The 56,849-nt window shown below is 65.5% G+C and carries 52 protein-coding genes and 3 pseudogenes (1 of these 55 running past the window's edge); 38 read left to right on the plus strand and 17 right to left on the minus strand.

What is annotated here, in order from left to right; genetic code table 11:
- Positions 1 to 62: 62 nt before the first annotated feature.
- The 4 genes and pseudogenes from tatA (at position 63) to N416_RS0106170 (ending at position 4,871) form a co-directional block, all read left to right on the plus strand.
- A complete protein-coding gene (tatA, locus tag N416_RS0106155; protein ID WP_024441244.1) occupies positions 63 to 293 on the plus strand; it encodes a Sec-independent protein translocase subunit TatA in 231 nt (76 codons plus the stop codon).
- Positions 294 to 332: 39 nt separating this feature from the next.
- Positions 333 to 1,242 (plus strand): annotated as a pseudogene (gene tatC / locus N416_RS21340) (twin-arginine translocase subunit TatC).
- Positions 1,235 to 4,081 (plus strand): RNA helicase, encoded by a 2,847-nt coding sequence (locus N416_RS0106165; RefSeq protein ID WP_024441245.1) that lies wholly within the window; start codon positions 1,235 to 1,237, stop codon positions 4,079 to 4,081. The pseudogene tatC and the gene N416_RS0106165 overlap by 8 nt, the downstream one beginning before the upstream one ends.
- A 73-nt stretch (positions 4,082 to 4,154) precedes the next feature.
- A complete protein-coding gene (locus N416_RS0106170; protein ID WP_024441246.1) occupies positions 4,155 to 4,871 on the plus strand; it encodes a DUF4333 domain-containing protein in 717 nt (238 codons plus the stop codon).
- 19 nt (positions 4,872 to 4,890) lie between these two features.
- On the opposite strand, the gene N416_RS0106175 is transcribed toward N416_RS0106170, so the two are convergent.
- Positions 4,891 to 5,844: a 5'-3' exonuclease gene (locus N416_RS0106175; protein ID WP_024441247.1), complete on the minus strand. Its 954-nt coding sequence runs from the start codon at positions 5,842 to 5,844 to the stop codon at positions 4,891 to 4,893.
- 86 nt (positions 5,845 to 5,930) lie between these two features.
- On the opposite strand from N416_RS0106175, the gene N416_RS0106180 reads away from it, so the two are divergent.
- Positions 5,931 to 7,076, plus strand: a complete 1,146-nt coding sequence (locus N416_RS0106180) for a Xaa-Pro peptidase family protein (protein ID WP_024441248.1) — start codon at positions 5,931 to 5,933, stop codon at positions 7,074 to 7,076.
- Here the strand turns inward: N416_RS0106180 and N416_RS0106185 are convergent.
- The gene (locus tag N416_RS0106185) at positions 7,073 to 7,486 is read right to left on the minus strand and encodes a F420-dependent biliverdin reductase (protein WP_024441249.1); all 414 of its coding nucleotides are present in this window, start codon (positions 7,484 to 7,486) and stop codon (positions 7,073 to 7,075) included. The genes N416_RS0106180 and N416_RS0106185 overlap by 4 nt on opposite strands.
- 35 nt (positions 7,487 to 7,521) lie before the next feature.
- On the opposite strand from N416_RS0106185, the gene N416_RS0106190 reads away from it, so the two are divergent.
- The 4 genes from N416_RS0106190 (at position 7,522) to ric (ending at position 9,991) form a co-directional block, all read left to right on the plus strand.
- The gene (locus N416_RS0106190; protein ID WP_024441250.1) at positions 7,522 to 8,271 is read left to right on the plus strand and encodes an SDR family NAD(P)-dependent oxidoreductase; all 750 of its coding nucleotides are present in this window, start codon (positions 7,522 to 7,524) and stop codon (positions 8,269 to 8,271) included.
- A gap of 143 nt (positions 8,272 to 8,414) precedes the next feature.
- Positions 8,415 to 8,732, plus strand: a complete 318-nt coding sequence (locus N416_RS0106195) for a hypothetical protein (RefSeq protein WP_024441251.1) — start codon at positions 8,415 to 8,417, stop codon at positions 8,730 to 8,732.
- Between the two features lie 91 nt (positions 8,733 to 8,823).
- The gene (locus N416_RS0106200) at positions 8,824 to 9,213 is read left to right on the plus strand and encodes a PPOX class F420-dependent oxidoreductase (RefSeq protein ID WP_024441252.1); all 390 of its coding nucleotides are present in this window, start codon (positions 8,824 to 8,826) and stop codon (positions 9,211 to 9,213) included.
- A 79-nt stretch (positions 9,214 to 9,292) separates the two neighbouring features.
- The gene (gene ric / locus N416_RS0106205) at positions 9,293 to 9,991 is read left to right on the plus strand and encodes an iron-sulfur cluster repair di-iron protein (protein WP_024441253.1); all 699 of its coding nucleotides are present in this window, start codon (positions 9,293 to 9,295) and stop codon (positions 9,989 to 9,991) included.
- A gap of 18 nt (positions 9,992 to 10,009) precedes the next feature.
- On the opposite strand, the gene N416_RS0106210 is transcribed toward ric, so the two are convergent.
- Positions 10,010 to 10,711, minus strand: coding sequence for a dienelactone hydrolase family protein (locus N416_RS0106210; protein ID WP_024441254.1), 702 nt, complete (start codon positions 10,709 to 10,711; stop codon positions 10,010 to 10,012).
- Between the two features lie 78 nt (positions 10,712 to 10,789).
- On the opposite strand from N416_RS0106210, the gene N416_RS0106215 reads away from it, so the two are divergent.
- The 4 genes from N416_RS0106215 to N416_RS0106230 all read left to right on the plus strand — a co-directional run bounded on the left by N416_RS0106215 (position 10,790) and on the right by N416_RS0106230 (position 15,457).
- Positions 10,790 to 11,278, plus strand: a complete 489-nt coding sequence (locus N416_RS0106215; RefSeq protein ID WP_231383998.1) for an FxsA family protein — start codon at positions 10,790 to 10,792, stop codon at positions 11,276 to 11,278.
- 115 nt (positions 11,279 to 11,393) lie between these two features.
- Positions 11,394 to 12,926 carry an amidohydrolase gene (locus N416_RS0106220; RefSeq protein ID WP_051190196.1) on the plus strand — a complete coding sequence of 511 codons (1,533 nt, stop codon included), beginning with the start codon at positions 11,394 to 11,396 and terminating at the stop codon, positions 12,924 to 12,926.
- Positions 12,919 to 14,709, plus strand: coding sequence for an apolipoprotein N-acyltransferase (gene lnt, locus N416_RS0106225; protein ID WP_024441257.1), 1,791 nt, complete (start codon positions 12,919 to 12,921; stop codon positions 14,707 to 14,709). Before N416_RS0106220 ends, lnt begins: the two co-directional genes overlap by 8 nt.
- Entirely contained in the window at positions 14,702 to 15,457 is a 756-nt protein-coding gene (locus N416_RS0106230; RefSeq protein WP_024441258.1) for a polyprenol monophosphomannose synthase, read from the plus strand. The genes lnt and N416_RS0106230 overlap by 8 nt, the downstream gene beginning before the upstream one ends.
- A gap of 51 nt (positions 15,458 to 15,508) precedes the next feature.
- Here N416_RS0106230 and N416_RS0106235 read toward each other — a convergent pair whose 3' ends face one another.
- Positions 15,509 to 15,844, minus strand: coding sequence for an RNA polymerase-binding protein RbpA (locus N416_RS0106235; protein WP_024441259.1), 336 nt, complete (start codon positions 15,842 to 15,844; stop codon positions 15,509 to 15,511).
- A 139-nt stretch (positions 15,845 to 15,983) separates the two neighbouring features.
- Between N416_RS0106235 and N416_RS0106240 the strand changes: the two genes are divergently transcribed.
- Positions 15,984 to 16,322, plus strand: coding sequence for a hypothetical protein (locus tag N416_RS0106240; RefSeq protein ID WP_046300871.1), 339 nt, complete (start codon positions 15,984 to 15,986; stop codon positions 16,320 to 16,322).
- Between the two features lie 3 nt (positions 16,323 to 16,325).
- Here N416_RS0106240 and N416_RS0106245 read toward each other — a convergent pair whose 3' ends face one another.
- Positions 16,326 to 17,033 (minus strand): hypothetical protein, encoded by a 708-nt coding sequence (locus N416_RS0106245; protein ID WP_024441261.1) that lies wholly within the window; start codon positions 17,031 to 17,033, stop codon positions 16,326 to 16,328.
- Positions 17,034 to 17,241: 208 nt separating this feature from the next.
- On the opposite strand from N416_RS0106245, the gene N416_RS0106250 reads away from it, so the two are divergent.
- Positions 17,242 to 18,750: a carboxylesterase/lipase family protein gene (locus N416_RS0106250; protein ID WP_024441262.1), complete on the plus strand. Its 1,509-nt coding sequence runs from the start codon at positions 17,242 to 17,244 to the stop codon at positions 18,748 to 18,750.
- Positions 18,751 to 18,766: 16 nt separating this feature from the next.
- Here N416_RS0106250 and N416_RS0106255 read toward each other — a convergent pair whose 3' ends face one another.
- Complete coding sequence (locus N416_RS0106255; RefSeq protein ID WP_024441263.1) at positions 18,767 to 19,327, minus strand: RDD family protein; 561 nt, start codon at positions 19,325 to 19,327, stop codon at positions 18,767 to 18,769.
- 92 nt (positions 19,328 to 19,419) lie between these two features.
- Between N416_RS0106255 and N416_RS23740 the strand changes: the two are divergent.
- From N416_RS23740 to N416_RS0106265, 3 genes and pseudogenes are all read left to right on the plus strand, one after another.
- Positions 19,420 to 19,737 (plus strand): annotated as a pseudogene (locus tag N416_RS23740) (DUF2784 domain-containing protein); the annotation flags it as partial.
- 51 nt (positions 19,738 to 19,788) lie between these two features.
- On the plus strand, positions 19,789 to 20,361 hold the full coding sequence (locus N416_RS23745) for an isochorismatase family protein (protein ID WP_024441264.1): 573 nt from the start codon (positions 19,789 to 19,791) through the stop codon (positions 20,359 to 20,361).
- A gap of 85 nt (positions 20,362 to 20,446) precedes the next feature.
- Positions 20,447 to 20,890 carry a molybdopterin-binding protein gene (locus N416_RS0106265; protein ID WP_024441265.1) on the plus strand — a complete coding sequence of 148 codons (444 nt, stop codon included), beginning with the start codon at positions 20,447 to 20,449 and terminating at the stop codon, positions 20,888 to 20,890.
- A gap of 1 nt (position 20,891) precedes the next feature.
- Here the strand turns inward: N416_RS0106265 and N416_RS0106270 are convergent, their stop codons facing one another.
- The gene (locus tag N416_RS0106270) at positions 20,892 to 21,245 is read right to left on the minus strand and encodes a DoxX family protein (protein WP_024441266.1); all 354 of its coding nucleotides are present in this window, start codon (positions 21,243 to 21,245) and stop codon (positions 20,892 to 20,894) included.
- A gap of 72 nt (positions 21,246 to 21,317) precedes the next feature.
- On the opposite strand from N416_RS0106270, the gene N416_RS0106275 reads away from it, so the two are divergent.
- The 7 genes from N416_RS0106275 to N416_RS0106305 are packed head-to-tail and all read left to right on the plus strand — an operon-like array spanning position 21,318 to position 29,083.
- On the plus strand, positions 21,318 to 22,211 hold the full coding sequence (locus N416_RS0106275) for a sigma-70 family RNA polymerase sigma factor (protein ID WP_024441267.1): 894 nt from the start codon (positions 21,318 to 21,320) through the stop codon (positions 22,209 to 22,211).
- A 34-nt stretch (positions 22,212 to 22,245) separates the two neighbouring features.
- Positions 22,246 to 23,001, plus strand: coding sequence for an ATP-binding cassette domain-containing protein (locus N416_RS0106280; protein WP_024441268.1), 756 nt, complete (start codon positions 22,246 to 22,248; stop codon positions 22,999 to 23,001).
- 2 nt (positions 23,002 to 23,003) lie between these two features.
- The gene (locus tag N416_RS0106285; RefSeq protein ID WP_024441269.1) at positions 23,004 to 24,917 is read left to right on the plus strand and encodes a YhgE/Pip domain-containing protein; all 1,914 of its coding nucleotides are present in this window, start codon (positions 23,004 to 23,006) and stop codon (positions 24,915 to 24,917) included.
- A 13-nt stretch (positions 24,918 to 24,930) separates the two neighbouring features.
- Positions 24,931 to 26,268: a sugar ABC transporter substrate-binding protein gene (locus N416_RS0106290; RefSeq protein ID WP_036457419.1), complete on the plus strand. Its 1,338-nt coding sequence runs from the start codon at positions 24,931 to 24,933 to the stop codon at positions 26,266 to 26,268.
- Positions 26,265 to 27,149, plus strand: coding sequence for a carbohydrate ABC transporter permease (locus tag N416_RS21345; protein ID WP_036457390.1), 885 nt, complete (start codon positions 26,265 to 26,267; stop codon positions 27,147 to 27,149). Before N416_RS0106290 ends, N416_RS21345 begins: the two co-directional genes overlap by 4 nt.
- A complete protein-coding gene (locus N416_RS0106300; RefSeq protein ID WP_024441271.1) occupies positions 27,146 to 27,985 on the plus strand; it encodes a carbohydrate ABC transporter permease in 840 nt (279 codons plus the stop codon). The genes N416_RS21345 and N416_RS0106300 overlap by 4 nt, the downstream gene beginning before the upstream one ends.
- A 33-nt stretch (positions 27,986 to 28,018) precedes the next feature.
- Entirely contained in the window at positions 28,019 to 29,083 is a 1,065-nt protein-coding gene (locus tag N416_RS0106305) for an ABC transporter ATP-binding protein (protein ID WP_024441272.1), read from the plus strand.
- Here the strand turns inward: N416_RS0106305 and N416_RS0106310 are convergent.
- The 3 genes from N416_RS0106310 to N416_RS0106320 form a co-directional block, all read right to left on the minus strand.
- Positions 29,021 to 30,154: a tellurite resistance/C4-dicarboxylate transporter family protein gene (locus N416_RS0106310; RefSeq protein ID WP_024441273.1), complete on the minus strand. Its 1,134-nt coding sequence runs from the start codon at positions 30,152 to 30,154 to the stop codon at positions 29,021 to 29,023. The two genes, N416_RS0106305 and N416_RS0106310, sit on opposite strands and share 63 nt — an antisense overlap.
- Positions 30,154 to 32,952, minus strand: coding sequence for an aconitate hydratase AcnA (acnA, locus tag N416_RS0106315; protein ID WP_024441274.1), 2,799 nt, complete (start codon positions 32,950 to 32,952; stop codon positions 30,154 to 30,156). The genes N416_RS0106310 and acnA overlap by 1 nt, the downstream gene beginning before the upstream one ends.
- Positions 32,953 to 33,036: 84 nt before the next feature.
- Positions 33,037 to 33,369 carry a DUF732 domain-containing protein gene (locus N416_RS0106320; RefSeq protein ID WP_024441275.1) on the minus strand — a complete coding sequence of 111 codons (333 nt, stop codon included), beginning with the start codon at positions 33,367 to 33,369 and terminating at the stop codon, positions 33,037 to 33,039.
- Positions 33,370 to 33,575: 206 nt separating this feature from the next.
- On the opposite strand from N416_RS0106320, the gene N416_RS23465 reads away from it, so the two are divergent.
- Complete coding sequence (locus N416_RS23465) at positions 33,576 to 34,211, plus strand: hypothetical protein (RefSeq protein WP_196805104.1); 636 nt, start codon at positions 33,576 to 33,578, stop codon at positions 34,209 to 34,211.
- Between the two features lie 45 nt (positions 34,212 to 34,256).
- Here N416_RS23465 and N416_RS0106330 read toward each other — a convergent pair whose 3' ends face one another.
- The gene (locus N416_RS0106330; protein ID WP_024441277.1) at positions 34,257 to 35,084 is read right to left on the minus strand and encodes an NAD(P)-dependent oxidoreductase; all 828 of its coding nucleotides are present in this window, start codon (positions 35,082 to 35,084) and stop codon (positions 34,257 to 34,259) included.
- Between the two features lie 111 nt (positions 35,085 to 35,195).
- On the minus strand, positions 35,196 to 35,825 hold the full coding sequence (locus N416_RS0106335; protein ID WP_125079233.1) for a TetR/AcrR family transcriptional regulator: 630 nt from the start codon (positions 35,823 to 35,825) through the stop codon (positions 35,196 to 35,198).
- A 57-nt stretch (positions 35,826 to 35,882) separates the two neighbouring features.
- On the opposite strand from N416_RS0106335, the gene N416_RS0106340 reads away from it, so the two are divergent.
- Complete coding sequence (locus N416_RS0106340) at positions 35,883 to 37,091, plus strand: oxygenase MpaB family protein (protein ID WP_024441279.1); 1,209 nt, start codon at positions 35,883 to 35,885, stop codon at positions 37,089 to 37,091.
- Between the two features lie 201 nt (positions 37,092 to 37,292).
- On the opposite strand, the gene N416_RS0106345 is transcribed toward N416_RS0106340, so the two are convergent.
- Together N416_RS0106345 and N416_RS23750 are read right to left on the minus strand one after the other, a co-directional pair.
- Positions 37,293 to 37,502 (minus strand): hypothetical protein, encoded by a 210-nt coding sequence (locus tag N416_RS0106345; protein WP_024441280.1) that lies wholly within the window; start codon positions 37,500 to 37,502, stop codon positions 37,293 to 37,295.
- Positions 37,503 to 37,548: 46 nt separating this feature from the next.
- A pseudogene (locus tag N416_RS23750) lies at positions 37,549 to 37,742 on the minus strand (acyl-ACP desaturase); the annotation flags it as partial.
- A gap of 284 nt (positions 37,743 to 38,026) precedes the next feature.
- Here N416_RS23750 and N416_RS0106350 point away from each other — a divergent pair.
- The 10 genes from N416_RS0106350 (at position 38,027) to N416_RS22425 (ending at position 54,904) form a co-directional block, all read left to right on the plus strand.
- Complete coding sequence (locus N416_RS0106350; RefSeq protein ID WP_024441281.1) at positions 38,027 to 38,584, plus strand: NAD(P)H-dependent oxidoreductase; 558 nt, start codon at positions 38,027 to 38,029, stop codon at positions 38,582 to 38,584.
- Positions 38,585 to 39,333: 749 nt separating this feature from the next.
- The gene (locus N416_RS0106355; protein WP_231383999.1) at positions 39,334 to 39,975 is read left to right on the plus strand and encodes a TnsA-like heteromeric transposase endonuclease subunit; all 642 of its coding nucleotides are present in this window, start codon (positions 39,334 to 39,336) and stop codon (positions 39,973 to 39,975) included.
- Positions 39,972 to 42,023 (plus strand): Mu transposase C-terminal domain-containing protein, encoded by a 2,052-nt coding sequence (locus tag N416_RS0106360; protein WP_024441283.1) that lies wholly within the window; start codon positions 39,972 to 39,974, stop codon positions 42,021 to 42,023. The genes N416_RS0106355 and N416_RS0106360 overlap by 4 nt, the downstream gene beginning before the upstream one ends.
- A gap of 2 nt (positions 42,024 to 42,025) precedes the next feature.
- Complete coding sequence (locus N416_RS0106365; protein WP_024441284.1) at positions 42,026 to 43,063, plus strand: ATP-binding protein; 1,038 nt, start codon at positions 42,026 to 42,028, stop codon at positions 43,061 to 43,063.
- The gene (locus N416_RS23755; RefSeq protein WP_024441285.1) at positions 43,060 to 43,905 is read left to right on the plus strand and encodes a hypothetical protein; all 846 of its coding nucleotides are present in this window, start codon (positions 43,060 to 43,062) and stop codon (positions 43,903 to 43,905) included. Before N416_RS0106365 ends, N416_RS23755 begins: the two co-directional genes overlap by 4 nt.
- 109 nt (positions 43,906 to 44,014) lie before the next feature.
- Complete coding sequence (locus N416_RS0106375; protein ID WP_024441286.1) at positions 44,015 to 46,921, plus strand: SNF2-related protein; 2,907 nt, start codon at positions 44,015 to 44,017, stop codon at positions 46,919 to 46,921.
- Between the two features lie 58 nt (positions 46,922 to 46,979).
- Positions 46,980 to 48,884, plus strand: coding sequence for a site-specific DNA-methyltransferase (locus N416_RS0106380; RefSeq protein WP_024441287.1), 1,905 nt, complete (start codon positions 46,980 to 46,982; stop codon positions 48,882 to 48,884).
- Positions 48,884 to 51,865, plus strand: coding sequence for a DEAD/DEAH box helicase family protein (locus N416_RS0106385; RefSeq protein WP_024441288.1), 2,982 nt, complete (start codon positions 48,884 to 48,886; stop codon positions 51,863 to 51,865). The genes N416_RS0106380 and N416_RS0106385 overlap by 1 nt, the downstream gene beginning before the upstream one ends.
- A complete protein-coding gene (locus N416_RS0106390; RefSeq protein ID WP_196805105.1) occupies positions 51,862 to 53,838 on the plus strand; it encodes an AAA family ATPase in 1,977 nt (658 codons plus the stop codon). Before N416_RS0106385 ends, N416_RS0106390 begins: the two co-directional genes overlap by 4 nt.
- Positions 53,839 to 53,953: 115 nt before the next feature.
- Positions 53,954 to 54,904 carry a toll/interleukin-1 receptor domain-containing protein gene (locus N416_RS22425; RefSeq protein WP_196805106.1) on the plus strand — a complete coding sequence of 317 codons (951 nt, stop codon included), beginning with the start codon at positions 53,954 to 53,956 and terminating at the stop codon, positions 54,902 to 54,904.
- Between the two features lie 267 nt (positions 54,905 to 55,171).
- On the opposite strand, the gene N416_RS0106400 is transcribed toward N416_RS22425, so the two are convergent.
- From N416_RS0106400 to N416_RS23140, 3 genes are read right to left on the minus strand one after another with little or no spacing between them, the layout of a single operon-like run.
- A complete protein-coding gene (locus tag N416_RS0106400; protein WP_024441291.1) occupies positions 55,172 to 55,600 on the minus strand; it encodes a type II toxin-antitoxin system VapC family toxin in 429 nt (142 codons plus the stop codon).
- Complete coding sequence (locus N416_RS22430) at positions 55,597 to 55,842, minus strand: Arc family DNA-binding protein (RefSeq protein ID WP_046300405.1); 246 nt, start codon at positions 55,840 to 55,842, stop codon at positions 55,597 to 55,599. Before N416_RS22430 ends, N416_RS0106400 begins: the two co-directional genes overlap by 4 nt.
- A 3-nt stretch (positions 55,843 to 55,845) precedes the next feature.
- Positions 55,846 to 56,214: a hypothetical protein gene (locus tag N416_RS23140; RefSeq protein WP_024441292.1), complete on the minus strand. Its 369-nt coding sequence runs from the start codon at positions 56,212 to 56,214 to the stop codon at positions 55,846 to 55,848.
- Positions 56,215 to 56,717: 503 nt separating this feature from the next.
- Between N416_RS23140 and N416_RS0106410 the strand changes: the two genes are divergently transcribed.
- Positions 56,718 to 56,849, plus strand: the 5' end (the start) of a protein-coding gene (locus N416_RS0106410) for a YaeQ family protein (protein WP_024441293.1). Its footprint extends 420 nt past the window's final position; only the first 132 of its 552 coding nucleotides appear in the window; the start codon lies at positions 56,718 to 56,720; its stop codon lies off the right edge, out of view.

Here is a 56,849-nt window from a genome sequence, read left to right on the forward strand (position 1 = left end):
TCGCTGAACCGCCGGGCCAATGAGCTGCGGTAGCATCGTGGCGACGTCTGGAGGTAACCAAAGTGAACGCTTTAGGACCGTCGCACCTGGCGATCCTCGCCGTCGCCGTGATCATTCTCTTCGGCGCCAAGCGATTGCCCGATGCGGCACGCTCGTTGGGTAAGTCGCTGCGCATCTTCAAGTCCGAGGTCCGCGAGCTGCAGAACGAGAGCAAGCCCGATTCGACTGCCACCTCGACCACCGTCGCGTCCGAGCGGGTCGATCCGCCGGCGGCCGGTGGCCAGTCGGCGTAACCCGGTTCCGCCGTCGCGGCGACCGCGCCCCAATCGACTGTGCGCACGTTCGGAGTTCTGCGGCGGCTCGACCCCCGTCAGCGGCGTAGCCGCACCAATCCCGACGGGACGATGTCGCTCGTCGACCACCTGCGGGAGCTACGTACCCGGCTGCTGATCTCGATGGCCGCGATCGTGCTCACCACGATCATCGGCTTCGTCTGGTACACCCAACCGATCTTCGGGCTGGAAAGCCTCGGCGAGTGGCTGCGTCATCCCTACTGCGAGCTGCCGGAGTCCGCGCGTGCGGCGATCGCGCCCGACGGGAAGTGTCGGCTGCTGGCCACGGCGCCGTTCGACCAGTTCATGCTGCGCCTCAAAGTGGGGTTGGCTGCCGGGGTGGTGCTGGCCTGCCCGGTGTGGTTCTACCAGTTGTGGGCGTTCATCACCCCGGGCCTTTACCGCAAAGAGCGGCGCTTCGCGGTGGTGTTCGTCGTCTCGGCGGCCGTGCTGTTCGTCACCGGCGCCATCCTGGCCTACCTGGTGCTGGCCAAGGCGCTCGGCTTTCTGCTGACCGTCGGCAGCGACGTGCAGGTGACCGCGCTGTCCGGCGACCGCTATTTCGGGTTCTTACTGAACCTGCTGGTGGTGTTCGGAATCAGCTTCGAGTTCCCGCTGCTGATCGTGATGCTCAACATGGTCGGCGTCCTCAGCTACGCCCGGCTCAAGGAGTGGCGGCGCGGGCTGATCTTCGCGATGTTCGTGTTCGCCGCGTTCTTCACCCCGGGTTCGGACCCGTTCTCGATGATCGTGCTCGGTTGCACGCTGACTCTGTTACAGGAGTTCGCCATCCAGATCGCCCGGCTCCATGACCGGCGCAAGGCCCAAGCGGGAAGCAACCACCGTGCTTGACGACGAGCAAGCCTCGCCCATCGAAACGCCCACACCGGTCACCACGCCACATGACTAGTCCACCGGAAACGCCCGGACAGACCGAGCTGCATCGGTTCACCGCGGAACTGCCCTTCGGGCTGGACGGTTTTCAGCGTCGGGCCTGCGAGGCCCTGCAGGACGGTCGGGGAGTGCTGGTGTGCGCACCCACGGGAGCCGGCAAGACCGTCGTCGGCGAGTTCGCGGTCCACCTGGCGCTGGCCGGCGGCGGAAAATGCTTCTACACCACGCCGATCAAGGCGCTGAGCAACCAGAAGCACACCGATCTGGTGGCCCGGTACGGCAAAGACCGCGTGGGACTGCTGACCGGCGATTTGTCGATCAACTCGAATGCGCCGGTGGTGGTGATGACCACCGAGGTGCTGCGAAATATGCTTTACGCGAATTCACCGGCGCTGCAAGGCCTTTCCCACGTTGTCATGGACGAGGTGCACTTCCTGGCGGACCGGATGCGCGGCGCGGTGTGGGAAGAGGTCATCCTGCACCTGCCCGAGGAGGTACGGCTGGTCAGCCTCTCGGCGACGGTCAGCAACGCCGAGGAATTCGGCGGCTGGATCCAGACGGTGCGCGGCGACACCTCCGTGGTGGTCGACGAACATCGCCCGGTGCCGTTGTGGCAGCACATGATGGTCGGCAAGCGGCTTTTCGATCTGTTCGAGTCCCATTCCGACGCCCGCGCCGCGGGTGGCCAACCGCGAGTGGACCCCGAGCTGCTGCGCCACATCGCCCATCGCCGCGAAGCCGACCGGCTCACCGACTGGGGAAGCTCGCGTCGAACACGGCACGGGGGCGCGGGCCGCCCAGACCGGCCGACCTACCGGCCGCCGATGCGCCCGGACGTGATCGCGGTCCTCAACGCCGCGGGCCTTTTACCGGTGATCACCTTCGTGTTCTCCCGGGCCGGCTGCGACGCCGCGGTCAAGCAGTGCCTGCGCTCGCCGTTGCGGCTGACCACCGAATCCGAGCGGGCCCGTATTGCCGAGGTGATCGACCACCGCTGCGGCGATCTGGCCGACGACGACCTGGACGTGCTGGGTTACTACGAATGGCGGGAGGGGCTGCTGCGTGGTCTGGCCGGTCACCACGCCGGACTGCTGCCGGTGTTTCGCCACACCGTCGAAGAGCTGTTCGCCGCGGGGTTGGTCAAAGCCGTGTTCGCCACCGAAACCTTGGCGCTGGGCATCAACATGCCGGCCCGCACGGTGGTGCTCGAGCGGCTGGTGAAGTTCAACGGTGAGCAGCACGCCGCGCTGACGCCGGGGGAGTACACCCAGCTGACCGGCCGGGCCGGCCGGCGCGGCATCGACGTCGAAGGCCACGCGGTGGTGCTGTGGCACCCGGCGGAGAGCACCGCCGACCCCGACCAGGTGGCCGGGCTGGCGTCCACCCGTACCTTTCCACTGCGCAGCTCCTTCGCGCCGTCGTACAACATGACGATCAATCTGGTCCAGCACATGGGCCCCGAGCAGGCCCATCAGCTGCTGGAGCAGTCCTTCGCCCAGTTCCAGGCCGACCGGTCTGTCGTCGGCCTGGTGCGCAGCGCCGATCGCGGCGAGCGCACCCTGGACGAGATCGCCGCCGAGTTCGGCGGGCGCGACTCAGCCGTACTCGACTACGCCAGGCTGCGGGCGAAGATCTCCGAACGCGAACGCGCTCACGCCCGCGCTTCCCGGTTGCAGCGCCGTCGGGCCGCCAGTGACGCCCTGGCGTCGTTGCGCCGCGGCGACATCATCAATCTCAGCAACGGCCGCCGCGGCGGGCTGGCGGTGGTGCTGCAGGCCGATCGGGAGTCAGACGAGCCGCGCCCGCTGGTGCTCACCGAGCATCGCTGGGCCGGCCGCATCTCCTCGGCCGACTATTCGGGTGCCGTCCCGCCGATCGGCACGATGAGCCTGCCCAAGCGGGTGGAGCACCGCCAGCCGCGTGTCCGCCGCGACCTGGCCTCGGCACTGCGATCGGCGGCCGCCGGCCTCGATGTGCCCAGCTCGCGCAAGCGCCGCGGCGACGCAGACGAGTCACCCGTGGATCCAGAACTTGCGGCCCTGCGCCAGCGCATGCGCGACCATCCCGTTCACGATGCGCCGGATCGTGAAGCCAAGGTGCGTATCGCCGAGCGCTACCTGCGGGTGGAGGCCGACAACGCGCAGTTGCGCAGGAAGGTCGAGGCGGCCACCAATTCGCTGGCGCGCACCTTCGACCGCATCGTCGGGCTGCTGTCCGAACGCGGCTTCATTCGCGCCGGCGCCGACACCGAGCGCAGCGACGACGACCAGACGCGCGCTGACGCGGTCGACGCGGGGGATGGCGGTCCCCGCGTCACCGACGATGGCCGGATGCTGGCCCGGATCTACAGCGAGAGCGACCTTTTGGTTGCCGAGTGCCTTCGCACCGGGACATGGCAGGGTCTCAAGCCCGCTGAACTGGCGGCGGTGGTCTCCGCGGTGCTCTACGAGACCCGCGGCGGCCAGGACTCCAGCAGCGCTGGCGGACTCTCAACCCTGCAGGCGCCAACCGAAGCGGTGCGCCGCGCCCTGCACCAGACCCGCAAACTCTCGGCGGCACTGCGGGCCGACGAGCGCCGGCACGGCATCAACCCGACCCGCGAACCCGACGACGGGTTCGTCGCCGCGGTCTACCGGTGGGCCCGCAGCGGCGATCTGGCCTCGGCACTGGCCGCGTCGGATGCGGCCGGCGCGGGAACGCCGCTGTCAGCGGGTGATTTCGTGCGCTGGTGCCGGCAAGTGCTCGACCTGCTGGATCAGCTGCGAAATGCGGCCCCCAGTCCGGAGTTGCGGGCCACCGCAAAACAGGCGATCGACACGGTTTTGCGCGGGGTCGTTGCCGTTGACGCCGGGTAGGCTGGTCCGGGCGCTACGGTGGAGAGCCGGCGGTGATCAGCACCCGCTACGTGAGAGGACTTGAGGAACAACGATGAGCGGACCGCAGGGATACGACCCGACGCAGCCGTGGCAGCCTCAGCAGCCCGGTCAGCCCGAGGACCAGGGCACCGGACAGGGTCCCGCGACCGGAGCTGAGCAGCAATGGCAGCCCCCGGCCTACACGCCGCAGCAGTACCCCCAATACCCGCAGCAGGGCGCGTACCCGTCGGCGCCGCAGCAATATCCCGGCTACCCGCAGCCCGAGCAGTACGGTCAGCCGTCGCCGTACGGCCAGCCGGGCCAATACGGTCAGCCGTCGCCCTACGGCCAGCCGGGCCAGTACGGTCAGCCGTCGCCGTACGGCCAGCCAGGCCAGTACGGTCAGTACCCGCAGCAGCCGGGGCAATACCCGGCGCCGGGCACCGCGACCAAGCGCCCGTCCGGGATGGTCAGCTCGGTGCTCGCCGGGTGCGTGGGCGTCGCCGTCCTGGTGCTGCTGGTGCTCGGCTTCTGGAAGCCGGGTTTCTTCGTGACCACCAAGCTCGACATCGACAAGGCCCAGGAAGGCGTGCAGCAGATCCTGGCCGACCAGACCAACGGCTACGGCGCCAAGAACGTCAAGGACGTCCGCTGCAACAACGGGCAGAGCCCGGTGGTCAAGCAGGGCGACACCTTCAACTGCGAGGTCAGCATCGACGGGACCAAGCGTCAGGTCACCGTCACCTTCCAGGACAACTCGGGCACCTATGAGGTCGGCCGGCCCAAATAGGCCGCATTAACCGGCTGGCTTAGTCCGGCAGCGTGTCCAGCGCTCGCTGGAGCCGGGCGATCGAGGAACCGACTCCCAGGCGCTCCGCCAATTCGGCGACCCGCGCCGGGTCGGCTGCCACCCGCGGCAGGGTGTCCGACGGTGTCGACAGCGTGACCGGAGCGTCGGTGGCCACGCGTACCACCGGACCGGCGGCCTCGATGTAGGGCTGTCCCGCCTGCAGTTTGGCCCGAACCCCCTTGGCCATAGGCGATCCCGGGTCAGCGGCGGCGGCCAGCACTGCTTCGAGCGAGCCGTACTGGGTCAGTAGGCCGGCCGCCGTCTTCTCACCGATGCCGGCCACCCCGGGCAACCCATCGGAGGGGTCACCACGCAGCAGGGCCATTTCGGCGTAGGCAGCCCCGGCCCGCTCCGGCGGCAGGCGGTAGCGTTCGGCCACCTCGTCCGGGCCGAACAACGTCGCCTTGGCCAGTCCTTGGCCCAGATAGAGCACCGACACCGCGACCGGCTGGTCGGCGACCACCTGCAGCAGGTCGCGGTCACCGCTGACGACGATCACCGGGTCGCGTTGTTCGGCGGCCGCCAAGGTGCCCAGCACGTCATCGGCCTCGAAGTCGGGTGCGCCACCCGTGGTGATGCCGAACGCGTCGAGCAGCTCGGCGATCATCTCCACCTGCGGGCTCAGCTCGTCGGGCACCTCTTCGATGTCTGAATCATCGGGCACCTCTTCGGCCACCCGGTGCGCCTTATAAGACGGGATGAGGTCCACCCGCCACTGCGGTCGCCAGTCCAGATCCAGACAGACCACCAGCCGGCTGGGGCGCTGGCGGGTGATCAGGGTGGCAACCGAGTCGAAGAAGCCGCGCACCGCGTTCACCGGCCGGCCGTCGGGTGCGGTGATCGAGGACGGCACCCCGAAGTAGGAACGGAACCACATGCTGGCACCGTCGAGCAGCAACACCGGAGCAGTCATGGGTGCCAGCCTATTGGCCGGCGGTTGGCAAGGCTCGACGGAGGAGAGGCGAGCTGGACCGTCATTTAGGTGCGCCCGATAGCCTGATGTGCGTGACTTCCCGCTTCGAAAGCAGTGTCTACGCCCACCGATTGGCTGCCGCGGCCGCCGCGGCCGCGAAAGCCGGCCTGGCCGGCCTGGTGATCACGCCCGGCTACGACCTGCGCTACCTGACCGGGTCGCGGGCGCAGACCTTCGAGCGGCTCACCGCGCTGGTGCTGCCGGCCTCCGGTTCTCCGACCATGGTGGTGCCGCGGCTGGAGCTGGCCGCGCTGCGCGAATCCGCGATGGCAGACCTAGGGGTGGCGGTGCGGGACTGGGTCGACGGCGAAGACCCCTATCGCATGGTGGGCGAGGCGCTGGGCGCAGCATCGTCGTCGGCTGTTGCTGTCACCGACTCGATGCCGGCGCTGCACCTGTTGCCATTGGTCGACGTGCTCGGGTCAACGCCCGTTTTGGCGACGGGCGTCCTTCGTGATCTGCGAATGATCAAAGACCCCAGCGAGATCGATGCCCTGCGCAAGGCCGGCGCGGCGATCGACCGGGTACATGCGCGGGTGCCGGAGTTCTTGGTGGCCGGCCGCACCGAAGCCGACGTGGCCGCCGACATTGCCGCGGCGATCGTGGCCGAAGGTCATTCGGAGGTGGCCTTCATCATCGTGGGTTCGGGCCCGCACGGCGCGGACCCGCACCATGAGTGCTCCGAGCGGGTGCTGCAGGCCGGTGACATCGTGGTCGTCGACATCGGGGGGCCGGTCGAGCCCGGGTACCATTCCGACTCGACCAGGACCTACAGCCTGGGCGAGCCGAATCCCGAGGTAGCGCAACATTATTCGGTGTTGCAGGAGGCGCAGCGTGCCGCGGTCGCCAGCGTTCGCCCGGGCATGACGGCGCAACAGGTCGACGCGGCGGCCCGCGACGTGCTGGCGAAGGCCGGTCTGGCCGAATACTTTGTGCACCGCACCGGCCACGGCATCGGCCTCTCGGTGCACGAAGAGCCCTACATCGTTGCGGGCAATGATGAGACGCTCCGGCCGGGGATGGCGTTTTCGGTCGAACCCGGCATCTACTTTCCCGGCAAGTGGGGCGCCCGCATCGAAGACATCGTGATCGTCACCGCCGACGGCGTGGAATCACTGAACAGTCGGCCGCACGACCTGGTGGTGGTCCCGGTGAACCAGGCGACCGGCTAGCGGTTGCCGCGGTCGAGCAGGTCGGCAGAACCCAACACTCGCTCCACCTGCACTTCGATCACCACTCGCTGGGGATTGACCCGCGGGGTCCGGTAGCGCTGGGCGTAGCGTAGCTCGGCGTCACGAACCGCCGCGGGGGCGTCGTTGACCGTGGCGCTGCCTTCCAGGGACAGCCAGCGCGCGCCGTCGACCTGGCTCAGCACGGCGACCCCGGCGCGTTCGGCGTTGACCGCCTTCTGCGATCCGCCGGTGGTGATCACCCGGGCGATGTGGGTTTTCGGGTCGAAGGTGAACCCCACCGCGACCACGTGCGGCGAGCTGTCGGCACGCAACGTGGTCAGCATCGCCAGGTGGCGTTCGGTGAGAAACGCCAACGCGTCACTGGTGAGTCGAGTCGTTGCGTTCGCCATCACCGCCCACGCTAGCGCAGGCGATAATCTCTGCCGTGAGCGACACGGTTGACGGGCCGGTGGTGATTTTCGGCGGACGCAGTGAGATCGGCCTCGAGTTGGCGCAGCAGCTGGCGCCCGGCGCGACGGTGGTGCTGGCGGCGCGCTCCGCCGAGCGGCTTGAGGCCGAAGTCGCCGCGGTGCGCTCGGCCGGCGCGACCGCGGTACACACCAAAGAGTTCGATGCCGACGACGTGAGCGCCCACGGCCCTCTGGTGGCAGAACTGATCGCCGAGCACGGTCCGATCGGCACCGCCGTGTTGGCGTTCGGCGTGCTGGGCGATCAGGCCCGCGCGGAGTGCGATGCGGCGCACGCGGTGGCCGTCGTGCACACCGACTACGTCGCCCAGATCAGTTTGCTCACCCACCTGGCGGCGGCCATGCGCACCGCCGGCCGGGGCCGCATGGTGGTGTTCTCCTCGGTGGCGGGGGTACGGGTCCGGCGGGCCAACTACGTCTACGGCTCGGCGAAGGCCGGACTCGACGGCTTCGCCAGCGGGCTCGCCGACGCACTACATGGCACGGGCGTGCGCCTGCTGCTGGTGCGACCGGGTTTCGTCGTCGGCCGGATGACCACCGGCATGGATCCCGCTCCACTGGCGAGCACCCCGCAGCAGGTGGCTCTGGCGGCGGCCCGGGCCCTGCGCAAGGGCCGTCGCGCCGTATGGGTGCCGTGGGCCCTGCGCCCACTGTTCGCCGTGCTCAGAACGCTGCCGCAATCTGTGTGGCGCCGGATGCCGCGTTAACAAACGGGGGGTCCGCGCAGGCCCGCAACCGGGGGCTCCGTAGAATGTCTCGGAACCCGACATACCGGGTTGTGGGAATACGCGAAGAGTTTTGGCATAGGTTTCTGATCTCTTCCCGCCTGACAGGACTAGAGTGTACATCCATGGACGATCGTAAAAAGGACCCGTCGGTCGTGCTGCCTTACCTGGTCGGTAGGCCGCTTCCGGCAACCGAGGTATACGAGGCCTTCGGATATCGGAAGTCCGCCTACTACAAGGCCGCACACGAAGGGCGCTTGATCACCGCCGACAATCTGATCCGAGTTGCCACTCACTTCGGATTGAACGCGGTTGATCTGCTGGTGCGCTACGGGCTGATCACCCTTGATGCCGTCGCTGACTTCGTCGATGCGGAGCAGCCGAAGTCCGAGCTGCCCAAGCTCGCCGACTTGCATCCCATCGCCAACCGCCCGCCGCTGTAACTGTTGGGCGTGCGCCGCTGTCGCCGCGGAGCCGGACCCGTACCTAGCCAGGAAAAGGGACCCGGGGCTCTGGGCGGGTAAGTTCGCGGCCATGACCCCGACTTTCGCCCAGATCGCCAAGTCTGACTATTTGCTGCTGACCACGTTCACCAAAGACGGCCGGCCCAAGCCGACCCCGGTGTGGGCCGCGCCCGACGGCGACCGACTGCTGGTGATCACCCAGGAGTCGTCCTGGAAGGTCAAGCGCGTCCGCAACACCCCGCGAGTGACCTTGGCGGTGTGCGATGTGCGGGGACGACCCAAGAGCGAAGCCATCGAGGCGGTCGCCACAATCTTGGACAAAGCCGACAACGGCGCCGTCTATGCAGCAATCGGCAAGCGTTACAAGCTGATCGGCCCGGTGTTCAACTTTTTCAGCAAGCTGCGGGGCGGCATGCGCACCAACGTCGGGCTCGCATTGACCCCGGCAGATCGGGAGTGATCGACTACATCACATATAATGGACTTTGTTCATTTAAATGTGCATGGTTGGATCGCAACCCCGATCTCTAGGAGCCACCATGGCAACCGTCACTTCCGATCAGATTCTCGGTGACATCGTCACCGCCGACCCGTCGTCGACCCGCATCCTGAGCCGGTTCGGGATCGATTTCTGCTGCCATGGTCAGCGCACCCTGGGCGCGGCGTGCGCCGCCGACGGCGTCGACGCCGAGGAACTGCTGGCCGCACTCAACGGCGCATCTCCGGGGCAGCCGGCCGACTGGGCGGACTACGACGACCCCTCGCTGATCGCCCACATCGTCAGCACCCACCACCGGTTCCTGTGGGAGGAGTTCCCGCGGTTGGCGGAGCTGGTGGACAAGGTGGCGCGGGTGCACGGTCCCAACCACGGCGAGCTGCTGCGGGTCAGCGAGGTCTTCCATCGGCTCCGCGGCGGCATGGAGCCGCACCTGCGCACCGAAGAGACGCGGTTGTTTCCGCAGATCAGCCTGCATGCCGGGGGATCGGGTACGCCGCTGCCCGACGAGGTGCGCACCGAACTGGCCGAGAACCAGCAGGAGCATGACAATGCCGGTCACCTGCTGGCCGAACTGCGTGAGCTCACCAACGGCTACCGCGTCCCGGCGGATGCCTGCGCCAGCTACACCGCGATGCTGGCTGGTCTGGCGGACTTGGAGTCCGACATCCACCTGCACGTGCATAAAGAGAACAACGTGCTGTTTCCGCGGGTGCTGGCGGCGGCCGGCGGTCCGGCCTAAGCGGTCAAGGCGAAACGGTCACCCTGTGGGGTGCAGATGTTGGCCGAAGAAGCCGAACACGCGGTCCCAGGCGTCGGTGGCGGCGGCCTCGTTGTAGCCGAAACCGGCGATGCGGATCAGCGGCTGGGCCGGCAGCTCGTTGGCGAAGCTGTGGCCTGCGCCGGAATACACCTTGATGTCGTGGGCGATGCCTTTGCCTTCGACCACCCGACGTAACCGATCGGCGGCGCCGCGGCCCATCGGGTCGCGGCCTCCGAAGCTGGCCACGATAGGACATGCCCCATCGAGGGTCTGTTCGAGGTGGCGCGGCAACGGCACCCCGTAGAACGGGGCGGAGGCCCCGAAACCCTTGGGCGCCAAGATCAATGCGAACTGGCCGCCCATGCAGAAGCCGGCGATGGCGACCGCACCCGAGCACTCGGGCATGCCCAGCAGGTGATCGCGGGCCGCCAAGATGTCGTCGAGGGCGCGGCCGCGCTGGGTGAGCAGTTCCCGGAGCACCCGGGTGATGCAGCGCGCCCGGCCGCCCCGGGAGTACAGATTCGGCGACAGCGCGAGGTAACCCGCGCCCGCGATACGTTCGGAGATGGCCTGCATGTCCCTGCCGTAGCCGATCGCGTCGTGGATCACCACCACACCGGGCCACGGCCCGGGCCCCGCCGGAGCGTCCAGCAGCGCATCGATGGGGCCGGCGGGCGCCTCGAGTTGGATCCTCGTCATCGCATCAGTATTGCCGTCCCGGCACGTCGTCGCGATGGGCTGGAACCACATCACCGGCCCGAACGTTGGGATGGCATGGTGAGCGGTGTGCTGCGGATCTTCGGTCTCTACGCCCTGGTGGAGCTGGCGGCGGTTGCCGCGTTGATCTGGGCGATCGGGTTCGGCTGGACGGCGTTGCTGCTGCTGGGGCTCTTCCTGGCCGGGGTAGTGCTGGCAGGCGGGCAGATCAGGCGGCAGATCCGCCGCCTGCGCACGCCCGCCGGCCCGGGTGTTCTCGCCGACAGCGGGCTGGTCACGGCCGGCAGCGTGCTGGTCCTCGTTCCGGGACCGGTGACCTCGTTGGTGGGTCTGCTGCTGTTGGCGCCCCCGACCCGGGCCGTCGCCCGTCCGCTGCTGGCGGCGGTGGCGGCCACCACGCTGGGCAGGCATACCCCGCTGGTGGCTGCGGCCACGGTCGGTCGGCAGTGGTACACCACGCGGCGGCCACCCGGAAGCCGAACCGACTACATCGACGCCGAATTCGTCGACGTCACCGACACCGGGCCGCGCGGCCTTCCGGTCGCCTGACCGGCAGCCTGCGCCAACCCGTACGTTCTACGTCGTGACCGTTGTGACCGGCAGGCCTGCCACCTTGCTGCTCGGCGGGCGAATCCACAGCCCGAGTCATCCCGACGCCACCGCGATGGCGGTCCGGGACGGGGTGGTGGCCTGGTTGGGCAGCGACGACGTCGGCCGCGATCAGTTCCCGCAGGCCGAGGTGATCGAACTCGACGGCGCGCTGGTGACGCCGGCTTTCGTGGACAGTCACGTCCACCTCACCGAGACCGGACTGTGCCGCATCGGGCTGGACCTTCGGGCGGCGACCTCGGCGCAGCACTGCCTGCAACTGATCGCCGACTACGCCGCAGCCCATCCGGGTGAACCGATCCGCGGACATGGCTGGGACGAATCCGGCTGGCCCGACGGTCGTGCCCCCGACACCGCGGCGATCGACGCCGTGGTGGGGGATCGACCCGCATACCTGTCTCGCGCCGACGTCCACTCCGCGTTGGCCTCGACGGCGTTGCGCAACCTGGTGCCGGAACTGCCGGCCGAGATCGACGCCGCCGTCCCGCTGTCCGGCGATGCCCACCATCGGGTCCGTTCCGTGGCCGGCACCCTGCTCACCGCCGCACAGCGCGCCGAAGCCCGGGTGGCCGGACTGGATGCCGCCGCCGCGGCCGGGATCGTCGCGGTACATGAATGTGCCGGCCCGGACATCGGCGGTCTCGACGACTGGCGCGAACTGCGGGCCCTGGGCGAAGGCGGCCACGGCGTCGAGGTCATCGGCTACTGGGGCGAGGCCGTCACCAGCGCCGCCCGGGCACGCGAGCTGGTCGCCGAGACCGGTGCACGCGGACTCGCCGGCGACCTGTTCGTCGATGGCGCGCTGGGCTCGCACACCGCTTGGCTCCACGCGGACTACGCCGACGCTCCCGGCAGCACCGGCGTGTGCCATCTGGACCTCGACGCCGTCACCGCCCACCTGTGGGCCTGCACCGAGGCGGAGGTGACGGCCGGATTCCACGCGATCGGCGACGCCGCGGTCACCACGGTGGTTGCGGCGCTGGAACGGGTGGTCGGGAAATTCGGGGTGCCCGCGGTGGCCCGTTGCGGACATCGGCTGGAGCACCTGGAGATGGTCAGCGCCGAGCAGGCCGCCAAGCTGGGCTCCTGGGGCGTGATCGCCAGCATGCAGCCGGTGTTCGATGCACAGTGGGGCGGCGAGGACGGCATGTACGCCCAGCGCCTGGGTGCCGAGCGAGCCGCCGGGTTGAACCCTTTCGCGCTGTTAGCATCCCAAGGCGTGCCCCTCGCGTTCGGTTCTGACAGCCCGGTGACCGCACTGGACCCGTGGGCTGCCGTGCGCGCCGCAGCGAACCACCGCACGCCGGGCAGTGCGGTATCGGTGCGGGCGGCGTTCGCCGCGTCGACGCGCGGTGGCTGGCGGGCCGCCGGTATCAACGACGGCCTCACCGGGACCTTGGCGGCCGGTGCGCCCGCCTCCTATGCGGTCTGGGAGACCAGCGCCCTTGCCGTTGAGGCACCTCGCGACTCCGTTCAGCGATGGTCGACCGATCCACGCGCACGGGTGCCCGCGCTGCCGGTGCTCGAGCCCGGCGCCAGTCCCCGATGCCGTCGCACGGTGCACCGTGGTGTGGTCCTGCATGGTTGAGCCCACCGAGGAACCGGCAGCGGAAACCCCGGCGGACCCCGTCGACCCGGCCGCTGACGTTTCCACCGAATCTGACGGCGAGGTTCTCACCCACGCCGAGCCGGCCGGGCCGAACCGGCTCGAACGGCTGGGCATCGCCGCGGCCGATCGCTGGGCGCAGCTGGCCGTATCGGTGACTGCGGGCATGTTGTTGCGTGCCAGTTTCCCCCCGCTGAACTGGTGGTGGGCCGCGATTTTGGCGCTCGCGCTGCTGAGCTGGGTGCTCATTCGCCGAGAGACCACCCTTGCCGGGGGTTTCGGGTATGGCCTGCTGTGTGGCCTGGCGTTCTATCTGCCGCTGCTGCCGTGGGTGGGCGGGCTGGTCGGCGCCGCGCCCTGGTTGATCCTGGCGTTGATGTGCGCACTGTTTCCCGCCCTATTCGGGTCGGCGGCGGTGGCAGTGCGGTCCCTGGCCGGCTGGCCGATCTGGTTCGCGCTGCTGTGGGCCGCCCAGGAATGGGCGAAGTCAGTAGTCCCGTTCGGGGGGTTCCCTTGGGGGGCCGTGGGATACGGCCAGACCGCGGGACCATTGCTGCCCCTGGTCACGCTCGGCGGCGTGCCACTGTTATCGACCGGAGTGGTGCTGATCGGTTGCGCCGGCACCGCTTTGGCCATCGAGATCGTGCGGTGGCTGCGGAACCCGCCGGCACCCGGCTCCACCGACCGCCCGCCGGCGGTGCTGGTGCCCGGACTGTGTATCTGCCTGGTGCTGCTGACCACCGTCGTGGTGTGGCCGGGGGTGCGCCGTTCCGGCGTGGGAGCCGGCGACGAACCCTCGATCACGGTGGCGGCGGTGCAGGGCAACGTGCCACGACTCGGGCTCGACTTCAACGCCCAGCGCCGGGAGGTGCTGGACTATCACGTCCGCGAAACCCTGCGGCTGGCAGAGGATGTCGCGACCGGGCACGCCCCGCAGCCACTGTTCGTGATCTGGCCGGAGAACGCCTCGGACATCGACCCGTTGACGAACATCGATGCCGCGCAGCAGATCACCGTCGCCGCCCAGGCGGTCGACGCCCCGATCCTGGTGGGCACGGTGCGTGCCGCGCCCGGCTGGAGCCGGGACAATCCGGTGGCGTCGAATTCGGTGCTGGTGTGGGATCCGCGCACCGGGCCGGGGGAGAGCCACGACAAGCGGATCGTGCAGCCGTTTGGTGAATACCTGCCGTGGCGCGGCCTGTTCCGCCACCTGTCCGGCTATGCCGATCGGGCAGGGTATTTCGTTCCCGGCCACGGCAACGGGGTGGTGCACGTCGCCGGCGTCCCGGTCGGGGTGACCACCTGTTGGGAAGTCATCTTCGATCGCGCGCCGCGCCAGTCGGTGCTCGCCGGCGCCCAGCTGCTGGCGGTACCGACCAACAACGCCACCTTCGACGAGACGATGAGCGAGCAACAGTTGGCGTTTGCCAAGGTGCGCGCCGTCGAGCACGACCGCTACGTCGTCGTCGCCGGAACCACCGGAATCAGCGCGGTGATCGCCCCCGACGGACGTGAGCTGGCCCGTACCGCCTTCTTTGAGCCCGCCTACCTCGACAGCCACGTGCGGCTCAAGACCACCCTGACGCCGGCGACGCGGTGGGCGCCGGTGCTGCAGTGGGTGCTGCTCGCAGCGGCCGTTGCGTCTCTGCTGGCCGCCATACGGCAAAATGGAAACTTCATGCGCGGTCGGATTACGCGACGACATTTCAAGCGGGGCCGCACCGGCGCCGATGCGGAGAACGGGAGGAACGGCGCCGATGAGTGAGCGTCCCAGCCTGCACACTCTGGTGGTCATCCCCACCTACAACGAGCTCGAGAACCTGCCGATCATCCTGGACCGGCTCCAGCAGGCCCGACCGGACGTGCACGTCCTCGTTGTCGACGACGGCAGCCCCGACGGCACCGGCACGCTGGCCGATGAGCGGGCGGCCGCCGACCCGGAGCGCATTCACGTCATGCACCGGACCTCCAAGGCCGGACTGGGCGCGGCCTACCTGGCCGGGTTCGCCTGGGGGCTGGACCGCAACTACGAGGTGATCGTGGAGATGGATGCCGACGGCAGCCACGCTCCCGAGCAGCTCTACCGATTGCTGGACGCCATCGACGCGGGCGCCGACCTGGCGATCGGCTCGCGTTACGTCGACGGCGGGACGGTACGAAACTGGCCGGTGCGCAGGCTGGTGCTGTCCAAGACCGCCAACACCTATGCGCGGCTGCTGCTCGGCGTCGGAATCCACGACATCACCGCCGGCTACCGGGCCTACCGGCGCGGCGTGCTGGAGAAGATCGGGCTGGACGCGGTCGACTCGAAGGGCTACTGCTTCCAGGTCGACCTCACCTGGCGGGCCGTGAACAGCGGATTCACCATCACCGAGGTGCCGATCACGTTCACCGAACGTGAGCTGGGCGTGTCGAAGATGAGCGGCTCGAACATCCGCGAAGCGATGGTCAAGGTCGCGCGGTGGGGGATCGGCGGCCGGCTCAACCGGCTCCGGGGCGTCGTCCGGAGCTAAAACACCGCGACGTCTCGGGTGAGACGCCGCGGTGCAGCGAAGTCCGCGGTTTTAGCCGCGCCGCTTGGTCTTGATCAGCTCCAGGCGCTCCTTGAGCAGCTCCTCGAGCTCTTCGACCGAGCGGCGCTCCAGCAGCATGTCCCAGTGCGTGCGTGGCGGCTTGACCTTCTTCGGCTCGGGCAGGTCACCCTCGAGCAGGGTGCCTTCCAGGCCGTTCCGGCACATCCAGGTACCGGGGAGCTCAGCGTCGTCGGCGAAGGGGACCTCGAACTCTTCACCGTTGTCGGTGCGGTAACGCGCCATGCGGCGCGGCGCCAGGTCGTGGTTGCGGTCGGTCTCGTAGCTCACGGCTCCCAGCCGACTGCCCCGCAGAACACGATCAGCCATGACCCACTCTCCTTTGCCTATTGGTGAAAAATGCCTCGCGAGTGTCAACGCGGGCGAACCCTCTGAAGTTCCCGGCGCATACGGCGCGACCTCTCATGATACCGGGAACGTCGCGGTCCTCGGACTAAGGTGTTCAGACGTGCCTCGCAGTCCCCGCCCCCAGCCGTGCCGATGGTGTGGCCGCGACGTGGGCGATGCCGGGATCGGCCGTCGGCGCCAGTACTGCCGGCAGTCCTGCCGGCAGCGCGCCTACGAGCAGCGCGCCCTGATCAGCAGCGGGAAGACGACCGCCCTGACGCCCGACTCCGTGGTGCTCTCCGCCGACGAGGCGACCGCCCTGTCCGATCGGGTCTATCAGGTGCGCTGCGCGGCCGAGGACATCGCGACCGCGCTGTCCGAAGACGCCCCCCACGACGAGCTGCGGCAACTGTGCGACGTCCTGCTGCAGGCCGTCGATTCGGCCGATCGCTGGCGCTGAAGCTCAGCTGGCGCAGCTGAACTGCTCACCGGCGTTGGCCGGCGGCGGCACCGGGTGCAGGCAGCCGAAGGTTCCGATGCCGGTCGGGCTGAACAGCACCGCCGACCGGTGGGCGTAGTTCACGCAGATCAGCCCCACTTGATCCGCCCGGCAGCGGTAGTCGCCGAACGACACGCTGGATCCGTCGGGCAGCTGTGCCCCGTCGCCGTGCACAAACCGGCCCGGATCGCCGTGCGCGGAGCCCACCCGCAGCGTGTTGCCGCCGAAGTCGACCCAGCCGCCCTTCCACTCGCCGTAGATGTCGGCGGGTTGCGCCGGCGGGTTGGCCAGATCCACCACACAGGCCAGGGCACTGTCGGAGGAACCGGCATCGCTGATGCAGGTGGTGGCGCGGCGGGGTGCGGCCGCCACCGTGAAGGCGACATCATCGATGAGGTCGGTGACCTCGCCGTCGCGGGTGGCCTTGTGGTAGTCGGCGGCGTCGACGGGGCGACCGGCCTCAATCCAGGCGATCACGTCGGAGATCGCCGCACCGGCAGCGGGGGGAGCCAGCGGACCCGACGGCTTCGCCGAGGTTGACGTCACCGATGTCGACGGCGGTGCCGTGCTGGAGGCAGACGGCCCGGTCGAAGTCGGCGTCGGCTCGTCGACCTTGGCGCCGGAACATCCCGCGACCAACAGCAGTACGGCGACCAGTCCGGTGAGACGCATGCCGATAGGCTAACCGGCTCTGTTAAATCGGCGGTCCAGCCTCACCTCTCCTGCGTCGAGGTTCGCTAACCACCGGGCCCACGCGGCGGTCCAGCCTCACCTCTCCTGCGTCGAGGTTCGCTAACCACCGGGTCCACGCGGCGGTCCAGCCTCACCTCTCCTGCGTCGAGGTTCGCTAACCACCGGGTGATTCGCTACCGTTCGGCTCATGCATAACCACCCTGTGCAGGCCCGCATCGCCACCGGCGTTGTGGAGGGTTTCGTCCGCGACGGGGTGCGCAGATGGCGGTCCATCCCTTATGCCCGTCCGCCGGTCGGTCCGCTGCGGTTTCGGGCGCCCCAGCCGGCGGAGCCGTGGTCTGGGGTGCGCCATTGCCACGGATTCACCAACTGCGCGCCGCAGGAACGGTTCTACACCGTCCTGGGTCCCGGCCGGTTCCAGCCGACCAGCGAAGACTGTCTGACGCTCAACGTGGTAGCCCCGGAGCGCACCGACACCGAGCCGCTGCCGGTCATGGTGTTCATCCACGGTGGCGGCTACATCATGGGCAGTTCGGCTACCCCCATCTATGACGGTGCGGCGCTGGCCCGTCGCGGGTGTGTGTACGTGTCGGTCAACTACCGGCTGGGCGCGCTGGGCTGTCTGGATCTGTCGTCGCTGTCGGCCCCCGGCGTCACCCTGGACAGCAATCTGTACCTGCGCGATCTGGTGCTTGCCCTGCGCTGGGTTCAGGAGAACATCGCGGCGTTCGGCGGCGACCCCGACAACGTCACCATCTTCGGGGAAAGCGCCGGCGCGCACGCGGTGGCCACCCTGCTGGCGGTTCCCGCGGCGCAAGGCCTGTTCGGCCGTGCGATCGCCGAAAGCCCGGCCGCGGGGCTGGTGCGCAACACCGACATTGCTGCCGCCTTCGCCGAACGATTCGCCGCGCTGCTCGGAGTACGCCCGTCCGACGGCGCCCAGGCGCTGCTGCGCGTGACGCCGTCGGAACTGCTCGCCGCCCAGGACCGACTGATCGCCGACGGCAACCGAGACATGCTGGGCGCGTTCCCGATCGGCCCGGTCTGCGGAGACGACGTACTGCCGGTGGACCCGGTTGAGGCGATGCGGCAGGGGTCGGCGCACCAGGTTCCGCTCATCGTGGGCAGCAACGCCGATGAAGGGCGGCTGTTCACCCGGTTCTTGCGGATGCTGCCGGTCGACGAGCCGACAGTCGAGGCGGTGCTGGCCGGCACCGACGCGGGAGTGCGCGATCGCATCATCGCCGCCTATCCGGACTACCCCAAGCGGGCGGCCTGTATCCGGCTCGGCGGTGATTTCGCCTTCAACGCCGCGGTGTGGCAGATCGCCGAAGCCCATGGGGCGCATGCACCCACCTACGTCTACCGCTACGACTATGCGCCGCGGATGCTGCGCTGGTCGGGCATGGGCGCCACGCACGCCACCGAGTTGTTCGCGGTGTTCGATGTGTACCGCACCGGCGGGTTCGGGCGCCTACTCACCGCGGGCGCGGACCGCCGCACGGCGTTGCAGGTCAGCAAGCAGGTGCAGCGCCGGTGGGGGGCGTTCAGCCGAGCGGGGGTGCCGGGCGACAACTGGCCGGCCTACACCGCCGACGAGCGCGCCGTCATGGTGTTCGACCGCAAGACCCGCCTGGAATACGACCCGGCTCCCGAGCGACGCAAGGCCTGGCAGGGCTTTTCGCTAGCCCGCTGACGCCCCGGCAGGGGAATCAGGCCCGGGTCACCCGGGTGCCGCCGGCCAGCTCGTCGTGCTTGCCCTGCTTGGTCGGACTGCCGCTGATCGTCACGGCGATCACGACGTAGGCCACGAAGGCCAGCAGCGCACCGAAGTAGGGGACCACGGCCAGCAGGGTGAACGAATTACGGATGGCCGACTGCGACGCCGTCGGCTTGGACACTCCGTCAGGTCCGTGCACCGAAAGGCCCAGCAGTCGCTTGCCGGGGGTGGCGCCCTGCGTTACCTCGAACAGCACGAAGTAGCCGAACGTCAGCGCCCCGGAGAACAGGCCGGTGACCAGGAACGGGTAATCGTCGGAGAACAAGAACACCGACAAGAAGAACGACACGATTCCGACCAGGAAGCCGTCGAGCACGCGGGCCCAAAAGCGCCTGCCGAGCCCGCCCGGTTGCTGTCCCCATCCGGGCTGGGCCCCCCAGCCCTGCGGCGGCGGATAACCGCCGGGCTGGCCATATCCAGGGCCATATCCGGGGTTTCCGGGGCTTCCTGGGCCGTAGCCAGGACCGTTCGGGCCGAAATCGCCGGTTGTCATCAGATTCACTCCTGACCACGTTGGATGTCCGCCAATGTACCGTGACGGATAGGGACGGAAGCGGTTTCTGCGGAGGGCGAAACGGCGGACCGATGTACCAGATCGCGGTGGTGCTCATCGTCGCATCGCACCTTGCGTTCGTCGGCTACGTCGTGCTCGGCGGCTTTCTCGCCGTGCGATGGCCACGCACCCTTTGGCTGCACATCGCGGCGGCGTTCTGGGCGATGCTGATCGTTGTCGGACACCTGGACTGCCCGCTGACCTGGCTGGAGCGCCGGGCGCGCGCCGCCGCCGGGATGGCCCCGCTGCCGCCGGATGGATTCATCGCCCACTATCTGGCCGGTGTGTTGTATCCGCCCGCGTGGACCACCGCGGTCGAGGTCGCGGTGCTGGGGACGGTGCTCGGATCCTGGGCGCTGTGTGCGCGAGAAGCGCTGCGGCGCCGACGATACTGTGGACGGATGCGGGCGCTGGTCATCGTCGACGTGCAGAACGATTTCTGTGAGGGCGGCGCGATCCCGGTGTCCGGCGCGGCGGCCCTCGCACAGGAGATCAGCCGTTACCTGGACAGCCCGACCGGCAAAGCCCGCTATGCGCATGTGGTGGCCACCCAGGACTGGCACGTCGACCCCGGCGCGCATTTCTCCGAGCATCCGGACTACCAGACGTCCTGGCCGCCGCACTGCGTGGCGGAAAGTCCTGGTGCGCAATTCCATCCGGCGCTGCGCACCGATCGGATCGAGGCGGTCTTCAAAAAGGGCGCCTACAGCGCGGGATACAGCGGCTTCGAGGGTGTCGATGACGAGGGCACCGCACTGCGTGACTGGCTGATCCAGCATGCAGTGCGCAACGTCGACGTGGTCGGAGTCACCACCGAGCACTGCGTGTGCTCTACCGCCAAAGACGCTGTCCACGAAGGATTTACCACCGCCGTACTGTCGAACCTGACCGCGGGCGTGTCGGCCGAGTCGACCGCCGACGCGTTGGCGGCGGTACGCAGCGCCGGTGCGACGGTGATGCAGGCGGCCCGATGACTTAAGGCCGAGGCCGCCGAGCTCACAGCAATCCGGTATTTCCCAGGAGGCTGATTAGGCGCGACAGCGGCGATAAACTCCCTGCGTGCCGAGCTTTCGTATTGCCGAAGTCGCCGAGCTCCTCGGGGTCAGCGATGACACCGTCCGCCGGTGGATCGACTCCGGTCGCCTATCGGTGACGACGGGCAGTGGTCCTCGCATGGTCGACGGTGCCGAGCTGGCACGGTTCGCCCAGGAGCGCGCTGCCGTCGAACCGGTGTCACGCAATCCGGTGGTGGGCCAGTCGGCGCGTAACCGGATGGTCGGGCTGGTCACCAAGGTCACCCGTGACACGGTCATGGCGCAGGTCGAGGTCCAGGCCGGCCCGTTCCGGTTGGTCTCGCTGGTCAGCCGGGAGGCCGCCGACGAGTTGCAGCTGCAGCCCGGCAGCCTGGTCGTCGCCTCGGTCAAGGCCACCAACGTCGTCGTCGAACTGCCGCGACGCGCCGGCGCGGCCAGCCACACCGACCCGGCCGCCGAATTCGGTTAGGTCAGGCCAGCAGGATCGCCAGCGAAGCCGCCGACAGCAGCAGATAGGCGGCGGGGAAACCGATGTTGGACAACACCCCGGCCCGCACATGGGTCACGACCGCCCCGACGAAGTACGCGACCAGGCCGGCCGCGGCCGCGATGCCGAGCTCCGGGAACCCCGCCAGGCCGGCGAGCAGGCCGGCACCGCCGGCCAGTTTCAGCCCGCCCAAGAGCGGCAGCCAGGACCGCGGCACTCCCACCCGCGCCGAATTGGCCAGCACGAACTGTGCGGGAATGAAATCGGGTACCGCGATGGCGACGGTGGCGACCGCGGTCACCACGACGGTCACCAGATAGATCGTCTGTACGCTCATGGTGTTGCTCTTCCTGTCGTCGGTGGATGTGGCTCTATCCCTGTGACGACTCCCGAACGGGAAAGGTGACCCATGGGCAACACCGATGTTTTGGCCCAACGCTTCGAGGACCACCGCCGGCATCTGCATTCGGTGGCGTTTCATCTCCTCGGCTCAACCGCTGACGCCGAAGATGCCGTCCAATCAGCGTGGCTCAAGGCCAGCAGTGCCGATTTCGCCGCGGTGGACAACCTGCCCGGATGGCTCACCACCATCACCGCACGCACCGCGATAGACCAGTTGCGGGCACGTTCGCGTCGCCTCGAGCAACCGCTGTCGGAGCCACCCGAGTTGGACAGCTCCCCGGCTATGGCCGCACCGGCCGCCGACGAACAGGTGCTGCGCTCTGAAGCGGTCAGCCGGGCCCTGCTGGTGGTGCTGGATCGGCTGTCGCCGGCACAGCGCGTCGCGTTCGTGCTGCACGACGTGTTCGACGTGCCGTTCGAGCAGATCGGCCCCGTACTGGACCGCTCGCCGGACGCGGCCAAGAAGTTGGCCAGCCGTGCCCGCGCCAGGCTGCAGGCCGCGCCGGCCGCGCAGCCGCGGCTGCGCGCCGAGCATCTCGAGATCGTGAGCGCGTTTCTGGCCGCTTCGCGCGGCGGCGACATCCCGGCCCTGCTGAAATTGTTGGCGTCCGACGTGGTGCGCCGCGTCGATCCCGTGTTGCTACCGGCCGGCGTGCCCACCGAGATGCGCGGCGCCGGCGATGTCGCCACCGAGACCCGGCACTTCACCCGGCGTGCACGCGCCGGTACCGTGCTGCTCGTCGATGGGGCACCGGGCATCGCGATCGCCCCTGCGGGTCGCCTGCTGGCGCTGTTGCGCATCGGGATCGGCGATGACGGGCGCATCCACAGCATTGAAATCGCGGGTGATCCCGAGCGGTTGCGCGACGCGACGCTACAACTCCCAGCGCCTCTGCTTTGATGGGTCACGCGAACCGATGTGTGAGGGGGCGTCCATGCCAGACGAAACGACAGCCGCAGGGGAGACGTCCGCGGCGGGGGAGAGTACGGCGCCGTCACCGCCCGCGGTGACCGCCCGCGGTATCACCATGACCGGGCCGTGGGGACGCGTCTTCGGGCCGCTCGATCTGGACATCCCGGCCGGCGGTACCACCGTGTTGGTCGGTCCTCCGGGGTCGGGTCGCACCGCCCTGATGATGAACCTGGCCGGCCGGATGAAGCCGTCGTCGGGCACGCTCACCGTGCTCGGGCGCAATAAAGCCCGCGACATCTTCGACGTCGCTGCCCTGGCAGGAATCGAACAGCTCGACGCGATCTTCGAGTCGGTCACGGTCGCAGACCTGATCACCGAACAGATCCGCTGGGATGCACCCTGGTATCAGCTGGTCCGCCGCGCCGGCGAGGCCGAGCGCGACGCGATCTGCGGCCCGGTCTTCGGCGACCTGCCGGTGCCCCGACTGCACGACTACGTCGAGCATCTCGACGAAATGACCGGGCTGTTGCTGCGCATCGCACTGGCCAACACCGCACGCCCACCGCTGCTGGTGGTCGGCAGCATCGATGAGATCAAGAACAGCCGCGATCGCGCCATCCTGCTTACCCGCCTGGTCGCCTTGGGGGAGAAGCAGACCGTGATCACGTCATCAGCCAACCCGATTCCCGACGGGTTCGGGCTCGCCGGGCAGATCACCGTCGACCGTCTGGAGCGCGCCGAGCTCGTTCCCGGCCGACACGAGAAGGGGAACCGCTGACCATGCTCGCCGGAATGTCGCTGGGAACCGACCTCAAACGCTATTCGCGTGGCACCATGCCGCGTCTGGCCCTGATCACCATCATCGTGCTGCCGCTGCTGTACGGCGCCATGTACCTGTGGGCGTTCTGGAATCCGTTCGCCGCCATCGACAAGGTCCCGGTCGCCCTGGTCAACGAGGACACCGGTGCCGTGGTGTCCGGCGAGCAGTTGCACGCCGGTGATGAAGTGACCCGGGCATTGGTCGACTCCGGCCAGCTCGATCTGCATCAGGTGTCGGAAAGCGAAGCCGTCAAGGGTGTTTCCGACGGGACCTATTACTTCTCGATCACCCTGCCCTCGGACTTCAGCACGGCGGTGGTGTCCCCGGCGGGCCCGCACCCGCAGAAGGCGCAGATCCAGTTCCGGTTCAACGACGCCAATAACTACCTGGCCTCGGTCATGGGGCAGAACGCCGCCCGCGAGGTGCTCAACGAAGTGAGCTCCAAGGTCGGCCAGAAGGTGATCGGCACCGCACTGACCCAGGTGACCGACGAGGTCAAGAAGGCGGCGGACGGAGCCGGCCAGCTCTCGGACGGCTCAAAGACGTTGGCCGACAACATGGGTACCGCGCGGGACGGCTCCGCGGCGCTCGCCGACGGAATCCGCCAGCTGAATCACGGTGTGCAACAGGCCACCGATCCACTGCTCAAGGTGACCGATGACCTCGCCAACATGGGCTTCGACCCCAACGCCGCCGGCGCGGCCGCCGCGAGCCTCAGCGGCAACCTCAAGACGGTCAGTGACCGGATCGCGTCGCTCAACGTCAACTACCAACAGGCCGCCGGGATCGTCAACCAGGTGGTCGACGCATTGCGCAACAACCCCGACCCGGCGGTACGCGGGCTCGGTGACACCCTCGCCGGTGCCCAGCGGCTGCTCGATGTCGAGGGACTGGACCCGGCCACCGACGAGGGCCTGAACCAGCTGCGCACCGACACCCAACAGCTGGAGAACGATCTGGCCAATCCCAACAGCGGGTTGCGCACCTTCATGAACCACGTCCTCGACGGCGGCCTCCGATCCGATGTGGTCGCGCTACGCGACGGCGCGACGGCGCTGGTAGCCGGGGCGAACCAGCTCAGCGACGGCCTGGTCCAACTGGCCGACGGCAGCAATCAGCTCAAGGACGGCGCCGCCCAGCTGGCGTCGGGGCTGGGCGAGGCCGACCAGCGCGCGTCGGCCATCACCGACCAGCAACGGGTGGACGTCTCGGCAATCCTGGCCAGCCCGGTCGGGGTGGACATGGACTTCACCCATCACGCCGCCACCTTCGGCACCGGTTTCGCGCCGTTCTTCTTGCCGCTGGCACTGTTCATCGGTTCGCTGATCGTATGGATGTTGTTGACCCCGATGCAGACTCGTGCCATCGCCAACGGCCTGGGCGCGCTGCGGGTGGTACTCGCGTCGTACTGGCCGGCCCTGCTGCTGGGGGTGTGCCAGGTCTTGCTGATGTACACGGTCGTGCACTTCGGGGTGGGGCTGCAGGCCCGCCACGCCGCAGGCATGGTCGCCTTCCTGGCGTTGATCGCCGCGTCGTTCCTGGCGATGATCCAGGCGTTCAACGCCGTGCTCGGTGTGGCCGTCGGCCGGGTCTTCACCCTGGCCTTTTTGATGTTCCAGCTGGTGTCGTCCGGCGGGGTGTATCCCGTGGAGACGACGGCGAAACCGTTCCAGATATTGCATCCCTACGATCCGATGACCTATGCGGTCAACGGGTTACGCCAGCTGACCGTCGGCGGCATCGACGAGCGGCTGTGGACGTCGGTGGCGGTGCTGGCCGGGATCCTGGTGGTGTCACTTGCTGCCAGCTCCTGGGCGGCGCGGCGAGATCGTCAGTTCACCCTCGAGCGCCTCTACCCGCCGATCGAAGTCTGACGGTTCGCAGGTGCTGGCCTCCGGTGCACACTCGCTCACGCGAAGAAGCGTGCTGCGCGGGGCCGGAGCGATCGGCGCAGCTGCGCTGTTGCCCGCGGCGTCGGCCTGCGGCAGTGATGACGACGCACTGACCTTCTTCTTCGCGGCCAACCCGGAAGAGGCCGACGCCCGAATGCGGATCGTCAACGCGTTCCAGCGCGAACACCCCGACATTCGGGTGCGCACCATTCTGGCCGGCGGGGATCCGACCCAGCAGATGTCGACGTTCTGCGCCGGTGGGAAATGCCCGGATGTGCTGATGGCCTGGGAGTTCAACTACGCCGGACTTGCCGACCGCGGTGTGCTGGCAGACCTGAACATCCTGCTGGATCGGGATCGGCAGTTCGCGGCGGCGTTGCACGCCGACAGCATCCCCGCGCTCTACGAGACGTTCGGCTTCAACGGCGGCCAGTACGCGTTCCCGGAGCAGTGGTCGGGGGCTTTCCTGTTCTACAACACCCGGATCTTCGCCGAGGCCGGTGTGCCACCACCACCGGGTCGCTGGGACACGCCTTGGACTTTCGGCGAGTTCCTCGCCACCGCCGCCGCACTCACCCGACGATCCGGTGATGGCCGAGTCACCCAGTGGGGCTTCGTCGACACCTGGTCGCCGCCGTACTCCGCAGCACTGTTCGGCATGAACAACGGGGTGCCGTGGGCGGTGCCGCGAGTCAACCCGACCCACCTGAACTTCGACAACGACGACTTTCTCGCCGGGATCCAGTTCTATGCAGACCTGTCAGTTGTGCACCGCGTAGCGCCCGCCGCCGCGGACACCCAGTCGATCTCCACGATGGGCCTGTTCACCGCTGGCAACGCGGCGATGGCACTCGGCGGACACTGGCGCTACCAGACCTTCGTCCAAGCCGACGATCTGGCATTCGACGTGGCGGTGCTGCCGACCGGACCGGCTGCCGCAGCCAAGGGCATGGCGGCCCGATCCGCGATCGGCAGCACCGGTCTGGCCATCGCCGCGGACAGCCGGCACCGGGAACAGGCCTGGGAATTCCTCAAATTCGCAGCGGGTCCGGTAGGACAGTCGCTGATCGGCAAGTCCGGGCTGTTCGTACCGGTGCTGCGCTCAGCGATCGACACACCCGGATTCACCGCCGCCCACACCGGGATCGGCAACCTTGCGGTGCTGACCGGCGGCCCGGCGCATTCCGAAGGGCTGCCGATCTCCCCGGCCTGGCAGAAGGTCCACGCCCTGATGGACCGCGCAATCGGGCCGGTCCTGCGCGGTAAGCGGCCCGCTGCAACGCTGAAGACCGGCCTGTCGCCGCAGATCGACGAAGTGTTGGCCACCGCATGAATCCCACCCGGCGGCGCGCACGTGCTGGGCGCTGGTTCATCGCCCCGAACCTGGCCGCGGTCGCGGTGTTCATGGCGTTCCCGCTGGCTTTTTCGCTCTACATGAGCTTCCAGCGGTGGGATCTGTTCACCCCGCCGACGTTCGTCGGCGCCACGAACTATTGCGACCTGTTCACCGGCGATCCGTTGTTCGGCATCGCGGTCCGCAACACGACGGTGTTCACCCTGGGAACCGTGATCCCGACGGTACTGATCAGCCTGGCGGTCGCGGGACTGCTGAATCGGAAGGTGAAGGGAATCGGCCTGTTTCGGGCCATTGCCTTCCTGCCGTTGGCGGTGTCCTCGGTGGTGATCGCGGTGGTGTGGCAGTTCGTGTTCAACACCGACAGCGGACTGCTCAACATCATGCTCAGCTGGTTCGGCATCGCACCGGTGCCGTGGCTCACCGAACCGCACTGGGCGATGGCCTCGTTGTGTCTGGTCAGCATCTGGAAGAGCGTGCCGTTCGCGACGGTGATTCTGCTGGCGGCCATGCAGGGCGTGCCCGACTCCCTGTACGAGGCGGCCCGCATCGACGGCGCCGGCGAGGTGCGGCGCTTCGTGTCCATCACCGTGCCGATGATCCGCGGCGCGGTGTGGTTCGTGGTGGTGATCTCGGTGATCAACGCGTTCCAGGCCTTTGATCTGGTGTACGTGCTCACCGGCAGCAGTGGCGGCCCGGAAACCGGCACCTACGTCCTGGCCATCATGCTGTTCCAGCAGGCCTTCGCCTTCTTGGACTTCGGGTATGCGTCCGCGCTGGCCTGGGTGATGTTTGCCGTGCTGCTGGTCCTGACCGTCGTCCAACTGCGCTTGTCACGCAGGAACGCGGTGGACCAGTGACCGGCCCACCGGCACGGCACCGCATTGCCGGGCTGCTGGGCGTCTACGCGGGATTGGGCGCCGTCACCGCCTGCGCACTGTTCCCGATCCTGTGGGCGCTGTCGGGCTCACTGAAGCGCCAAGCCGAGATCAGCCAACCGATGTTGTTGCCGGCCCACCCGCAATGGTCGAACTACCTCGAGGTGTTCGCCCGAATGCCGTTCTGGCGGATGCTGTTGAACACCATTCTCTACGCCGGCTGCGTGACGGCCGGACAGGTGTTCTTCTGTTCGCTGGCCGGCTATGCCTTCGCTCGGCTGCCGTTCACCGGCCGTGACACCCTGTTCGTGCTGTATCTGGCCACCTTGATGGTGCCGTTGACGGTCACGGTGATCCCGCAGTTCATCTTGATGCGGGTGTTCGGGTGGACCGACACCATGTGGGCGATGATCATCCCCGGCCTGTTCGGCAGCGCGTTCGGCACCTATCTGATGCGACAGTTCTTCGCCACCGTGCCCATCGATCTGGAAGAGGCCGCGATCTTGGACGGGTGCTCACCGTGGGCGATCTACTGGCGGATCCTGTTGCCGCACGCCAAACCTGCGGTGATGGTGCTGGCAGTGCTGACCTGGATCAACGTCTGGAATGACTTTCTGTGGCCGCTGCTGATGATTCAGCGCAAGGGCATCGCCACCCTGACCCTCGGTTTGGTGTGGATGCAGGGGGAGTACGTCGCCGAGTGGCCGGTGCTGATGGCCGCGTCCATGCTGATGCTGGCCCCGCTGGTGATCATCTATGCGATCGCCCAACGGGCCTTCGTCAGCGGGATCGCGGCCACGGGCTTCGGTGGACGGTAGTCGGGAGACGGTGGACGAAGTCAGGAGAACGCAGTGGCCTCAGTGACCTTCGCCTCGGTGACCCGGCACTATCCGGGCGCCGAGCGCCCCGCCCTGGACGCGTTGGATCTGGCGGTCACCGACGGCGAGTTCATGGTGCTGGTCGGACCGTCGGGGTGCGGCAAGACGACGACGCTGCGCATGCTGGCCGGCCTGGAACCCGTCGACGCCGGCCGGCTCTACATCGGCGATCGCGACGTCACCGCGACTGACCCCGGCCATCGCGACATCGCCATGGTGTTTCAGAACTACGCCCTGTATCCGCATATGACGGTGGCGCAGAACATGGGCTTCGCACTCAAAGTCGCCAAGACGCCGAAGGCCGAGATCCGCGCCAGGGTGGCCGAAGCCGCCCAGCTGCTGGGTCTGGCCGAACTGTTGGGGCGCAAGCCGAAGGATCTCTCCGGCGGCGAACGCCAACGCGTCGCGATGGGCCGCGCGATCGTGCGCCGTCCGCAGGTCTTCTTGATGGACGAGCCACTGTCGAACCTGGACGCCATGCTGCGAGTGCAGACCCGTAACCAGATCGCCGAACTGCAGCGGCGACTGGGCATCACCACCGTCTATGTCACCCACGATCAGGTGGAGGCCATGACGATGGGCGATCGGGTGGCGGTGTTGCGCGACGGCGTGCTGCAGCAGTGCGCCGCGCCCCGTGAGCTCTACCGCACCCCGGCCAATGTGTTCGTCGCCGGATTCATCGGGTCACCGGCGATGAACCTGTTCACCATTCCCGTCGTCGACGGCACGGTGACGCTGGGTGGCTGTGACATCGGCGTACCGAGGGCAATCGCTTCTGCGACATCGCAACTGATCGTGGGCATTCGGCCCGAGCACCTGCAGATCGCCGATCGCGGGATCGGTGCCGCGGTGGACTTCGTCGAGGAACTGGGCGCCGACACCTACCTGTACGGCACGACGGATGACCCGCGGACCTCGCAGTCAGTGGTCGCCCGGGTTCCCGGTAGCACCGAAGTGCGCCGGGGAACCCGGCTGTCACTGGGCTTCGACGCGACCGATCTGCACTTCTTCGGCGTCGACGGCGCCCGGCTCGGCTGAGCGACCGCGCGTCGCCCGGGCATTTCGCCCGGGCCCGAGGGTGACCGCCAGGTGGTGCAGCATCAGGACGAACACAACGGTCCAGGCGGTCAGCGCGATCCAGCTCTCGACCGAACCGATGTAGTAGACGATCGGCAGCCGGTCGGCCTGCCCCAGATAGTGGCTACCCACCCCGTACATGCCCAGCGGGAAAATCACGCTCCACCAGGGCGCTTCGTAACGAAGTGGGACACGATGCACGATATGGCGCCACACGCCGGCGGCGATCATCGGCGGGATCAGCCAGGTGCCGAACGCCCAGAACACCACCGACGTGCCGGCGATCAGACCGCGGGTGGCGTGCACCATCGGCGCTTCCGCCATCTCGACGATGTGAGCACCGGCCAGCACGGTGATCGCGGTGGCGCCCATCGCCACCCAGTACTGCGGAACGAGATCCTCGGGGAGCAGCGGGTACAGCAACAGCCGCAGCGCGACAAAGATTCCGGCGGCGCCGTAGAGGAACACTCCGATCGACCAGGAGACCACCGCGAGCAGCGCCAGGCTTTGGCGCCACGGCTCGGAAACCTCCACCTCGAGCACCGCCGCCAACACCGCGATGGACTGGCTGGCCACCACCCAGATGAACCAGGTGCCGTTGGCCCGGCGCACCACCGGCCGCTCCGAGGTCCCCAGCACCGCGGTCCATGGGATTAGATAGCCCAGTACCAGCCAGGTCAGCGTGCTGACCACCAGCAGCCCGACCGCCACAGTGCTGTGCCCGTCGATGACCAGTCGCGCTCCCAGCACATTGGTGGCCGAGACGAAGGTGAAGAGCCCGAAGGCGCGCCCGGAATCGTAGAGATCGGCCAGGAACTCGCTCCGGTAAGCGATGACGCGCACCGTCGATACCACGATCAACACCAGGTAGGAGATCACCGTCACCCACAGCAGCAGCACCGAAACCCAGTGAGATTCCTGGTGATGCATCGCGATCGACACCATGCCGCTGGCCATCACCAATGCGAAGTAGCCCGGGTTGAGCGTCCGGATCGCCTCGCGAATCCTAGTGGCCCCTGCCTGGGCGCGCATCAGTCGAGCAGCTGCCGCAGCACGTATTGCATGATGCCGCCGTGCCGGTAGTAGTCGGCTTCGCCGGGGGTGTCGATGCGCACCGTCGCATCGAATTCGATATCGCCCGCCTGTACATGCACGGTGTCGGGGATGCCGTCGGCCAGCGCGGTCACCCCGGTGATGTCGAACGTCTCTTCACCGGTCAGGCCCAGCGAGTCTGCGTCGGCGCCGTCGGGGAACTGCAGGGGAAGCACGCCCATGCCGATCAGGTTGGACCGGTGGATGCGCTCGTAGGACACCGCCAGCACCGCCCGCACACCGAGTAGCACGGTGCCCTTGGCGGCCCAGTCACGCGAGGAGCCGGATCCGTATTCCTTACCGGCCAGGATCACCAGGGGAGTGCCGGCGGCGAGGTAGTTCACCGACGCGTCGTAGATGGTGCTCACCGGACCGTCGGGCTGGGTGAAGTCGCGGGTGAAGCCGCCCTCGGTGTCGGGTGCCAATTGGTTGCGCAGTCGCACGTTGGCGAAGGTGCCGCGGATCATCACCTCATGGTTGCCGCGCCGTGAGCCGTAGGAGTTGAAGTCCTTGCGCTCGATTCCATGCTCGGACAGGTATTTTCCGGCGGGTGAGTCGTATCGGATGGATCCGGCCGGGCTGATGTGGTCGGTGGTGACCGAGTCGCCGAGTTTGGCCAGCACCCGGGCACCGGTGATGTCGGTGAGTGGTGCTGGGTCGCGGGTCATGCCGTCGAAGTACGGCGGCTGGCGCACGTAGGTGGAATCCGGCGCCCAGGAGAAGGTGTCGGTGTCGGGGACGTCCAGCGAACGCCAGCGGTCGTCGCCGGTGAAGACGTCGGCGTAGCTGGCGGTGAACATCTCGGCCTGCAGGTTGTCGTCGACCACGGCGGCGATCTCGTCGGCGGTGGGCCAGATGTCGCGCAGGTACACCGGTTCGCCGTCGCTGCCGGTACCCAGCGGATCGGTGAGCAGGTTGACGCGAAGCGTGCCGGCCAGTGCGTAGGCGACCACCAGCGGCGGGGACGCCAGGAAGTTCATGCGGACTTCGGGGTGGATGCGGCCCTCGAAGTTGCGGTTGCCCGACAGCACCGAGCACACGGTCAGATCGTTGTCGACGACGGCCTTGCTCACCTCAGGGATCAACGGCCCCGAGTTGCCGATGCAGGTGGTGCAGCCGTAGCCGACCAGGTTGAAGCCCAGCTTATCCAGGTAGGGCGTCAGGCCCGCCCGCTCGTAGTAGTCGGTGACCACCCGCGACCCGGGCGCCAGGGTGGTCTTCACCCACGGCTTGCGCGAGAGCCCCTTGTCGACGGCGTTGCGGGCCAGCAATGCCGCGCCGACCATCACCGACGGGTTGGAGGTGTTGGTGCACGAGGTGATCGCGGCGATCACCACGTCGCCGTTGTCGATCTCGGTGCGGGTGCCGTCGGCGAGTTCGATCGGCTTGGCATCGGTCCGCCAGGGCAGCTTGTCGCCGCCGGCCCACTGCGCGCGGGGTTTGCCTTCCGCTTGGGACTGGCCGAACGCGATCGGGTCGCTGGCCGGGAACGAATCCGCCGACGCCTTGTCCAGGTCTGACAGGGCCTGAGCGGTGGTTTCGGCGCCGTCGAGCAGCGCGGCGACGGTGTGCGGGGCCAACCGCAGTGGGATGCGGTCCTGGGGGCGTTTGGGGCCGGCGATCGACGGCTCAACGCTGCTCAGATCCAGTTCCAGCGTTTGCGAATAGACCGGTTCGCGATCGGGGTCATGCCACATGCCCTGCTCTTTGGCGTAGGCCTCCACCAGCGTGATCTGATGCTCAGAACGGCCGGTCAGGCGCAGATAGTCGCAGGTGACGTGATCGATCGGGAAGATCGCGCAGGTCGCCCCGTACTCCGGGCTCATGTTGCCGATCGTGGCCCGGTTCGCCAGCGGGACGTTGGCCACGCCGGGCCCGAAGAATTCGACGAACTTGCCGACCACCCCGGTGGCGCGCAGCAGCTCGGCGACGGTCAGGACCAGGTCGGTGGCAGTGGTGCCGGGCTGCAGTTCGCCGGACAGTTTCAGGCCGACCACCGGGGGGATCAGCATGCTCATGGGTTGACCGAGCATGGCCGCTTCGGCCTCGATCCCACCGACGCCCCAGCCCAGGACGCCGAGTCCGTTGACCATCGGGGTGTGCGAGTCGGTCCCGACGAGGGTGTCGGGGTAGGCCAGCGGCCCGTCGGGACTGTCGATGGTGAACACCACCCGCGCCAGGTACTCCAGGTTCACCTGGTGGCAGATGCCGGTGTCGGGCGGGACCACGGAGAAGTCATCGAATGCCTGCTGGCCCCAGCGCAGCAGCTGATAGCGCTCGGCATTGCGCTCGAACTCCAGCTCGGCGTTGATCGCGAAGGCGTCGGTGCGTCCGAAGACATCGGCGATCACCGAGTGGTCGATCACCAGCTCGGTGGGGCACAGCGGGTTGATGCGGGTGGTCTTGCCACCCAGTTCGGAGATCGCGTCGCGCATCGCGACCAGGTCGACCACACACGGCACTCCGGTGAAGTCCTGCATCAACACCCGCGCCGGCGTATAGGCGATCTCCCTGCCGTGCGCGGCGCCAGGGTCCCAGGCCGCCATTGCCTCAACCTGTTCGGCGGTGACCAGCCGGCCGTCTTCGTTGCGCAGCAGGTTCTCGAGTAGAACCTTGAGACTGTAGGGAAGTCGCTCCGAGCCCTCGATGCGATCGAGCCGTCGAATCTGATACGTGGTGTCGTCGACGCTCAGCTGACCCCGGGTACCGAAGCTGTCGAGGTTACTGTCTGCGGCCATGTGCGAGCCCTCCCACCGGTCGGATCTGTTATCACCGACCCTAGGTCGGCTTTACCGACGGGGCCAGGGGGAGTAGGCCCCCAATCAGCCTTGCTGGGCCGCGCGCTCCAGCACCGGCCGCTTGTCCGGGCAGTAGGTGTTGACCGAGGCGCCGAGGAACTGCCAGGCCTGCGCCTGGTTGGTGCCCTTCTGCAAATTGGGGGTGATGAAGCGAACCGACTTGGCCGCGTCGCCGTCGACACCCTTGTCCAACCGCTCGCACACGATCTTGCCCAGCCAGGCGTTGTAGTCGCGCGGGCCGTAGATGCCGTAGGTGTGCAGTTCCCGGGCGAAATCGGTGTCAGGGTCGGCGTGAGCGGGCGCCGCCAGGCTCACGGCCAAGCCCAAGACCGCTGCGGCGAGGGTCGTCGATTTCATGAGATGCAGTGTAGACCCATCTGCTTAGGTGGTCTTCCTTTGCAGGTGCAGGCGGGGGAGGCCGGCGCGAGGCCGCGCTCACCTGCGCGAATCGCACACAATGTGGCGCCCGTCGCCCATTCGGATGTGACGGGCAAAACAATAAGGAATTTATGAGGTTTATAAATTTGTGACTATTAGCCAAATTTCTCGTATTGTGTCTCCCCGTGGGCCGACACGAGTTAGCCAGCCAGCGCAAACGATCCTCGGTATTGATGGCGGCAGTCCTCGCACCAGCTGCATTGTTCTTTGCTGTGGGAGGTAGCGCCAATCCTGCGGTGCCGAAAGAATCCATTGCGGTGGTTGCTGAAGACAATTCACCAGGCGGTTTGCAGCTGGTAGCCGCACCGATAGTGACCCCGGAGACGGGCCCGCCGGCGCGGTTCGCCGTGGCCTCGCGGACGCGCACCGTGCCACGGTTCCTGCCCGCGGGAGTCGCCCCGGAGCGCGGACTGCAGGTCCGCACGATCCAGGCCGCTCGCAGCATCAGCGACGCCTTTCCCGAGATCATGCAGATCGGCGGGGTGCGGGCCGATGCGCTGCGTTGGCACCCCAACGGGTTGGCGCTCGATGTGATGGTGCCCAACCCGGGCAGCCCCGAGGGCATCGCGCTCGGCGATGCGATCGTGGCCTACGTGATGGAGAACGCCGGCCGGTTCGGCCTGCAGGACGCCATCTGGCGCGGCGTCTACTACACACCCGGCGGCGGAGCCCAGCGCGGCGGTTACGGCCACTACGACCACGTCCATGTCACCACCACCGGCGGCGGGTACCCCAGCGGTGCCGAGGTCTACCTGCGCTGACAGCGCGGCAATGCCAGCTCGGCGTTACCGGTCGAGGAATCGGCGTTACCGGTCGAGGAAGAAGTCCCTCAGCGGCTCCGGGCCACCCCCGTAGCCGGAGAAGTCCGTCACGCCGGCCTCCGCCAACACGTCGGCGTCGATGTAGCACTGGCCGCTGGCCTGGGCTGCCGGACGCCGCAGAATCTCCACGGCGGCGTCGGCCATGATCTGCGGGCTGCGCGCCTTCTCCAGTAGCTCGCCGCCATCGGGGGAGTTGGCCACCGCGGAGGTCGCGATGTAGGTCTGGGGCCACAGGCAGTTGCAGGCGATTCCAGTGTCGGCATACTCAGCGGCCCAGCCCAGCGTCAACAACGTCATGCCGTATTTGGACAGCGTGTAGGACGGGTGCACGCCCAACCAGTACGGGTTCAAGTTGATCGGGGGAGCGATCGTCAGGACGTGTGGCGCCGCGGACCTGCGTAGGTACGGCAGGCACGCCTTGGTCAGCAGGAACGTCCCGCGCACGTTGATGTCGTGCATGAGGTCAAACTTCTTGGCGGACAAATGTTCTGACGGCTCAGTCGCGATGGAGCTGGCGTTGTTGACGCAGATGTCGATGCCACCGAACCTTTCCACCGCGGCGTCGACGGCGCGCTGCACGTCCTCCTCGCTGCGCACGTCGCCCACCACCGCCAGAGCCTTACCGCCGGCTTTCTCGATCTCGGCTGCCGCGGTGTGCACGGTGCCGGGCAGGCGCGGATGCGGCTCGGCTGTCTTGGCCAGCAGCACCACGTTGGCGCCCAGTCGTGCCGCACCCAGTCCCACGGCCAGCCCGATACCGCGGCTTGCGCCGGACACCACCATGGTGCGGCCGGAGAATTCGGTGCCTGCCACCTGCTGACTCCTTGTCGTCGATGCGCGGGGAGTGGCGGACCTTCCGGTTGGATTCGCCCGCCCCACGTCCGGCCGCAAGCGTGACAGTTTGACGCAGAATTGTAAAGTTCCTCAGGCGGCCGCGGGCGCCTTGAGTGCGGCCGCCAGCATGGTCGCCGTCAGCCGCACCATCGCCTCGCGATCCGCGGTCGCGGGCCGCTGCAAGGCGATTCGCAGGCAGGCGCTCGACGTCACCCCCATGGTCACGAACACCAGGTCGTCCAACTCCGCGGGTGAGAGATCGGGACGGGACCGGCTCGGGATCACGCTGCCCAGCGGCAACAGGCTGCGCTCGATCTCGTCCATCGCGGTGTGGTTGAGGTAGGGCGGCAGATCGAAAGATGAGGATGTCAGCGCCGCCAGCAGAATCGGGGCGTGCTGCTCATAGACGGTCGTCAGCGTGTCGACGATCAGCAATGCCGCCGCGTCGACCTCGAGGTCGATCGCCTGTCCAACAGTGCGGACCAGCTGGAACGAGATGTCGCGGGTGGCGGCATCCACCAGCTCGGCGATGATCGCCGCGCGATCCGGAAAATACCGGTAGACAGTGCCGATACTGACGTGTGCCGTGTCCGCGATGCTCTGCGTGGTCAGCGTTTCGACACCACGGCGCGCGATCAGCTGACGGGCGGTCTCGAGCAGGCGGCTGCGCATCTCGCGGGCGCGCTGCTGCTGCGGCCGCGACCGTGTCTGTGCGGGCATGGCACCCCCAAATAAAAGTGAGTAGTAACTGAGCTGTTCTCATGTTTCCATAGCGGTATGGCAAATGTGCCCAATGTCCCCAATGCCGACCTGGCCATCACGCGATACGGCCAGGCCGGCCGGGACTGGATCGCCGGGACACAGCTCGCCGATCCGCTGGCCGATGCCGTGGTCGCCGACTTCGCCACGCTGCCCCGCGGGGCGGGGATGGCCATGTTTCGGGCTGCGCTCCAGCACGGCATCGACGCGGTCGAATCGCCACCGGAGTCGCTGCGGGCATTGTTCGACGAGATCGATCACGAGCCCGACTGGCTCGACCACGACCGCCTGGATCGCGCTGCGGGCCATATCGTGCGCCACACTGCGTCCTACGGCATCGTTTTGGGTGCGGCCTCGTTAACGTCTGGCGCCATGAACGCCGCCGCCGGCATGCCGTTGGTGCTGACCGGTCGCTACACCAGCCAGGCGGCCGTGCGGTCGATCGAAGTCGGCGCATGGCTGGAGGAGATCCTGACGCCCGGCGGGCTGCGGCGCCACGGTGCCGGCGTGGCCACGACATTGCGGGTCCGCATTATTCATGCGTTCGTCCGGCGTCATCTGCTCGCCGAAGGCGACTGGAACAATGCTGCGTGGGGTGCCCCCATTCCACAGAGCTACATGGCGTTCACCATCGTCGAGTTCGGCCGAATCGCTCTGGCGGCAATGCACCAACTGGGTGTTCGTTATAAGCGAGAAGAACTCGACGACATCTACCACTTCTGGCGTTACGTTGGTCGGCTCAACGGCGTTGCGGACGAACTGAATCCGGCAACCGAAGCCGATCAGATCCGGATCGCCGAGCTGTACGCGCTCACCGCGGTGGAACCCGACAAAGAAGATCGCGACTTCGTCCGCGCACTGACGCACGACTACCTGGCGCGTGAGATTGCCGAGCTGCTGCCCTTCGCGGGATCCTGGAAGCATCGGTTGGGTGTCAACATCATCAGCGGTATGACCCGGGCGTTTCTCGGTGATGCCAACGCCAGCCGCCTGGGCGTGGCGGACACGCCGTTCAAATACCTGCCGCGGGTACTCGGACCGGCCGTCGGCGGGGTCAATCAGGTGCTGGCGCGCATTCCCGGGGTCAACGAACTGCGGACCCGACGTGCGCTGGCCAACTACCCGCTGCTGATGGCCCAACAACGGCAGCGCTACGGGGTACACCACGACCTGGTGGATGCCGCGCCCGACAATGGCGGCCATCCCGCCGCGGTGCGCTCCGGGTAGCAGCTCTGCGCCGGCAACGGCGTCCACCACTCGCTAACCTTCTCGGGCATGCCTTGCACCGGTGATTGTGAAACCGCCTGAGTGGGTAGTAGTCCCATGATCACGTCCAGCTTCGAGTGGACGCTTCTGATGGGAGGATTCGATGAATGTGTACGTTCGCCGCATGGCGTTCGCCGTCGCCATAGCGCTAGCACCCATGACCTACGTGGCAGCAGTGTCACCTGGTGTGGCCATCGCCACGCCCCCTGACTGCGGTCCGGGCAACTGGTGGAACCCGGGTGCCAACGCGTGCCAGCCCACCGCACCCCCGAACTGCGGTCCGGGCAACTGGTGGAACCCGGCGGCCAATGCCTGCCAGCCGGTAACGCCGCCACCGCCGCGGTAACTGCAGCGCTCGGCCATGGCGGCCATCTGCCCTTGGAGATGGCCGCCATGGCTCACATCTGAGCCCGCAGGTCTAGCCGGCTTTCGCCTCGAGGTTGCGCGTCCGGGCTAGACGGCGGTCCCGTTGCTCCTCGAACTCAACACATGGCGCTCAAGGCCCTCGAGGTACGTTGCGAGCTGTTCCCGGCGTCGTTCGCCACGCGACGTGAAATCATCACGCTCGAAAGTCCGCCACTTACGCAGGTTCGGCCGCACGACTTCGTCCAGAGGCTCCGAACCCGTCCCTACAGTTGTGCGCGGCCGAACCGCCCGTCATGGGTCAATGGTTGCCGATTGGCCACTGCTGCAACTGGATTCGCCAATGGCCTCCACTGAACCCCATTCCGTCACTGTGACGTACTGCTTCAGCAGTGTGGGGACGAGGGGAGAGCGAGTGGTGGTGCCCGTCATGGGCGAACTCACCGCTGGAAGCGCAGCGCTACTGACTACGATCACAACGAGCCGCCCAACCCGCGGCACTCCAACGCTAGCGCGGAGATGTGTTGCAACCAATGAGCCAATCTCTACCCAGTGCCCGGATTCTTGTTCTCGTGGGCAGTTTGCGATCCGGTTCGCTTAATCGTCAGCTGGCCGCGACGGCCATCAACCTTGCGCCCACTCAGATCGAGCCGGTTCTATTCGATCGTCTGGGCGAGGTGCCGCATTACAACGAAGACCTCGACGTAGCGCCAGCCGACGAAGCTGTCGAGGCTCTTCGCGCAGAGGCGGCCCACTCCGACGCCCTGTTGGTGGTCACCCCCGAGTACAACGGCGGTTTGCCCGGCGTCTTGAAGAACGCGTTCGATTGGCTCTCACGCCCCTACGGCGAGGCTGCATTGCTGGGCAAGCCCGCAGCAGTGATCGGCACCGCACTGGGTCGCTACGGCGCGGCCTGGGCGCACGCGGACGCACGAAAGACGCTCGCTATCGCTGGCGCTAAGGTGCCCGACGACATAGAACTGTCGATCCCGGCCAAGAACTTCAACGGGCTACATCCGCAGGACTCCGAGGAGGTCGTCGAATCGCTGCGCGGCGTGTGGTCACAGCTGATTCGCCACTTGCAGAATTGATTGCGGACCGGCGGCTGGGCGGACGATGCGAACTTTTGGTTGCGGCAACCCGCCTCACGCCTGATTCGCCACTCCGAAAAGTGATTTCGCGTCGATAGGGCGCTCCGGGCCATGCTCAATCATTTCGTCACTGTGACGTATTGGCACGGTGCGACAGGGGTGAGGCAGGGGCGACTCCGGGTCAGTCGTGGCCGGCACCGCGCCGTGAATAGCGGCGAGCACATCCGAGGCGGCGACGCACCTGCGCAGGCTCCGTGGATGCGTAGCAATCGCCGCGACGCTTGTGTGGGTTTGCACATCGGGCAACCGCGCCGGGACGGGCGATGGTTGACCATGGCGGCAATCCAGGGGCGAGTCCACAAACACGGCGAAGGAAACGACGATGCGGATCTGGACTCGGCCCCTTCCCACCCCGTATCGCTAACGCCGATAACGTACATTATGTCAATTAAAGTACGCCATGTTCATCAGATGAATCACTGACTTCGGTCTCCTAGAAATGCCTTGTCTCAATCTATCTGGCGGATTTCTCAATTGATCTGGCGGTTTTCGGCGTGCCGTCCGCGTCTCATAGAAGTTGGCGGTTAGTGTCGGACCACTGCCGTACTGTCAGCGGCGAGGATTGAAGGAGTCGAATGGCAGCTCCACGTCTACGCTCGCTACCGCGGAACGTCACCGATGTGACGCGAGTGTTGGCGTGCGTAGACGGGACTGTTCATAACATCCAGCTGTCGCCGGACGCCGGATCCGTGGCCGCCGAGCGTGCCACCCCCATCCGTGAGTTCTTCTCGTGGCCCGGTAAACGGAACTACGAAGGCCTCTACTGGTCGAGCACGAACCGCCGTCACGTGGACTTCGAGTCGCTCCTGGAGCGCGAGTATCTGCTGGCGGCCGACAATGCACCCGACATTGTCGCCATCGCGGCGCAGCCACTGGCGCTGCTCTGGCCTCGTGCCACCCAGGGAAACCGCGACCACGTACCGGATTTCTTCGTTCGACTTGCCAACGGCGATGGCCGATTGATCGACGTACGTACCCCGAAGGCAGCCGAGAAGCATGCCGAGCAGTCCGCCTTGACACGCAAAGTGTGCGATGAAATCGGTTGGGAGTACGAGGTCTTCACAGGCCTGCCGTCCGAGCTAGCCCACAATCTGCGCTGGCTTGCTGGATATCGGCACGACCGCAACGCTCCCTCGGCAGAGGTCGCACAGTCGATCGAGCACTGCTTCGCAGCACCGGTGTCACTCCAGGTCGGTCTCGGCGAAGCCAGCTCGCGTACGGGCCGAAGCATCGAACTCACCACCGCCAATGTGCTGCACCTGATATGGCGCAGAAAACTGTCGGCCGACTTAACCCGGCCGCTTTCGATGTCCAGTGAGGTGTGGGCATGAAGACGGTCCGCCTCTTCGACATGCTGAGCTACGACGGCCAGGCATGGCAGGTCGTGGCACAGGATGGACCACAACTGGCGCTCAAAGAACTCATTTCGGGGCGGATTCGGAAGATCGGCGTGGCGGAACTCCTCGGCGACGAGAGCTTCCTTCCCGACGTCCCTGACCGCCTACCGCAGCTTGATTCGGCCGCAGTGTTAGAGACGTTGGATCCTGTTGCGCGCGAACGCGTATTGTTCCTCCGTCGCCACGTCGTTGAAGTGCTTACCGGCCAACTTCCCGCGGAGCTCGACGGACGCGATGAAGACTCATCGATAGCGATACGCCGTGAGTACGACTCGAAACTTCCGCTGAAGGATCGCATTGCCGCGAAGGTCTCCGAGTTGGCGGCAGCGAAAACCCCTGTCAGCTATCGGAGTCTGGAACGGTATATCAAGGCATACCGCCAAGATGGTATGGCCGGGTTGGTCGACGGACGGATGCAGCGGCAGTCCTCACCCACCGGACGGATCGACCCGGCAGTCGTTTCCCTTCTCGAAGACGCCGTGAAGGCGCAAACGAACATCTCTACGGGAACCCGATCCCGCGTCATCAAACAGGTCAGCCTGGAAGCCTCCCAGCTGGGCTTGCCGCTGCCCTCGCGGCCCACGCTGTATCGCGCGGTAGAGAGCCTTGAGAAGGCTCGCCATCCGTTCGGTGATGCGACAACCCGGCGCACGCAAGCGAATCGGCCAGACCGAACATGGGGGGGCCAGGCTCCGTCACGGCCAGGTGAACTGACCGAGGTCGACAGCACACCGATGGATCTGATGGTCATTTATCCAGACGGGTCGACTGGGCGCGTGGATCTGACGCTGATGCTCGACGTGGCTACCCGGACCTTGTGCTCGGCGATCCTCAGGCCGGTGGCTACGAAAAGTGTTGACGCGGCCGTGCTTCTCGCGCGAGCGCTGACTCCCCTGCCGATGCAACCCGGCTGGAGCCGATCGGTGGGTTTCTCGCGCTCAATCCTTCCCGTCGGCATGATCGAAGGTGACGAAGACATTCGGGCCGGCGTGGCCGCGAAGCCCGTCATCGTGCCCGAATCGATCACCGTGGATCGAGGCAAGGTATACGTCGGTTCGACGTTTCTCAATGCTTGCGAACGCCTGCAGATTAGCGTCACCAAGGCGGCGCCCCGCACTCCCACCGACAAGCCTCACGTGGAGCGAGTCTTCGCCGCCATAAACAGTGGATTTACTCAGTACCTCGCGGGATATGTCGGGCCGAACGTCGTGAAGCGCGGCGCAGCTCCGCATGCAGAAGCGATGTGGACACTCGCTGAAGTGCAGAATCTTCTCGACCTTTGGATCGTCGCGGTCTGGCAGAACAAGCCACACCCTGGCCTTCGGCATCCGGCGATGCCGAAGAAGGATCTCACGCCGAACGAGGCCTACGCGGCGTTGGCGTCAGTCGCGCCCACGGTAAACGTCGCCCTCGATCGCGACGACTATATCGGCCTGCTTCCGGTGACCTACCGGTCGATCCAGGGCTACGGCATCAACTTCGAAAGCCTGCACTACGACCATCCGGCCCTGCATCCCTACCGTCACGTCAAGAGCGGTTTACCGCTGCCGGCGAACGGTGGATGGGAAGTTCGGTACGACCCGTACCGTCTGCAGTCGATCTTCGTCCGTGACCATTTTCGGGGCGAATGGATCGAGGCTGAGTGGAGCCTCGCGAAAAAAGCGCTGGCGCCGTTCTCCCTCGACGTACTGCGCGCGGCGCGCAAGGCAGTGCAGAAGCGCGACGAGAACCCCAGCGGTGTTGATGTTCTTGCCGAGATCAGCCGTATCCAAACCGGTGGTGCCCGGACGGTCAAAGAACAACGAGCTGCCAAGCGGGACAGCGTGAACAAACCCGTGGTGCCGCCCTTACCCCCTACCACAAAGCGGGCTGAACCGGACGCTGACGAAGAGCGCCTGGCGAGCGTGTCCGCGATCAACGCGGCCTGTGCTACCCCGCGGCGGGCAGCAGCTCGCCGTATCGACGATGAGGACGACGATTAGCCATGGCCGTACCCGATTCGCTGGCCGCATGGCGGGAGTTCGTCAACCGCCGAAATGTTGAGCCGGAACACCTCTGCATGAAGCAGATCAGTGCCCTCTCCCCTGCCGAAAAAGACGTCTATGACCAGCAACGCTTTGCCTGGTTAGGGGCAGATGTCGTGCTGGAGACGCCCGATACAGAGGCCTTGACACACCAGACGCGTGTGTTGATGGCGCGGAACACCGCGGAGTCGGCCACTGCGCGGCGTGGGCTTGCGATCTCCGGGTCCGCCGGCCGTGGGAAGTCGACGGCTGCCCTGCTGATCGGTCGTCGGCATGAACGGGTCACGCGTGCCAGGTTGAACCGTTACGACGACGGCTTCGCCCCGGTGGTCTACACCGTCGTCCCGCCCGGCACCACCCCGAAGATGATGATGCTGGCATTCGCGAACTTCCTCGGCCTGCTGGTCCCGAATAAGTCGACCGCGCAAGACCTGACCGAGCAGATCGTCGGGGTGATGCGGAGCCTGTCGGTGTCGTTGGTCCTGGTCGATGAGGTGCACAACCTCAAGACCAATCACCAGGCTGGCAGTGAAGCCGCGTCAGCGTTGAAGGTGTTCTCCGAGAGACTCGATGCAACGTTCGTTTACGCCGGCATCGACCTCCTTCAGGCCGATCTGTTCGCCGGGCACATGGGTCGCCAACTGAAGGGTCGGATGGCCGTCCACCAGATGCGGAAATACGAGTTCGGGACGAAGGCGCAGCGGGATAAGTGGGCGGAACTCGTCCTGGGTGTCGAGGCACTGTTGCCGCTTGGACGGCATGTCGCCGGATCCCTCGAAACCGAGGCGACCTACCTCTACGACCGCACCGGAGGTTCCATCGGTTCACTCCGTGCACTCCTCAACGACGCGGCGATCGCTGCGATCTTGAATGGTGAAGAGCTGATCAGCAGGAAGCTCCTCGACCTGACCGCCACCGATTTCGCAGCGGAAGAGGCCGCGGCGCGGACAGTAGAGGGCAACGCTCCGGCTCCTATGCCGTTAAAGAGGGCTGAATGACGATCACTCCCCTACCAGTTCGCACCCGCGCATTTCACGGCGAGAGCCTGGACTCGTACACGCGACGCCACTCAGCCCGAAACTTCTGTAGTCCTTCCGATATTGACCGCGCCTTGCGTGAGCGCGGCGTCATACGGTCGGGCAATCGGCGCGACCCCGATCGTCTACGGGCATGGCGAGAGCTCGGCGGACTGCGGACGAATTCCTTCACCTCACCCGACTATGTCCTCGACCAGGAGGTGACCGAGCGGGCGCTGTGCCTCCGCTGCACCCGGGGCGAACCCGCCCGAGGGAAACTGACCGGCATCGGGCTGGTGTGTGTTCGGCACAGGCGGTGGCTGGGCTCTCCGCAGATAGATCTGCACGGCTACTTCCCCGCTCTCGCTGCGGAGCGGCACTTCCGGCGACACCTTGCCGCTCGGGACGTCCTGCACGATTCCCTTCCCATGCTGATTGGTCGAGAATGCGCCAGTGCAGCGATCATCGGCGCTAGCGAGATCGACCGCCGTAGAGATGAATTCGGAATCGAGGCGATTGATGCACTGACGTATCCCGAGCAAGTCAAGATCGCTCGACTGCTCTGCTCACCCGGGTTTCTTTGCGCTGCAACCGATCCTGATGCTGACTCGGCTCTGCGCAGCTCGCTGGTCGCCAGAGAAGTGGAGAAGATCATCCCCGCTCGCAACGATGCAGACCCGTGGCGAGCAACCAACCGGGTGTGGACTGCGATCACGCATCTGACTGCACGTCGCCGAGATGCCCGTATCTATGGAGTGCCGATGCGCGACACCTACTACAAGATCCTGCGGTTTATTCAGGAACCCGTGGTGGTCCGATCGTGAGTGCGTTGTCTGAGGCACCGAACTTGCGGAGCATGACGCGAATCCAGGCTACTGTGCCCAATCCCCTGTTTCGGGGCTTGCTGACGATCGCTGGGACCAAGGGGCATCGATGACGTTCCAGCTCACCGACTATCAAGCCAAGTATTACGCGCACGAGTTGCAGCGCAGCTACGCGAACGACCACGTCGGCAAGCTGGCCGGCCTGCTATTCGATGCGCAGGTGGAGCCCAAGCCGCACCAGATCGATGCCGCGCTGTTCGCGTTGCAGACACCGTTCCTGCCAGGCGTCATCTTGGCTGATGAGGTGGGCCTCGGGAAGACGATCGAGGCGGGCATCGTCATCTCGCAGTATTGGGCGGAGCGTCGTCGCAGCATCCTTGTGGTCGCTCCGTCGAGCTTGCGGCAGCAGTGGCAGCAGGAGCTGTACGAGAAGTTCTTGATCCCGTCTGCCATCCTCGATCCGAAGTCGAAGGACTCCCTTCTTGCTCAGGCCGGCTCACGCTCGTCGCAGGTGTTGATCTGCTCCTACGAGTTCGCACTCCGACATGAGGTCTCCCTGCTCAAGGCGTGGGATCTGGTGGTCGCGGACGAGGCGCACCGGCTGCGGAACTACTGGACGGGCAAGACCAAGGCCGCTGAAGCGGTGGCGCATGTCCTGCAGGGTGCCCACAAAACCGTGCTGCTCACGGCGACACCGCTGCAGAACAAGCTTGAGGAACTGTACGGGTTGGTCTCGATCTTCGACCCCGCCTACTTCTACTCGCTCGATGCCTTTCGGGAGCGGTATATCAAGAACCGCGACCTCGGTGGCGATGACGACCTGGTCGAACGTGTCGCGACGGTATCGAAGCGCACGCTGCGGCGCGACGCGGACAAGTACATCCACTTCACCAAGCGGCTGCCGCTGACAGTCGAGTTCACCCCGTCCGCCGACGAAGTACGTCTGTATGACCTGGTGAACGACTACTTGCAGCGCGACGAGCTGTTCGCCTTCGCGGGGTCACAGCGTCACCTCTCCGCCCTGATCATCCGTAAGCGCCTCGGATCGTCGACCTATGCCGTCGCCAGCACCCTGGAAAACATCGCCAAGCGTCTGGCAGACGAGGTCGCCGCCGGGCAGCGACGCGACGGCCGTGGCGGTCTGGTCACCGCTGACTTCGCAGTCGATGACGAGATCACCAGCGAGGAACTGGAGGATGCCGAGGAGATCGAGACAGCTGGGCCTGGCCGTGGCGCACCGTCAACATCTGCGCCGCTGGACGAGACTCTCCTGCAGGCCATGAGGGCCGAGGTTGCCGAGCTGCACGAGTACGCGGCCTTGGCGCGGTCGATCACGGTGAACCAGAAGGCCGTCAAGCTCATCGAGGCGCTCGACCTCGGATTCGAGCGGCTTCGCGAGCTGGGCGCTCCTGAGAAGGCCATCATCTTCACGGATTCGACCAAAACGCAGGACTACATCGCGCGTTCCCTTCGAGGGGCTGGTCGCGGTGACGGGCTGGTGCTATTCAATGGCTCGAACAACTTGGCCGAGCAGACGGCGATCTACCAGGGCTGGCTCAAGGCTAACCAGGACGGTGACCTGATCACCGGCATAGCTGCCGTGGATCGACGCAAGGCGCTTGTGGACTACTTCCGCAACGAGGGGACGATCATGATCGCCACCGAGGCAGCGGCCGAAGGTATTAACCTGCAATTCTGTTCGATGCTCGTCAACTACGACCTGCCATGGAACCCGCAGCGTGTCGAGCAGCGCATTGGTCGCGTACACCGCTTCGGGCAGAAGCACAACGTCGTCGTCGTGAATTTCTCAAACAAGGGCAACATCGCCGAGCAGCGCATCTTAGAGTTGCTGACGAACAAGTTCCAGCTGTTCTCCAGCGTGTTTGGCGCCAGCGACGAAGTGCTCGGCGCGATCGAGGATGGCCTGGACTTCGAGAAGACGATCAGCGACATTCTCACCCGTTGCAAGTCTGCCGGCGAGCTGGATGCCGCGTTCAAAGATCTTGAGACCCAGTACGCCAGCGAGATCTCACGCGAGATGGCCAGCGCCAAGGCCAAGGTCTTCGACAATCTCGACCCACACGTACAGGATCGCCTGAAGGCGTATGACGCACAGTCCGGCGAGGTGCTGAACAAGTTCGAGCGCCTTCTGCTCGCGGTGACACGTCACGAGCTGAATCGGTTCGCCACCTTCGACGGAGATGGGCGCACCTTCGTACTGAACGAGTCCCCGGTGGCAGGAGCGCCGACCGGACGCTACTTCTTCAAGTCGCAGCCGCTCGACAACGCCCACCAGTACCGCTATGCGAGCCCGCTTGCCCAGCACGTGGTCAATAGCTCAAAGACTCACGAGACCCCGGCACGGGAGCTGACGTTCTCACTTGGGCAGTCAGACCGTGTCAGCAGCACGATCCGAGCGCTTGAGGGCACCAGCGGCGAGCTGACCGTCAGCCTTACGACCTTTCGTATGAAGGCACGCGACGAGGATGTCTCCGAGTCCTACGTGCTCGCCGGCGCACTGAGCGACGATGGGCGCTGGCTCGACGAGGAGTACGTCGCGGACCTCCTCGGCCTGACTTGCATCGCGGTCGGTGAGCAGCCCGTGGTGATCGACGAGAGCCGCTTCGCGCCGCATCTGAGCGCACGCCGGGCCGAACTGGAGAAGGAAGTCCAGGGCCGCAACGCCCGCTACTACGACCAGCAGGAAGAGCTGCTTTACCGCAACCAGCAAGACCGCAAGGCCGAGCACGAGGGCGCAATCCGTGACTACCGGGCTAAGGAGAAGGAAGCCCGCCGGCTGGCACGTCAGGCCGACGATCCGATGGAGCAGCTGCGGCTCAAGAAGGAAGCTCGCAAGTGGGAGCAGCGCGCCGAGGAAGCCGACGAGGACTTCCGCGACGCGCGTAAGAAGCTCCGCACCGAGGCAGACAAGTACCTCGAACTCATCGAGCAGTCGCTCCAGGGAACCCAGGACACGGAGCACCTGTTCACGATCCGTTGGCGGATAGCCAAATAGACCAGAGGCATTCGCGCACCCGAGCAAATTGCTGCAAACATGAAAGAGAATTGCCTGAATGACTGACGAGATCTACGAAACACTGTCCGCCACTCCAAACTTTCAGACCGAGCTGGCAGCGCAGCTTGCCGATCTGATTCCCGAGGCCATCGCCGACGGCAAGGTGGATGTCGAGAAACTCAAGGAACTGCTCAACGGTGACGCGGCCGACAGCAGCGAGCGCTTCGGCCTGTTCTGGCCGGGCAAGAAGCGTGCGCTCCGTGCCGCGCAAGAGCCGACGACGGCGACGCTGAAGCCCGACCTCGACAACTCAAAAGACTGGGATACCACCAAGAACGTCTTCATTGAAGGCGACAACCTTGAGGTGCTCAAGATCCTGCAGAAGCACTACCACGCCAAGATCAAGCTGATCTACATCGATCCTCCGTACAACACCGGCAAGGACTTCGTCTACCCGGACAACTACAAGGAGGGGCTCGATACCTACCTCGAGTGGACGCGCCAGGTCAACGAGGAGGGCAAGAAGGTCACCTCCAACGCTGAGACGGATGGTCGCTACCACTCCAATTGGCTCAACATGATGTATCCGCGCCTCAAGCTCGCTCGGAACCTGCTCACGGATGACGGAACTATCTTCGTCAGCATCAGCGACCATGAGGTCGACAACCTCCGGAAGCTCCTGAACGAGGTGTTCGGCGAGTCCAACTACATCGGTCAGATTGCGGTGTCGAAAGGCACAACCACTGGACAAGACGCCAACGACATAGGTAGCAGCATCGACTTCCTGCTCGTGTACGCCAGAAGCAAGGTGAACTACATCCCGAATGGCCTTCCGCTCGACGAAGCCGACATGGCGCGCTTCAACATGGAAGATAGTCGCGGCCGGTACAGCGTCTTGCAGTTCCGCAAGACTGGCACGAACGACCGCCGCGAGGATCGTCCGAACCTGTACTACCCACTTACTGCTCCGGACGGCTCAGAAATCCTTCCGATAGGCCCGGGCGGATACGAGAGCTGTTGGCGCACTGCACGCGAGCAGTTCGAGAAGTGGGACGCGGAGGACATGGTCGTCTGGAAACAGGACCCCGAGGGGCTGTACAAGCCCTACATCAAGTACTACCTCGAAGGGCGCACCAAGCAAGTTTCCAACTATTGGGACGACATAGAGGGCAACAAGAAGGCCAGTATTACAGTCAAAGAGCTGCTTGGTAAAAACGTCTTCACAAATCCGAAGCCGGTTGGGCTCATCAAGAAGATCCTGCACATCGCAACTGATCGCGACTCGCTGGTTCTCGATTTCTTTTCCGGTTCAGCCACCACTGCACACGCTGTGATGCAACTCAATGCCGAGGACGGCGGCACTCGCCAACACATCCAAGTCCAGCTTCCTGAGCCCACACCCGATGACTCAGCAGCTCGTAAAGCGGGCTACGAGACGATCGCGGCCGTCGGGCGTGCGCGTATAAACCTCGCAGGCAACAACATCGCATCCAGCGCCGCAGGCCAGCTTGAGAACGGGTCCGCGCCGCTGGATATCGGCTACCGCTCCTACGGGCTCGCCGACACCAACTTCTCCAAGTGGCGACTGTCGAGCGATGTCGAGGAGGGCGCCCTCCAACAGCACCTGCTGAGCCTTCGCGACAGTGCGACTGACGAGGCGACGGCCGATGAGTTGGTAACCGAGATCCTGCTCAAGCAGGGCTACTCTTTGACCGAGGCTGTCTCGCCGGCTGAGGTGGGAGGACTCGACGTCCGACTCGTTCGTGACCGCGACGGAGACATCGCCGTGCTCGCCTACTTAGACGAACACACCAAGCCAACTCTCAATCAGCTCCGCATCCTAGTTGATGAGGCTCCTACGCGGATCATCATCCTCGAAGACGCCTTCCAGGGCGACGACGAACTCAAGACCAACCTTGCCCAGCTCGCAAAGAGCAAGGGCATTGAACTCTGGACGGCGTAATGAGCGGATCGGGATTTCAGTTCGACGCCAGCCAGCCATATCAGATGGCTGCGATCGCATCCGTGATCGACCTGTTCGACGGGCAACCGAAAGATGCGGAGAAGCTCGTCACGGCGCTGCGTAGTGCAACAGTGCTGCCAGACTCGGAGGAGGGGGCGCTTGATATCGACCTCACGCAGGAGGTCGGTGCCGTTGGCAACAGCCTCGTGCTCGACCGCGACCTGATCCTCGCGAATCTTCAGCGGGTGCAGGATCGGAGTGGCCTTGAGGTCGCACCGAAGCTCTACGACGATGCGCTCGACTTCGACATCGAGATGGAGACGGGCACCGGCAAGACCTATGTCTACCTGCGCACTATCTTCGATCTGGCGGTCAGGTACAACTTCACCAAGTTCGTCATTCTCGTGCCCAGTGTTGCAATCCGGGAGGGCGTCAGCACGAGCATCCGGCTCATGCGAGAGCACTTCGAGAACCTCTACAAGCCGCAGGGCATCACGTTCGATGCCTCGATCTACAGCGGCAAGAGCGCCGAGGAAGTGCAGTCGTTCGCAACGTCGACGAACGTGCAGATCTTGATCATGACGATCGACTCGATCCGTGGCAACGCGAATACCCGCATCATCCATCAGACCCGTGACAAGTTGAACGGCCTGCGGCCCATTGACTACCTGAAGGCGACTCATCCGGTCGTCATCATGGACGAGCCGCAGAACATGGAGTCGCAGCTCTCACAGTCGGCAGTTGGCGAACTCGACCCCCTCTTCACGCTGCGCTACAGCGCGACCCACAAGAAGCAACGCAATGTCGTCTACCGGCTTGACCCAGTCGATGCCCACGATCTCGGGCTGGTGAAGCAGATCGTCGTTGCCGAAGTGCAGCAGCAGGGCGCGGACGCAGCGCCGTACATCAAGCTCGTCCAGGTGCGGCGTGAACCGTCCTGGTCGGCCCGGCTGGAACTCTCCTGCCGCAAGGCCGACGGTTCGCTCGAACGGCGCGTGGTGAGCGTGAAGCAGCATCAGGAACTCTCAGACCCGCGCATCACCGACAACCCGATCTACGAGGGTTGGCGCATCAACGAAATGAGCATCGAACCCGCCTACGTCGACCTCACCACACACGGCTTCCTGGACGAAGGAGAGAGTATTGGCGCATCCGCCGGCGCAATCTACAAGGAGATGATCCGCGAGACCATCCGCGAACATCTGCGCAAGGAGTCGATGCTGCGCGCGAAGAAGATCAAGGTGCTCAGCCTCTTCTTCGTCGACAAGGTCGCCAGTTACCTAGGCGATGGCACCAACAACGATGACGCGAACGGCGACTTCGTGACCTGGTTCGACGAGGTCTTCATTGAGGAGCGTGCCAAGTCCGCGCGCTACCAAGCGTTGCTCCCGCAGACGCCGATCGAGCTTCGCCGGGCCTACTTCTCCCAGATCAAGCGCGGCAAGACGACCACCTTCCAGGACTCCTCCGGCACGACCAAAGCCGATGACGACGCCTACGAACTGATCATGCAGGACAAGGAGCGACTGCTCGACGAGAACGAGCCGGTACGGTTCATCTTCAGCCACTCCGCCCTGCGCGAGGGCTGGGACAACCCCAACGTCTTCCAGATATGCACTCTGCGCGAGATGGGCGCCGAGACCGAACGCCGCCAGACTCTCGGGCGCGGCCTGCGTCTGCCCGTTGCGAAGACCGAGGACGGCTATGCCCGGGTGGCCGACCGTGGAGTCGCGACACTGACGGTGGTGGCGAACGAGTCGTACACGAAGTTCGCGGATGCCCTGCAGAAGGAGTACAAGGAGGCCGGCGTCGAGATCGGCCGGGTGCGCAAAGCCGAGTTCTCGAAGATCCCGCTACAGGACGAGAACGGCGCCCCCACCGACGACCAGTTCGGGTACCAGCGTTCCCTTCTCGTATGGGAACACCTCAAGGACAAGGGCTTCATCGACAAGGAAGGCACCGTCACCTCGAAGTTCCAGCCGAACCAGCTCGGTTTCAGCCTCGACCTGCCGACCGACTTCGCCTGGGCGGAGGGCGCCATCATCGAGCTGGTCGAGCGCGCGCACATCGGCAAGTACGTCAAGCCGGTCAGCAAGCGCAAGCCGCGCAGACCCAACAAGCAGCTCTACTCAACGCCAGAATTCGAAGAGTTCTGGGAGACGATCAGCCGTAAAACGACCTACCGCGTCACGGTTGTTCGTGACGACCTGATTAAGAATGCGGTCAAGGCTGTTCGCGAGGCTCCGAAAATCGACCCACTACGCATCCAGATCACTCGCGCCGGAGTGCGGCTACTTCGAGGTGGAGCCAAAGGCGAAGAACTCGGCACCCGCTCGGCAGATCTTAAGGGCAGTTACGACCTACCGGACATCATCACGGAGCTGCAGGAGACGACGTCCCTGACCCGCAAGACCATCGTCGACATCCTGATCGGCAGCGGCCGGTTGGGCGAGTTCATCGGCAACCCGAACGACTTCATCGCGATGGTCAAGCGTGCGCTCCAGGCCGAGTTGGCAAAGATCGTGGTCGAGGGGATCCAGTACGAGAAGATCGCGGGGTCGGTCTACGAGCTTCGTGAGCTACAGAAGGATGGCGAGGAGGAGAAGGAACACTTCCTCGACCAGATGTACAAGGTGCAGCACACCCAAAAGACGGACTTCGATTACGTCGTCTTCGATTCCGAGGTTGAGCGTCAGTTCGCCGAGCTACTCGACTCACGCGAGGACATCAAGCTGTTCATGAAACTCCCTTCAAAGTTTAAGATCGACACTCCGGTCGGCCCGTACAACCCCGATTGGGCGATCATCAAGCACGAAGAAGGCGAAGACCGGATCTACATGATCCGTGAAACCAAGAGCACCCTCGATGATTCAAAGCTTCGTCCCTCCGAGTCGGCCAAGATCAAGGCCGCCAAGCAACACTTCGAGGCCATCGGCGTCGAGGACTATGCGCGTGCAGTACCGGGAGCGTGGAAACTGTGAGGCTCATTTCCGCTCACGTTCGAGGCTATGGGCGTATCGCTGACTCCAAGATCAATCTGGACGCGAAGGTCATCGCGATCGTCGGGCCGAACGAAGCTGGAAAAACCACCCTGCTAAAGGCTCTCGCACACGTCGATGCTGGGACAGCCATCCCGACTCTCCAACGTTCTCGTGCCGTCGAAGTAGCGGACAACACCTACGTAACAACGTTCGATTACGTCATCGAGGAGAAGGACCACGCTGAGCTTGTTGACCTCGGCTTACAGGAACTGCCCACCCGCGCTCGTATCGCGCGATCTGCTTCCGGGGACAAGCTCACGATCGAACTGACCCCCAAGCCACTCAAGTCGGTCCAGCCGCTCCATGCCCCGCTCGAAAAGCTGCAGGCGGCATCGAAGAACGACAATTTGAGCACCTGGATCGATCCGAATACGTCATATGGAGATGCCGACTCGGACGATCCGCGTGACTACGGCAAGGAGCTTCTATCCGTCATTGAGGCGCTCGATGCCGCGATCGGAGAACCTGGTAGCCCCCTCTCCAGCGAAGCGGTAGAGACCGTCCGCTCCTTGCTTAGGGTGACGCTGGACGCAGATGTCGATGCGGAACAGCTTTGCGCGGCGTACAGCGCCGTAATTGCTTGGTCGGAGCTGGATGCCCCCGGCTCGGCCGCCCGCACTCGAATATGGAACCGCACACCAGATTTCATCTTGTTCGACGAAGCTGATCGATCGATTCAGTCTGCATACACGTTTGATGACGCCCTTGTCAGCAGCCCGCCAGTTGCGCTGGCGAATCTGGCGGGTACAGCATCGCTCGACCTCACAGAGCTCCTTCATCTCGTTCGCACTGGAGACATCGCGCGCCGACGAACGGCAATAGTTCAGGCAAACAGACGGATGGATGCGATTTTCGGTGACGCATGGAAACAATCGAGACTCGCAGTTCATTTCGAGCTTGACGGCGAGCAGTTGCGGATCGAGCTCATGGAAGATGGGGATAACGTCACCGTCTTCGATGAGCGCAGTGCGGGCCTGCGCATGTTCGTGGCACTGATCGCATTCCTGAAGGTGCATGGTTCCGACCGCTCACCCATCCTGCTCATTGACGAGGCAGAGAACCATCTTCATATTGATGCCCAGGCAGACCTGGTGAATATGTTCGTCACACAGCAACATGCGGTCAAAGTCATTTACACCACGCACAGTCCCGCCTGCCTCCCACCGGATCTCGGCACGGGTATTCGCGTGGTCGTGCCCCGTCAAGACAACTTGCAGGTAAGCGACGTGAAGAACAGCTTCTGGCAAGGTGCGGCCGGCTATTCACCTCTAATGCTCGCGATGGGTGCAGCGGCTGCAGCGTTCACCCCAGCCCGGTACGTGGTTCTGGCAGAAGGAGCGACTGAAATGATCCTCTTGCCGACATTGATGCGCGCGGCAACCGACCAAACGGATCTGCCCTACCAAGTGGCGCCCGGTCTGTCCGAAGTCCCGAATGACTTCCTACCGAAGCTTGACCTCGAAGCAGCCCGGGTGGCCTACCTAGTCGACGGTGACGATGGCGGAGCCAGGCTAAAGGCAAATCTCACGGATGCCGGTGTCCCCGACCACCTGATAGCGGACCTGGGCACCGCTGGCATCGAGAACCTCCTAACAGAGGACTCGTATAGGGCAGCCATCTCAGCGTTGCTGCCTGAATGCAATCCGGAAGTCTCCGCGAGCGAATTGCCGGAAGTTCCTCCGGTAGATGCTGGGGAAGGTAACTCGGTTGCGCGGTGGATGTCCAACTGGCTCAAGGGCAAGGGGTTAAAGCCACCGTCCAAAGTGGCGGTCGCCAACTGGCTCGTCGAAAACAACCGGGCTACGGCAAACGCCGAGGGAACAGAAGTGCTCAAGTTCGTCCATGCGAATCTACTCGCGGCGCTTGGAATTATCGATAGGGCAACGTCGGAACCGGAATCGGAACACCAATAGCCATGACCAGCGAGTCAACCAGAGCCTTCGAGCTGGCAGACCAGGGCGGACACTTCTACCGTGCCGACTTCCAAGTCCGCACACTCCGCTTGGCGGACTACATTTTGGGACGGAAATGAAAGATAGAGAAATCGAAGCGAGTGATCCAGTCGCAACGTGTTTCATCAGCTACAACCATGCGGACAAGCCGCTTGCCGAAGCCTTGGCTGAAGGCCTTAGAAAAGCTGGCTACCGGGTCTGGATTGACAGCGGCGAGCTCCGGGTGGGAGACAGCCTCGTGGCTGTGATCAGCAGTGCTATAGAACAAGTCGACTTCCTTGTGGCCCTGGTGAGCTCAGCGTCGGTCGAAAGCAACTGGTGCCAAAAAGAAATCTCGCTGGCTATGACGGGTGAGATTGCACAGAAGGGCATCACGGTCCTGCCTTGCCAAGTCGGTGGTGTGGCGATGCCGGCAACTCTCGCGGACAAGCTCTACCTGCAAATCAACCCGGATATGATCGCTGAGGCCGTCGCAACGCTGGATCGTGACATGAAGCGTCATTTGGTGCCCTCGGCTCCATTGCCTTTACGAAAGCGTGGGCAGGCGGGACCACGGCGGTCCGCGACTCAGGCCGCTGTTCCCCCGAAACGAACTGCGTCGACGTTCAACCCACACATTCCGGTCACAATTGCGGGTGTCGATGCTCAACGCGTTGGAAAGCCACGTAACGACGGAACTCGCGGAAGCGCCCTCTACACAGTGCCTTTCACTCTGTCGACCGCACCCGACGGCGCATGGTGCGAGCTATTCGTTCAACACTGGAACCAGCCACCGCGCTTCACGACCATGCACCGACCGGGAAACGCCTCGGTCTCCGGTGACCGGATCATCCTCACCGGAACGACGATGGACGAGGTAGAGAAATATCACGTCGAGACACTTCGGTTGGTTATCGAGACAACCAACCGGGACCGCCTGGCGCTCGCACAACGTCAGGAGCGCGAACGCCAGGCTGAGATCGCGCGTTCAGACGAGCATCAAAAGTCGGTCGACGAGATCGCCCAGCGACTCAAATTCGACCAATAGATCTGATCAGTGATCGCCTGAGCCAGGTGGGCATTGTCCCTCGCTGAACCTCGTCCTGTGCACCGCCGTGCGTTTGGAACCGCCAATTAGATTGAGACATAACAGCCTTTAGCGGTGTCAAAATTACTGACGGTTACCAGCACCTGGCCGCCAACTACATTGAGACCGGACAAGAAAAATGCTGCCTGCCGCTGCTAAACCGCTGTGCTACAGCATGTTTCATTGACACCGTTTCGCAGCCGGCGTGCGTGGTTTGCGGCCAAGCGGCTACGGCGCTGCCAAGTCCCACGGATTGATGAGTTCGACGCCGGTGTCAACGAAGTCACTGACGTTGCGCGTCGCAAGTCCGGCGTTCCAGTTGCGGCAAATTGCGGCGATCTGCCCATCGGCCATACTGATCTGGAACCCGCTACGCTCCCGGTCAGCAACGATTTCCGCATAGTGGGTTGCAGCCAGCGCGTCGAATGGCAAAATCCTGTCCCGGAAATCCTCCGCCAGCAGTCCGTCGACCTTTACGCGAAGCTCCCGTCTGCGTCGCCCGTTCGGCAATCGGGCGACGCCGTACATCAGTTCGGCCGCCGTCACGGCAGTCAGCAATATGTCGGACGCATCCAAACTGTCGACCCAACTAGCGACACCAGGTTCCGGTGCCGCGCGCATGAGCTCCGAGACGACGTTGGTGTCCAAGACGATCATTCGTCAAGGACCGCAGCACGTGGACGCTCGGTCCGGCTGGGCAGGTCAAGCTCCACACCCCCAGTACCCGAGAAACGCTGCCGAATCCGCGTTGCCATCCCAGGACCGCCCACAGGGCGTTCCAATGCCGTGCGCAAGATCTCGCGCACCTCTGATTCCATCGACCGGCCGTGCTCTGCTGCGCGAACACGCAGTGCCGCTTTGAGCTCGTCGTCGAAATCACGAATCGTCAAGGTCGCCATCAGTCACCCCTCGCCCATTGCTTGCATTGCTGTCAATGCTAGCAGATTGTCGGCACCTGGCGCGTTTTCAACTAGCAGGTGCTTCTCGATCTCCGTTCGGTCAGCCTGAAGGATTGCCGCGAGTCGGGCTGTGACCTCCGGCAGCACGGCCATGTCGGTGTGTGCCTGGAACGCGCTAATCACCCCATCGAAGATGCCCTTCAACAATCCACCCCACACCGGTTGTCGCCCGTCGGCTGGCCGGATCTTGACTCTGACGGCGAATGGCGTCGCGACCCCACTTCCAAAGCCGTTCGGCTCAATCTGTTCGCGAGCTCGTGCCAGAGCCAGCCACACGCGTGCCAGCTTGGTGTGATCCTGCGTTTCTTCCACGGTCCCCCGCGGGGGTTCTGACCACTGATCGTTCGACAACCGGCGTGATGCAGGCGCGCTTGGGTCGGACTGTGACCGCGCGAGATATTGATTACGTAGCCATCGCGGTGGGCAGCGAGCCACGCGAGATAGCCGACGTCATCGTCTCGGAACTCAATGACCCGTGGTATATGGCCACACTATGCCTCCACCCACCGACAGAAGGTTCACTACGGAAACGAGCAGGCTGCCCGTCCAATCCCCGCCGATCGCCTGCTCAAGACGGCTGGTGCCAACCACTTGGTGGCGCCGCCAGCAAATAGCAGAGCCAGCGCTTCGCTTTCGCAGACCCCGGACCGCCAAGAGATCGCTTCTAGACCCGCCCCTCGCCTATCGCCCGCCGTCGATGAACCGGCCCGAACCGCGGAGGAATGACGAATACAGTGCAATCCAATAGCAATCGGCTATGCGCACCAAGTGCGGCCTCGCGACTCAGGGTCCCCCGGCTGGGTGGACACTAGGGCGTGGCCCTTTCTGCGACGGTATTCAAAGTCGAACTTGGCGTCTCCGATGTCGATCACGGTTACTACGCCGATCACACGCTGACCGTGGCCCGTCATCCCAGTGAGACCGATGAGCGGATGGTAGTGCGGTTG

Source organism: Mycobacterium sp. UM_WGJ, from assembly GCF_000455125.1.
Taxonomy (GTDB): Bacteria; Actinomycetota; Actinomycetes; order Mycobacteriales; family Mycobacteriaceae; genus Mycobacterium.

Bases quoted from the DNA above. Each gene is read 5' to 3' on its own strand.
- N416_RS0106340 (WP_024441279.1), top strand. From the start codon at position 35,883: ATGGCAAATGTGCCCAATGTCCCCAATGCCGACCTGGCCATCACGCGA.
- N416_RS0106270 (WP_024441266.1), bottom strand. From the start codon at position 21,245: ATGAGCGTACAGACGATCTATCTGGTGACCGTCGTGGTGACCGCGGTC.
- N416_RS0106385 (WP_024441288.1), top strand. From the start codon at position 48,884: ATGAGCGGATCGGGATTTCAGTTCGACGCCAGCCAGCCATATCAGATG.
- N416_RS0106310 (WP_024441273.1), bottom strand. From the start codon at position 30,154: ATGCGCGCCCAGGCAGGGGCCACTAGGATTCGCGAGGCGATCCGGACG.
- N416_RS0106285 (WP_024441269.1), top strand. From the start codon at position 23,004: ATGCTCGCCGGAATGTCGCTGGGAACCGACCTCAAACGCTATTCGCGT.
- N416_RS22425 (WP_196805106.1), top strand. From the start codon at position 53,954: ATGAAAGATAGAGAAATCGAAGCGAGTGATCCAGTCGCAACGTGTTTC.
- N416_RS0106375 (WP_024441286.1), top strand. From the start codon at position 44,015: ATGACGTTCCAGCTCACCGACTATCAAGCCAAGTATTACGCGCACGAG.
- N416_RS0106380 (WP_024441287.1), top strand. From the start codon at position 46,980: ATGACTGACGAGATCTACGAAACACTGTCCGCCACTCCAAACTTTCAG.
- N416_RS0106245 (WP_024441261.1), bottom strand. From the start codon at position 17,033: ATGCGTCTCACCGGACTGGTCGCCGTACTGCTGTTGGTCGCGGGATGT.
- N416_RS23745 (WP_024441264.1), top strand. From the start codon at position 19,789: ATGCGGGCGCTGGTCATCGTCGACGTGCAGAACGATTTCTGTGAGGGC.
- lnt (WP_024441257.1), top strand. From the start codon at position 12,919: ATGGTTGAGCCCACCGAGGAACCGGCAGCGGAAACCCCGGCGGACCCC.
- N416_RS22430 (WP_046300405.1), bottom strand. From the start codon at position 55,842: ATGGCGACCTTGACGATTCGTGATTTCGACGACGAGCTCAAAGCGGCA.
- N416_RS21345 (WP_036457390.1), top strand. From the start codon at position 26,265: ATGAATCCCACCCGGCGGCGCGCACGTGCTGGGCGCTGGTTCATCGCC.
- N416_RS0106165 (WP_024441245.1), top strand. From the start codon at position 1,235: ATGACTAGTCCACCGGAAACGCCCGGACAGACCGAGCTGCATCGGTTC.
- N416_RS0106220 (WP_051190196.1), top strand. From the start codon at position 11,394: ATGGCGGTCCGGGACGGGGTGGTGGCCTGGTTGGGCAGCGACGACGTC.
- N416_RS0106235 (WP_024441259.1), bottom strand. From the start codon at position 15,844: ATGGCTGATCGTGTTCTGCGGGGCAGTCGGCTGGGAGCCGTGAGCTAC.
- N416_RS0106185 (WP_024441249.1), bottom strand. From the start codon at position 7,486: ATGGCGAACGCAACGACTCGACTCACCAGTGACGCGTTGGCGTTTCTC.
- ric (WP_024441253.1), top strand. From the start codon at position 9,293: ATGGCAACCGTCACTTCCGATCAGATTCTCGGTGACATCGTCACCGCC.
- N416_RS0106255 (WP_024441263.1), bottom strand. From the start codon at position 19,327: ATGACAACCGGCGATTTCGGCCCGAACGGTCCTGGCTACGGCCCAGGA.
- N416_RS0106175 (WP_024441247.1), bottom strand. From the start codon at position 5,844: ATGACTGCTCCGGTGTTGCTGCTCGACGGTGCCAGCATGTGGTTCCGT.
- N416_RS0106170 (WP_024441246.1), top strand. From the start codon at position 4,155: ATGAGCGGACCGCAGGGATACGACCCGACGCAGCCGTGGCAGCCTCAG.
- N416_RS0106365 (WP_024441284.1), top strand. From the start codon at position 42,026: ATGGCCGTACCCGATTCGCTGGCCGCATGGCGGGAGTTCGTCAACCGC.
- N416_RS0106210 (WP_024441254.1), bottom strand. From the start codon at position 10,711: ATGACGAGGATCCAACTCGAGGCGCCCGCCGGCCCCATCGATGCGCTG.
- N416_RS0106400 (WP_024441291.1), bottom strand. From the start codon at position 55,600: ATGATCGTCTTGGACACCAACGTCGTCTCGGAGCTCATGCGCGCGGCA.
- N416_RS0106230 (WP_024441258.1), top strand. From the start codon at position 14,702: ATGAGTGAGCGTCCCAGCCTGCACACTCTGGTGGTCATCCCCACCTAC.
- N416_RS0106345 (WP_024441280.1), bottom strand. From the start codon at position 37,502: ATGGCCGCCATGGCCGAGCGCTGCAGTTACCGCGGCGGTGGCGGCGTT.
- N416_RS0106320 (WP_024441275.1), bottom strand. From the start codon at position 33,369: ATGAAATCGACGACCCTCGCCGCAGCGGTCTTGGGCTTGGCCGTGAGC.
- N416_RS0106280 (WP_024441268.1), top strand. From the start codon at position 22,246: ATGCCAGACGAAACGACAGCCGCAGGGGAGACGTCCGCGGCGGGGGAG.
- N416_RS0106275 (WP_024441267.1), top strand. From the start codon at position 21,318: ATGGGCAACACCGATGTTTTGGCCCAACGCTTCGAGGACCACCGCCGG.
- N416_RS0106195 (WP_024441251.1), top strand. From the start codon at position 8,415: ATGGACGATCGTAAAAAGGACCCGTCGGTCGTGCTGCCTTACCTGGTC.
- N416_RS0106200 (WP_024441252.1), top strand. From the start codon at position 8,824: ATGACCCCGACTTTCGCCCAGATCGCCAAGTCTGACTATTTGCTGCTG.
- N416_RS0106350 (WP_024441281.1), top strand. From the start codon at position 38,027: ATGAGCCAATCTCTACCCAGTGCCCGGATTCTTGTTCTCGTGGGCAGT.
- N416_RS0106335 (WP_125079233.1), bottom strand. From the start codon at position 35,825: ATGCCCGCACAGACACGGTCGCGGCCGCAGCAGCAGCGCGCCCGCGAG.
- N416_RS0106360 (WP_024441283.1), top strand. From the start codon at position 39,972: ATGAAGACGGTCCGCCTCTTCGACATGCTGAGCTACGACGGCCAGGCA.
- N416_RS0106250 (WP_024441262.1), top strand. From the start codon at position 17,242: ATGCATAACCACCCTGTGCAGGCCCGCATCGCCACCGGCGTTGTGGAG.
- acnA (WP_024441274.1), bottom strand. From the start codon at position 32,952: ATGGCCGCAGACAGTAACCTCGACAGCTTCGGTACCCGGGGTCAGCTG.
- N416_RS0106180 (WP_024441248.1), top strand. From the start codon at position 5,931: ATGTGCGTGACTTCCCGCTTCGAAAGCAGTGTCTACGCCCACCGATTG.
- N416_RS23755 (WP_024441285.1), top strand. From the start codon at position 43,060: ATGACGATCACTCCCCTACCAGTTCGCACCCGCGCATTTCACGGCGAG.